This is a genomic window from Vibrio halioticoli NBRC 102217 (genome assembly GCF_000496695.1).
Lineage (GTDB): Bacteria > Pseudomonadota > Gammaproteobacteria > Enterobacterales > Vibrionaceae > Vibrio > Vibrio halioticoli.
In genome coordinates this window covers 1-57,671 of record NZ_BAUJ01000010.1, presented here as the reverse complement: position 1 = coordinate 57,671, position 57,671 = coordinate 1, and the positions used below count along the sequence as shown (strand labels likewise).

The following is a 57,671-nucleotide window of genomic DNA, read 5'->3' as shown; positions in this document are numbered from 1 at the left end:
TGATTCAGATAGTGAGGTTAATAAGTTTTTCTCTGAGCATCCGTGGTTAGTTTCACAAGGCTCTGCTTGTAATGCCATGTCGAATACTCCTTCCCATGTTCTTACTGCAATAGGGTTAAATGAATCCGAGGCTAGACGTACATATCGTATTAGTCTCCCTCCATATCATGGCACTTAGGCGATAGATATTAATTTAAAGTTCGAAATCTTCTTTTTATTTTTCTCAAGAAGAATCTTAAACTCTGCTCTATGTAGAATCACTTCTTCATTCCAGTTGATATCTAAGAGCTTTGATAAGCGTTTATCAAAGCTCTTTTGCTTTTCGAAAATATCGGTAGTTGAGGCTAGCAATAAGTGTTTGTTGACTAAAGGTGGTCTACGTCTTTCATCAACATAATCAAAAAAATCGATATCTTGATCAGCCATTTTGATCTTGATTCTTTCGACTAGAAAGGGCACAGAATTGTTAAAATCATCATAGCCCATGAGGGTAAGTTTACCTGATGTGATATGTATTTTTACAAGGTCAATGCTTTCATCTAGTTCGCCATACATTTGTAGGCCAGCACCAACATATGCTCTCAAAAGCAGAGGAAGTTCTTGTATGTATTGTTTGTGGAATATAAGAGAATGCCCTTCATTTAAAAGACTAGCCGGGAGAGTATCATTAGCTTTAATACATTGAGTATTGATTAGTTCGTTGTCCGCGATAGCAAATAGCAACTCTGCAGCTAGTTCTAGTGCAGACTTATAGTCTATGAACAAAGCTTTGATATCACGTTTTAGGCTCTCTGGTTGCTGTGTATAAGGCTTTCTTTTTTCAAACAGGCCCATAGCAAAGTAAAGAAGAAGGTCCTCTTTGTGCTCTTTTTCTGCTAGTTTAAAGTCGTCTTCGCTATATAACTCTGCGACCAAATTAAATACTTTTTTGTGCGATCCAATCAGCTCTTTGACTTGTTCTGAATGTTCGAACTCATCGTTTGCAGGAATACGTCCTAGCTCCAAACAGGTATTCCAAAAATCTTTAAATAGGTCTTCATTTTGCGCAATAACTAGCTTTGATTTATCTTTTGAATCTGGTAATTCTGGAGTGGTTAACTGTTTCCACTTATGATGTCTTTTGTATTTACCTTGCAAATATATCTGTTCTTCAATTTTGTCTTTAAAAACATAGAAAATGCCAGGTGCAACGGGTATTGCTTCTTCGGCTAGACTTCTCTCAATGTAGGATTTGATTTCAGATTGAGCGTAGTACTTTTGGAATGTATTTCGTGATGTGATTACACCATCTTTGTACGGCTTGAATTGAGCAATATAGTTGTCATTAGCTAGCATAACGGAGACAACAAGAAACTTGTCAGCCAGATCCCATGCCCCAAGTAGTGCCTCTAATCGTTCGTCTTGATCTTCGATTACATTTAAGACAAACCCAAGGTTAACTATGTCAGATGATATTTTTTCTGAGTCTGGGCTAAAGTTAGGATCCCAGCCAATAGCATCTATGCCATGTGCTTCGAGTTCCCTCAGGTCATCGCCTCGTCCACATCCATAATCAAAGATCGAGTGAACACCCTCTAGATAGCCATACTTGATTAGCGACTTCATCGGTGATGATAGTTCGTGACGAACAAGCGCGGTACGATGACGATCTATTCCTTTCCCTTGTTCCGTATCTAGTATCACCGAAGATCGAAATAAACGACCATCTATAAGTTCGTATCCGCTCCGATGTATGAGGTTTTCCCAAGAACGTTTAAAACCAATTAGACGAGAGTTTTCATAAAGACCTGCATTTTCACCTTCTTGAGTGATGTCAACAAAATGCTGATAACACTCATTATCTGGCAAAATCATCGTTTCTTTTCGATGCAGTATCGGTGGATTATCTGATTCTGAGTAGGTGACGATTTTATGTGTAAGTTTTGAAAGGTTTACGTTTAGGCTTTGTTTGAGGGCAGGGTAGGAATCCTGATAAAAAGTAGGGTAGTTTAGTAAAGACATGCGAAAGTCTCTTTTAAACAACTTAATTAGGTTCCAGTCGGAGTCATCTAGTTGTAAAGCATTGGCGACAGCAGGAATAAACTTTGTCAATGTTTCTGGTAGGCTATGGAGCGCATCTTTGTGAAGGTAAATTGCGTCAGGTAGGTGTTTGCCTACTTTTACTTTTGCTACAAGTTTTTTAAACAGTGCTGCATCCATGGAGCTGTATATCTCTTTGTTTAAGTGCGCCTTACTAGCAATGTATCGTCTTTTTTATTAGTTCGTCTATAGTAAGTATCACTTTATACCTTAAAAGGATGACATAATCTAAATCATGTCACCCTTGTAGTTGTTAATTTGCCTTGATTACGCACCAACCACCTCTAGTGGTACAGGAGTTTCCATATTCTCAAGAAATTCCTCTAGTACAACACGGTTTTCTGCATTGATAGTAATACCCCATTTAGGCTCTTGGATTTTGTTATCGACGAAGATGATTTGATCTTCATCTGATTCCCAAAACTGAACTGACGATGCATCAAAATAGTCATAGATATTTTCAGACAGCGTATTCTTTAGGTGAGAACAAAGCTGAGAGTTATTATCGCTTGGCATTAAAGTAACGGAAAACATCATATTCCTCTCTGTGATTATTTGGATTAATAATTGATAAAATCATAAATAGATTAACACTGTGTATGATTGTATTTTATCCAATGGGTCACAGGAATACTTATCATTATGCGCCACATCACATTTAAAGCTTATTAATAGAAGTGAAAAAAGAAATGAATCTATTAAATCCTGTTTATCATTCTAAAGAGTAATAAATGGATTTTTTGAGGATGATAAAGCCGATTGCGTGCTGATAGTTCTGCAATGCGATGGGCTAAGAATGGGCTTTCATTTATCCGTTTTTTGTTACTGAATCCTTAGTTTGTTTTGATAAATTGCTCAAACAAGATACTTAGTGTTAACTGAGTATCTTGTGTTTATTAAAAATCAGCGGCGGAATTGACCCCAATAGTTGGGCGCCAGTTATTGGGCGTTTTTCGCCGTATTCTCCGCCAGTTTCACAATTACTTGTACAGCTTGCTGCATGCCATCAATGCTGATGAACTCATGGATGCCATGGAAGTTATAGCCGCCAGTAAAGATGTTCGGACAAGGCAGCCCCATGAATGAAAGACGCGCACCGTCAGTACCGCCGCGGATAGGTTTGATGTTTGGCTGTACACCGCACTCAAGCATGGCTTGTTTTGCCAGTTCAATAATATGAGGGTGCGGCTCTACCATTTCTCGCATGTTGAAGTAACTGTCAGTAAGTTCAAGCTCTACATGGCCTTTGCTTAGTTGGCTGTTTAGTTCATCTACTTTCTGTTGCATGAAGGCTTTACGCTCTTGCAACTGTTGGCGGTCAAAGTCGCGCAAAATGTAAGAAAGCTCGGTGCGGGCAACACTAGGTAGCATGGATTTTAGATGATAGAAGCCTTCATAACCTTCCGTGGTTTCTGGGGTTTGTTGCATTGGCATAAGCAATTGAAATTGGGCTGCGATGTTCATGGCGTTGATCATCTTGTCTTTGGCCGTGCCTGGATGAACGTTCACGCCATGACAAATTACGGTTGCAGTAGTGGCGTTGAAATTTTCGTATTCAAGTTCACCCACTGGGCCGCCATCGATGGTGTAAGCCCACTCGGCGGAAAATTTCTCGACGTCAAACAGGTTAGCGCCTCGTCCAATCTCTTCATCGGGAGTAAAGCCAATGCAGATGTCACCATGTTTGATGTTTGGATTTGCTTTTAGGTAAGCAACAGCGGTGATGATTTCGGCGATGCCGGCTTTGTTGTCTGCGCCTAATAAGGTGGTGCCATCGGTGGTGATGAGGCTTTGGCCGTGTAATGCATTCAGGTCTGGATATTGCGCTGGTGATAACACTTCGCCAGATCCACCTAGCGCTATCTCGCCACCTTGATAGTTTTCGATAATTTGCGGTTGGACATTTTTACCAGAAGCATCTGGCGCGGTGTCCATGTGCGCAATAAAGCCAATCGCAGGTACTGCATGCTCGACGTTAGCTGGAAGTTTTGCCGAAATATAGCCGTTATCATCTAAAGTCACATCGGTAAGTTCCAGCGCTAGCAACTCTTGGTACAACTGCTTGGCTAAGACACGTTGACCTTCGGTACTTGGGCAGTGCGATATTGCGCCATCGGACTGAGTATCAAAACTGACGTAACGAAGGAAGCGTTCAACTAACTTATCCATTTGTATAGACCTTATTTATTCTTAATCCCCTTAGTATCTAGCGAGCGCACGGAGGATGAGTTGCGATAAATCAGGTTTAGTAGGGTTAATCGTACTATTGGGTGAGTTTTGCTTAAATTTCGCTCGAAATTAACGAGCGATAATTTGAGTGTTGGAGTTAGAGGTGTCAGGTTCAAATTTACGCTGGTATCTTGATAGCATGGTTTCGTTCCCTAATATACCGCCTTGATGGATATAAAGAATGCACACATCAGGGTTTGCATCCATCCATGGCAGTAAGCATTGCCACATGTATGGGTCGTACAACAAATCAAATTCAACATTGGTGTTTTTTTCTAAATCTTGCCAAATTTTAAACTCGTCTTTGTACAGCTTACCGAAATGATGTTTGTAATCTGCATGCAAAATCGTAGGGGTATCGTCTTCGCCTAGTTCTTGCCACTGTTCACGCAGGTAGCTTTCGCCTCCTACGCAAGCGCAAGTCAACACGGGTAGGTTGTGCTCTTTGAGGTGCTTGTGTAAGTACAATGCGGTCGTGCCAGTACCTGAGGGTAGGGCAATAGCAAATTGTTGATTGGGTTTATAGCGAGTCCAATCTAACAGCTCAGTCGCAAGCCCTTGAATGCCTTTTTCTGCTAAATAGCTTCGACCACCTTCGGGAATCACTAAACAGTTCGCTTGGGGATTTCGGATTTCTTTTATGTATTGTGCTGGCGTCATTTCATCACCGAACGCATTACTGCACTCTATGATTTGCGCGCCCAAATCCAGTGCGCCGCGATAGTTACCACTAGGCTTTTCTTTTAACCAGTTTGGTATTCTTTGTACATAGAATTCCAGTTTCCATTTTTTGATTTTGCACAGCGCCGCTAACGAGTATAAAGAATTCGCTTGAATTGAGCCGTAACCGATAAGGGTATCAATACCAGAGTAGTCTTCTTGCAACAAACGCATGAATTTTCGCGCTTTGTTACCCGAAAAATGTTGATGCAGCTGTTCATCACGTTTTAGATAAAAATTGTGATTACGAAAAATATGCTGTGTTACTGGACTAGTATTGAGTTTCATAAGGACTGTTTCGTGTTTATTATAAGACGAGTCAAAATAGAAAAGGCGCTCATCTTAGACCTATTTATTCGTCAAACCAAGATGATTTATTCACATGAAGGTGATCTTTTATAAGGGGATGGAATGAGAAACCACCGTTTTGTTCGTTTTGCTAAGGTGGGAGCTGTTGGTTTTATTGTCGATATCAGTGTTTTTTCCTTACTGGTGTATTGGTTAGGGTTGCCTACAATGTTGGCGAGAGTGTTGTCTTTTGTGGTTGCGGCGACAACAACTTGGCTAGGAAACCGTGTTTATACTTTTAAAAGTAGTGCGCGACACTTTGCGCAGTGGAAGCGGTTTTTTATTTCAGCCTGCTTATCAATGTTGCCAAATCTATTGGTGTTCAAAGGAATATTGCTGTGCCTAGGGGAGAATTACGTTACTCATGCTTTGGCTTTTGTGTGTGGGGTAGGGGCAGGGCTAATAGGCAACTACTTACTGAGTTCACGTTGGGTTTTTAAATAACTGGGCTGGTAATAAAATGGGTCGCAATATGCGACCCATTTCTTTTAGTAACGTTTTACCGCTGTTTAAAGCTGTATCGCGCGTTAGATTACGGCGTGATCTAGCTCTTGATCTTCTTTCATTGTAGGTTTGTTTTCTGCGCCATGCATCCAGTACACCAAAGTGTTGGACATGAACAGCAAGATGATACCTGAGATGGTTGCCGCAACAGCGATACCACCAAAGATAGCCATAGCGCCAAAGTCGCCTACATGTGAGCCGATAAGGCCTGCAACGTAGTTTGCGATAGCGTTAAAGCCAAACCATGCACCCATCATTAATGATGCTAGGCGAAGTGGAGCCAGTTTTGTCACCATAGATAGACCGATAGGAGAGATACATAGTTCACCCAAAGTATGGAAGAAGTACGCACCAACTAGCCAGATCATTGAAGTTTTAACGCTTTCATCGCCACCTTGTTGTAGAACCGCGCCAACCATGCACAAGAAACCGACCGACAAGAAGAATAGAGCGAAAGCAAATTTAACCGGAGAGGTCGGTTCACGTTTGCCCAGTTTCACCCATACTGCAGCCAAGATAGGCGCTAGTAGCATGATGAATAATGGGTTTAATGATTGGAACCAAGCTGCAGGCACTTCAAAGCCACCTAGCATACGGTCAGTGTATTGCTGAGTGTAGATATTCATTAGGCCGCCAGCTTGTTCAAAGCCTGCCCAGAAAATGATCACGAATAAGCCCATCACTAAGATAACTTTTAAACGGTCTACTTCTTCTTTAGTGAGTGGAGTTTTGGTTTTAACGCCGTTCTTGTGGCCTAATTTAGCCGCAGGAACCGTACCAATTTTACCTAACCAAGAGTGGCTTAAGCTCAGCTGTAGCACAACACTGAGCATCATACCGATACCGGCAACAAGGAAACCGGCATTCCAGCCGTAGGCGTTAGCCGCACTACCTGCCACGATACCCGCAATCAGTGCGCCTAGGTTGATACCCATGTAGAAAATGGTAAATGCGCCGTCACGACGGTTGTCACCTTCTTCATACAGGTCGCCAACCATAGTTGAGATGTTTGGCTTGAATAAACCGTTACCTAAAATAAGCAGTGTTAAGCCTAGGTAGAAAGAGGTGTAAGCATCAATGCCAAACGCGCCAGCAGGAAGTGCTAGAGAGAATTGACCGATAGCCATTAAGATACCGCCGATAAGAACGGATTTACGTTGACCTAAGTAGTTATCGGCAATCCAACCACCGATAAGCGGTGTGACGTATACCAGTCCGGTATAAATACCGTATAAATCCAGAGCGTCTTTTGTGCTCCAGCCTAAGCCACCGTTAATGGTTGTGTCTGTGAGATATAAAACCAGAATGGCACGCATAGCGTAATATGAGAAACGTTCCCAAAGCTCGGTGCTAAACAGCAGAAAAAGACCACGTGGGTGGCCCAAGATAGTTTTTTGATTAGTCATTGTTGTGTCTGTCTATAATATTTTTAGTATGAACAGAACTAGATATACAGCGCAGTATCGATTACGGCAATGCCTAAAAATCACTATAAATATTCATTTTTAATACTTAACTTATTGTTTTATAAGATCAAGTAATGGGTAATTAGTCATATTGATGGCTAGTGGAAACTAATATTGCGGTTTTGATGTGATGGGTGAATATTATACTGGATTTGGGTGAAATATAGTCGAGTGGTTTGTTTATTGTACGCTTGGGCTGTTTTGTAGGCAAAATAAAGGTCGGTTGCCCGACCTTTATAATTAACGTGATTTTAGCGAGTAACTCTGATTATTATTTTGCTTGTTCAGCGCGACAAGCCGCCGCAGTAAATACAACGTCAGTTGAGCTATTTAGTGCTGTTTCAGCAGAATCTTGGATAACACCGATGATGAAGCCAACACCGACCACTTGCATCGCTACTTCGTTTGGAATACCAAACAAGCTACACGCTAGTGGGATAAGCAGTAGAGAACCGCCCGCAACACCAGATGCGCCACATGCTGAGATAGCAGCAATTAAGCTAAGCAGTACTGCTGACAAGAAATCAACTTGAATACCTAGAGTATGCACCGCCGCTAGAGTCAGTACGGTAATCGTAATTGCCGCGCCGCCCATGTTGATGGTTGCACCTAGAGGGATAGAGACAGAGTAAGTATCTTCATCCAGTTTTAGTTTTTCACACAACGCCATGTTCACTGGAATGTTTGCTGCACTTGAGCGAGTGAAGAACGCAGTTACGCCACTTTCACGCAGACATTGTAGAACCAATGGGTATGGGTTTTGTTTGGTTTTAACCCAAACAATGATTGGGTTAACTACCAATGCAATCACTAGCATTGCGCTTAGTAGTACAAACAGTAGGTTCGCGTAGCCTAGTAGAGCGCTAAAGCCTGTGCTTGCAAACGTAGCAGCAACAAGACCAAAGATACCCAATGGTGCTAGACGGATAATAAAGCGAACAATTTGAGAAACGCCGTGGCTTAGATCTTCAAACACTGATTTAGTGGTGTCTGATGCGTGGTGCAGTGCAAGACCAAGACCGATACCCCAAGCAAGAATACCAATGTAGTTGGCATCCATTAGAGCATGAACTGGGTTATCAACTAGTTTAAACAGCAAAGTATGCAGTACTTCAGCAATACCTTGTGGAGGCGTTACGCTAGTTGTGCTTTCTACTAAGGTTAATGTTGTCGGGAAAGCAAAGCTTAATACAACAGCGGTGATCGCAGCTAAAAAGGTACCAATTAAATACAGAATGACGATCGGACGCATGTAAGAGTGTTGGTTTTTCTTTTGGTTGGCAATTGAGGCTGCCACCAAAATGAATACCAAAATAGGTGCAACGGCTTTAAGAGCACCAACAAATAGGCTACCTAGCAGACCAACACTAGTAGCAGTAGAAGGAGAAACGGTAGCAAGGATAGCGCCGGCAACGATACCGACTAAGATTTGCATAACAAGGTTGCCCTTGGCTATGCGTGCAATGAGTGTGTTTAACATAGTACATCCATATAAGTGGGAGTAAAAAGTCTCTCCCAAATGATTTATTAGTATTAGACGCCGACTTAAGCGTAATTAATGAACTTTTGACCCTTTAAATAATGTTGTAATTAAAGGAAGTCGCCATCTAGCATAAAAGGAATAACTAGAAAGTCTAGTAGATAATGGCTTAAATATTCATTTTCAAAGCGAACTCTGTTGAGTGTCGCTTATTTCACAATAACCATGAAAATAGGTTAAAACATTGGGTAGGAAAAGGGGAGTACACTCCCCAGATATTCAGTGATCTTATAAGTTGTTCTTAGGTTTATCTTTTCTCATTAACAACTTAAATAGAGCCGGCACAAAATAAAATGAGATTAAAGTGGTTAGGGTTGTCCCTCCCGCTATTGCAATGGCAAATGGTGGCCAAAAACCACCTCCGGCAATAATCAATGGCAAAAACCCTCCCACAGTGGTGATCGTGGTGGAGGTGATGTGACGGGTACAACTCATCACCGCTTCAAGAATGGCGTTTTCATCACCTTGGCAAGCCTTTGGGCTAGCTTTTAATTCGGCTAAAATCACGATGGCGGCATTAATGGCCAAACCGACAATGCCGAGCATGGCGATAATGACCGTAAAACCAAACGGATAGCCAAACAGATACACTGACAAAATCCCCAGACCCGCAGATAACCACGCTACTGAGAATATGATGTTGCTCAATCTAAAGGAGTTGAACGACAGTACAACCACTAGAATCATTAAGGTAATCACCATAGCCAGATTGGCCATTAAGCTGTTTACTGACTCATCTCGCTCTGCTGATTCCCCGCCAAATTCTACGCGGTAGCCCGTTGGCAGTGAGTAGCGCTCTAAAGAAGATTGGAAGTCGTTTAATACGGTTTGGGGTAACACGCCGGCTTCTATATACCCTTCGATAGTATTTACACGTTGTCCATTGCGGCGCGGAATGGCTCCTCGACTTGGAGTGAGGCTCAGCTTGGCAATGGTGGAAATACTCATGCCCGTACTGTAAGCCTCTGAGGCAATCGGTAAGCGCAAGTTGCTAAGGTGACTCATATTTTCTCTTTCACTGTCGCCCACTCGCACTCGTACCGGAATCGACTCGCTGGCTTCAATAATGCTGCCGCTTTCTCGTCCTACTAGCGATGATTGCAGTAAATTCGCCACATCGGTTAACGTCATGTTATTGAGTTTTGCCGCATCTTCGTCAATGTCTAGCCACACTTTAGGTGTACCCGGTTGCAGTGTTTCTCGGGTATGGGTTACGTGTTGAGTGTTGGCTAAGATCAAGCGAATGTCTTCACCTATGCTTTTTAGCTGGTCAAGATTATCCCCATAAATGCGCAGTTCGATAGGGGCTTTAAATGGAGGGCCTTGTTCGAGCTTTCTGACGAGTATTTGTGCGTTGGGAATGGCTTGATTTAAGTGACGCTGTAACCTGACGATCATGTCATTGGCCGATTGGAAGGTATCGGTTTTCACCATTGCTTGCGCAAAGTAAGGCGCTCGGCTTTGTGAGGCCTGTAAATTGTAGTAAAAGGATGGAAAGTTACCGCCGACTAACCAGTTAACTTGTTCAACGCCTTGATATTGTCGAATGATCTTATCAACCTCTTCAGCCACATTTTCGGTAGCATAAATACTGGCTTGTGGTGACAGGTAGACCTGAACTTCAAACATGTCTCTGTCTGACGGCGGAAAAAACTGTTCGGTCAATTGTGACAGGCTGACATAGCCTGCCACTGGTACACTGACGACCAATGCAATTGCAATCAGCGGACGGCGTATTGCCAATGACACGGTTTTGGAGAAAGCTCGCGTAACAGGGGGAATGCGGACACCTGTGTGATACCAGCGGTTAGAAGACGAATGGCTAGGCAAAAAGTGCACCGCAAAACCTGCGATGATGGTGTGTGAAATGATATATGAGCCAATCAGTGAGAATGAAACAGTGATAGCAATTGCGCCGACAAACTCACCGCTGGCTCCAGGCATTAGGAAGATAGGGGCAAAGGCCAAAATTGTGGTTAAAGTAGAGCCCAACAGAGGTACCCAAAGATGCTCAATTGCCATCAGTGCAGATTCAAGTTTGGCTTTGCCTTTTAAACGGTAGGTTTGAATGGTATCCACCATGACCACAGCGTTATCAACCATTATGCCTAAGGCGACAATAAGACCGGTCACCGACATCTGGTTAATTGGAATGCCGGTGAACTTCATTAGCATTAGGGTCAGCATAGAGGTCAGTGGCAAGGCGACCGCCACCATAATAGCGGCGCGAAAACCTAAGGTAAGCAGTAGCACAACCAAGATAATGCTAAAGCCAAGCAACAAACTGTCGCTCAGATCGGATAGGCGAGTTTGGGTATAGCCTTGCTGACTAAAAAGCGTTTCGACTTTGATATTGCTAGGAAGCTGCTGTTGATAGTGCTCAATTAAGGCTCTAGCGCGAGGCGTCCATTTATCCACTCGCAAGTTAGATTGCATGCGCGCGGCCACAATGACGCCGGGCTTACCGTCAATAATGGCAATCTCGCCTGCGGGTGTTTTTTGCGTGCGAGTGACTGTGGCGACGTCTTCTAAGCGTATGCGATGGCCTTGTGCGTCTATTGCAATCGGCACTTGGCGGATGCGCTCTAGGGAGTTTAAATCTGAGGCAATTTCTAAGCCAAATCTTGAATGTCCGTTAACCAGTTCACCGGCTGAGTTTTTAGCATCTGCGCCATCTAAGCTCTGCGCAATACTGGCACTGGAATTGCCTAGTGCTACCGCTGAGCTCGTATCAAGGCTAACTAATATTTCCTCTTTTGGCATACCGTAACTATCAACAAACTCAGTGCCTGATAACGCACGCAGCTGAGACGAAAGCTCTTTTGCATAGCGCCCAAGAGTTAATAAATCGCTGTCACTGCTTCCTTGCCATATGAGGGCAGTAATAAGGGTGAATGCGTAAGTATGGTCACTATCAAACTCCGGAGCAAATGTGCCGACAGGCAGTAGCGGCGGAGTATCGGAGAGCTTATCGCGCGCTTTAGACCACACAGGATCTGGGTGGGTGATTTCATCATTGAGTTCGATATTGATGATAGACACGCCAGGACGAGAGGTGGATGAAATCAGTTTGATTTCACTGAGTTCGCGCAGTTTATTTTCGACGACTTCAGTGACGAGTGCCTCGACACGCTCGGCACTGGCACCGGGATAACTGGTGGTGACTGTGGCAAAACGGTTGCTGATAACAGGATCTTCAGCGCGTGGCAAAGTGTTAAAAGAAGAGAAGCCACTGACCAATAAAAACGCCGTCATCAATATTAATAAGCGAGTGTTAGAGACGATGTTGATGATTTTCATCGTTTATTCCCCGCTCGAAATAGGCGTCACTTTTTGTCCGGGAACAATGCGGTGTAGGCCATTTTTAATAATGCGTTCGTTTTCGGAAATAGCCCCTTGCACATAGGCGTTTTGGCTATCGGCAAACAACACTTGTACGCTACGGCGCTCGACTAGCTCGTCATCCGTGATGACAAACACATTCCATACCCCACGAATACCGTCGGTTAAAGCCGTATTTGGGATCCAATACCCACTTTCCGACATGCTTTCTTGGTAGTTAAGATACGCCAGTTGTCCATCGATAACTTGTGCACTGTCGGGCAATAGGTAACGAAGACCAACACTTCTTGAGTTTAAGTCCACCTGTGCGCCGGGGTTAAGAAGTTTCACGGCATAGGTGTTATCGGCGATGCGGATTTGCGGTTGCTTGAGTTGACTAATATTAGCCAGTTGCGCTGTGGGTATGCCAACAAAAGCTTCTTTATTGTCTTGCGCTAGCAAGGTTAAGGTAGGTGCACCGGCATTAACAACATCACCAAGGGACACATGACGCTGGCTGACAATACCAGCATAGGGCGCTTTAATGGTCGATTTATTTTGCTTGAGTGAGTTGGCTTGAATACTGGCATTAAGGCGTACGGTATTGGCTTGTAACACCGCTTTTTCACTGGTGAGTGCATCCATTTCTGCTTCGGCGCTAAATCCTTTTGATTTAAGCGATCTTTGGCGCTTTAAGTTAGCGTCAACCAGTTGTAACTGCGCTTTAATTTCGTTGCGCTGGGCATGTAATTGCTTCGCTTCGGTTTCCAATAGTTGAGTATCTAAACGGATTAGCGGGGCATCTTTTGCCACTTTGTCTCCGACATCGACCAAAATAGCCGATACTTTTCCGGGAAACTCAAACCCAAGACGAGACTGCTGTGATGCCTTGATGGTGCCCACATATTCTCGTTGCACTTGATAGTGATCGCTTTGGTGAAGGGAATAGGTTTGCACGCTTAGATGTTGCGTTGATTCGGCTGGTTCAGTGGATTGGGTTGATGAGTCAAAACAGCCGCTGAGTGAGGCTGTCATGCTCAGTAGTAGCGCAGTTTTTAAGTGTGATGTGGGTAGCATTGACATCCCTGATATGCATTAAGGTTATTATTGTGCAATTAAACAACAATCAAACTAGACTGTCCAGTTTGATTGTTATAAAGTTTAACGAAAGTGAAGGTTTGTGAGGAAAAACAGTGAATAGACACGAACATAAGAAACAACAGATCTTATTGGCAGCAGGGCAATTGTTTGCCGAACACGGCTATCGGGTCAGCATGGACGCGATATCAAAGGCGGCTAATGTGTCTAAACAAACCGTTTACGCTCACTTTGGTACCAAAGATGCGCTGTTTGAAACTTGCATTCAGTCAAAGTGTATTACCCATCGTATTAACGACAGTGAGTTTGATTATCAGCTTCCATTGCAACAGATGCTGGTGGAATTTGGGATGCGCTTTCAAAATATGTTGTTGGAAGATGGCGTTAAACAGACGTATCGCAATGCGATCAGTCAATTAGACACGCACCCCGATCTTGCATCGATGTATCTAGAATCAGGGCCGAAAACGACCATCACAACGCTAAGTCATTACCTTACGAAAAAGTTAGCACAACAATCTTTGACGTTAATGACTCCTGTGGAAGACGCGGCAATGCAGCTGTTGTTGTTGTTCCATGGTCGGGCGGTGTACTTTGCCAACCTTGGTGAAAATTGCCAAGAAAGTGATGAACAACGTAAGGTGTATATTCAAAGTTGTGTTGAGCTGTTTATAAAGGGAAATGGCTTAGATTAGAGTTATCAGCATTTTTGCGCTGTTTTTTCTTACTTAAATCGCAATTTATTCTTTGCTAATATACAGTTTCATCTCGTTTTTTTAATTCGTTATGCGACAATTAACGCCACGTAAAATTATCGTCGATAAGGACATTTCATGACATTGCCATCACTAAGCATGATTGCAACTTCAGTGCTATTAGCTACTCAAATTTTGCCTCAAGCACAAGCCAATCCATTGCCGCAAGCCGGTGAGTTGGCCGCTAAGCAAGAATTGGTGCGAGCCAACGATGCTGAGGTAGCCACGTTAAACCCACTAAATGCTGAAGGCATGCCAGAAATACATGTGGTGCGTGACTTATTTGAAGGTTTGGTGATTCAAGATGGCGACGGTAATGTGATTCCTGGCACCGCAGAGCGTTGGGACAATCAGAATAATAAGGTGTTTACCTTTTATCTGCGTAAAGACGCAAAATGGTCTAACGGCGAACCCGTTACCGCGCAGGATTTTGTGTACAGCCTACGTCGAGCGGTCAATCCCAAAACGGCTTCTCCGAATGCATGGTATTTAAAACTTACTGAAATACAAAATGCTGAAGATATTATTGAGGGTAAAAAGCCGGTAACGGATCTTGGTGTGCAAGCTATTGATGAACATACCTTGCGTTTTACATTGTCTAAGCCAGTTCCTTATTTTTTGGCCATGACAGGGCATACGGTAATGATGCCGATAAACCGAAAAAGTGTTGAAGCACACCCTGATACTTGGGCAAGGCCGGGTAACCTTGTGTCTAATGGCGCGTTTAGTCTAGATGCTTGGGTAGTGAATGAAAGCATCACTCTTAAGAAAAACCCGCTGTATTGGGACAGTAAAGATACGCACTTAAATAAAGTCACTTATATCCCATTTGAAAATCAAATGGCGGCCTATAACCGCTATCGTAGTGGTGAAGTTGATATTACCTCAGATGTGCCAGCGCAAATGGCGCAAAAACTGAAAACAGATTTGCCCGATGCGTATCAAATATCGCCAATGCTATGTACTTATTACTATGCGTTTAATACTCAGCGTGAGGAGCTAAAAGACCCGAGAGTGCGCAAGGCGCTTTCGTATACCATTATGCGTGATGTGGTGACGCACGGCATTACTGACAGTGGGCATCTACCTGCTTATACCTTTGCCCATCAAGATGTGGCAGGATTTCATGCTACGCAGCCAGAATACGCTAAGCTCACACAAAAACAGCGTGATCAAAAAGCCAAAGCATTGCTAGAAGAGGCGGGTTATAACGCACAGCATCCATTGTCGTTAAATTTGCTGTATAACACTTCAGAGAGTCATAAGGCGATTGCTGTGGGTATTGCTTCAATGTGGAGTAAAACTTTGGGCGTCGATGTGACTTTAGAAAACCAAGAATGGAAGTCGTATCTTGAATCCAGAAAAGAAGGACAGTTTGATGTTTTGCGTGCATCTTGGTGCGGCGATTATAACGAAGCGTCTACTTTCTTGAGCTTATTTACTTCAAATAATGACCGTAACTTTGCCTTTTATTCCAACGCAAATTACGATGCGGTGATGGATAAAGCGCAAGCGGAAACGGATCAAGCACAACGGAATAAATTGTACGATCAAGCTGAATCTATCTTGTCGGCAGACATGCCAATTGCGCCAATCTATTACTTTATGCAAGCCCGTTTAGTGCGACCAAACGTGGTTGGCGTACCAAAACACAATGCTGAAGGTCGTATTTACTCAAAAGATTTGTATATCAAGAAGATGTAAATAGTGATTAATGATGCAGTGTGTCGCGCTGCATCATTTCCCTGATAGTCTGAATCTTTAGGATCTTGAACTGAGCATCTTGAACTGAGCATCTTGAACTGAGCATCTTAAACCTGACCCTTTCAATCTACCCCCTTAAATCTAGCGCCTTAAATTTAGCAACGCACAATGTGAAATGTGCAACGCCGTGAGAGAGTAAAAAATGGCAAGCGTGCAAATTTCAAGACCTGACCCCGCAATTAATGTTCATCGAAGAAGTCTTTGTTGCGGATGTATTTGCTCATTAGGTGGTAGGAGAAGGGGCGGATTATCCAGCTGATGAGGGAGCGGGCTAGGCGCATGATGGTGGGGGTGTTTTCATAGATGCGGCCGTTGTACAGCCAGAGCATTTTTCCGACATGCCAATAGGCGAAAGGGATGAGAGGCATGAAGGTGACAACGTCGAGGTCGCAACAGACTCGGTAGGTTTTATGCGGCAGTTTGTAGCGTTTTTTAAAGCGCCAACATCCCGTAGCAGGTTGACCAAAGGTGACGATACGTTTGATGGCTTTTGGGTAATGATGCTCGATATAATCACCAATCACACATCCAATAGCACCACCAGAAGAGTGGCCTGTGATCACAAGACGCATGCCTTTGTCTAACAAAGGTCCCACAATATCGAGCACTCTCTCAAATACTGACAATCCTAAGCGATCATCTCTATGTGACGGCGGACTTTCTTGAGATAATAGATAGTGAAAGCCGGCATGAATAGAATAATTCAAACCAAAGCGATGGCAACTTCGATGCCAAAAGGCAAGATTGAGTAGCCAGTCTTTCACGCTATGAGAGCCTTTGATGACCAAAACGACCTCTTGACGTTTTTTGTTCCATAGCACCCGAGCCATAATTTTTTGTTCGGCATTACGTATGATCCTTTGACCATTAGGATCAAAACCAAATGCGGTTTGCTTAAAGATGCGAGGATAGGCCAGTCGGCACAATACCGCATAGCGTTCATATTGATAACGTTTAAGACTTTTCAAGGACTGACTATCTTTAACTTAAAATGATATTGTGTCGCCCGAAAGTGACGTTTTTGTGACTTTTTGAGATTTAATATCGTATTAATTTTTTACCAAGGTATATTGCTGTCTTGGTTTTTTTGGCTATTTTTTTGGTTATTTTTTGACCCTTGTTCGTTAGAGGCAACAACAGTGCAACGTTTTACTACCCTCATAATTCGCTTTCCAAAATTGCTGTTATTGCTGCTCGTTTCCGTCACTATGGCGGCCGCTTTTTATGGCGTTAAACATTTTTCAATCAATGCCGATCTGAGTGAGCTAGTGGTCCAAAAGGGACCGTGGCGTGACAATCTGGATGAGGTAGAAGCCAAGTTTCCTGATACAGGTAATATTGTGGTTGTAGTGTCATCTAAAGATGATCGACAAGCCAAAATGGCCACCCAGCGGTTATTCCATGCATTTAAAAGCGACAAGCAATTTACGGATGTGCTTGCGCTTTCAACGCTACCTTGGTTTGAGCACTATGCCGTTGGCTTTTTGAATAAAACTGAGTTTGCGGCCTTTCAAGACAAGGTTTCTTTGTTGATGCCAGATGCCACGGCATTGATGAAAACCCAGCATCTTTCTGGCTATTTGGGAGCGCTAGATAGCGCTCTTAGCGAGCCGAAGTCAGAACAAGAATTATCAACACTGCTGCAACCTATAATTCAGGCTTCCAATGATAAAGACGTAGATTGGCGTGGATTGCTGTTTGCCAATATTGCGCCAAAAAATGGCTATGTGATTACGTTAAATGCTTTATTTGATGCGCAGCAGGCTGACTCAAATAAATTGACCATGAGCGCGGTACGTAATGTTATCTCGAGTGTGGGAATGCCGGCTGATGTTATGGTGCGCGTCACAGGACAAACAGCGTTAGACTTTGATGAAGTGCAAGATGCCAATAGCAGCGTCAAATTAGCGGGCGTGGTCTCTTTGATTGCGTTGATTCTGATTTTAGCGGTGGGTATTCGCTCGCTGAGAATCATTGCAGCTAGTTATCTGGCAGTGCTAGTAGGCTTAATTTGGACGTTTAGTGCAGGCTTGTTGTTGGTCGGGGCGTTTAATACGATTTCGATCGTATTTATGGTGATTTTTATCGGCTTAGGCGTCGATTTTGCGGTTCATTTGAGTTTGCATATCTATGAACAGCGTCTTAAAGGCCATGATAATGATCAGAGCTTATTGTTTTCTATACAGCACAGCATTTATCCATTGGGTTTATGTGCGTTATCGTCGGCAATTGGTTTTTTAAGTTTCTATCCAACGGCTTATGCTGGGCTAGGTGAACTTGGTATTATTTCAGCCGCTGGTATGATCTTAGGGTTATTGGCTACGTTTTTAGTGATTCCTTTGTTCTTTCAATTTTTTGGTTACCCTGAAGTGAAACGCAGTCATACCAAACGCTCCAAGGCGTTTATGAATTTAGGACAGTGGATCATCACCTATCATAGACGCATTATTAAGCTGACTTTTGTTGGTGCTTGCATTACGGTTTTTGGCGCAATGCAGTTTAAATTCGACTTTTCGACGCTTGTGTTAAAGAACAAAAACTCTGAGTCGGTCGAAACCTTACAATGGCTGCAAGACCATAAATTAAGCTCAAATTATCAACTTTTTGCTGTAGCAAAAGATAAACAGCAAGCTCGCCAGTGGCAACAGCAGTTGGCTAACAAGCCAGAAGTGGCGACGACGGTAAGCGCACTGTCGTATTTACCCAATGACTTTTCAAACCGAGTTGCGCAATTGCAAAAAATCGCCGACTTGCCGAGTATTGGTCATGCTCAAGCAATGAGTTGGAATGCGTTTTTCGATAAACATGCCGATTTACTTGTGAAGAACGGCATCAATATCACAAGAGGTGACATTACAAACGCCAGTATCCTTGCTCTAAAGCGCCACTTAACTGCTGAATTGCAACCTTTGTCGACGTTATTGACCCAAGGCGGACAAGTTACTGAACCAAGGGTTGCCATGTTACCTGATGATATTCGCTCTAAGTATGTGTCTGATGATGGTGAATGGTTAGTGTCGGTACTCCCGTCAGGAAATATGCGTGATGTAACGGCGGTAAATGCATTTGTCAGTGCGGTGCAGCAAATTGCGCCACTGGCGACCGGTCGCGCAGTAGCTGAGCAAAACGTGGGTGATATTGTAGTCAAAGCGTTTTATATCGCGATAGGGATTTCTATTGTCAGTATTACGTTTATTCTATTTTTAACGGTGGAACATAAACGAGACATCATCTTTATTTTTATTCCGCTATTGCTGACCACAAGCACCACACTGGCGATTGCGCATTGGTTTGGTCAGTCATTAAACATGGCAAATATTATTGTGATACCGCTTATTTTTGGTTTAGGTGTTGATAACGGTATTCATATAGTGAAGCGCTTTAGACACGAGCAAACGATCACTCGATTTTTTGCCGCGTCTACTCCTAAAGCAACCCTCATTAGTTGCCTGACCACCATTGCTACCTTTGGTGCATTAACCTTATCTGATCATCAAGGGATGCATTCGATAGGGGTGCTATTGAGTATCGCTTTGAGCGCGATACTGTGCTTTAGCTTGCTCATTTTGCCAGCCTTCTTGCATAGATTTGAACCGAACTAGTGTTTATATCAATCGTACTAAATAACGGGTCATGCTAGCTTGTTAAAATGCTCGATAACGGTGTTAGAATTTTTGATTGTAGAATAACGATTTATCAAAAAATCGTGCCTTGTTCTCTAGAATTTTTCCTGCGCTAGTTCTGATCACTGACTTAGTGTGATTGGTATTATCCAGACAACAAAAAGGCCGTTATATAGGAATATATAACGGCCTTTTTATTCTTTATTGCAGAGACAAATTAGCGGCGACGTGTCGGCTTTTTACCGGCCTTAGGTTTGCCCGCATGTGGCCGAGTTTGCTGACCCCCTTTGTTTTGTCCTGAACTTCGTTGACCATCGCGCCCTTGAGTCTTGTTCTCTTGAGCGTTCTGTCCCTGTGGATGACGACCTTTGCCCGTTCCTGTTGAAGAGCTATTGCCATTGCGAGACTTTTGTTGTCCCGGTTTTGGCTTGCCATTGGAGTTTGGCTTACGGATATCCGGTTGGCTGTCAGTATGTTTAGTGGCAAAGCGGTGTGCGCCATGGCGTCCCGATTTACGACGCTGTGCAGGCGTTTGTTTATCCAGATCTTCTTCTGGCACCAAGCAGGTAGGCTTGTCGCCAATGAGGTGTTTTTTGCCTAAGTTGATCAAGGCTTCACGAATCAATGGCCAGTTAGCAGGATCGTGATAGCGAAGCAGTGCTTTGTGTAAGCGACGCTGACGCTCGCCTTTGGCTACGGGTACATCTTCACGCTTTTTGTATTTAACACGCTTAAGAGGGTTAGTCTCTGAGTAATACATAGCAGTGGCGTTACACATAGGCGATGGATAGAAGTTTTGCACCTGATCACACTCGTAGCTATTGGCTTTTAACCACAATGCTAAGTTAACCATATCTTCATCTTCAGTGCCGGGGTGGGCAGAAATGAAGTAGGGGATCAGATACTGTTTCTTACCCGCTTCTTTACTGTATTTTTCGAACATCTCTTTGAAACGGTCATAGGCGCCCATGCCCGGTTTCATCATTTTGTCCAAAGGGCCTTTTTCGGTATGCTCTGGGGCAATTTTTAGATAACCACCTACATGGTGAGTGACCAATTCTTTGACGTATTCTGGAGACTCAATAGCCAAGTCGTAACGCACGCCGGAGGCAATCATGATTTTCTTCACGCCATCAACGTTTCGAGCTGCACGGTATAGATCAATGGTGTGTTTATGATCGGTATTGAGTTTATTACAAATGCCGGGGAATACACACGATGGGCGACGACAGGAGGCTTCTGCTTTAGGAATGCTACAGCCTAAGCGATACATGTTTGCAGTTGGGCCACCAAGATCGGAAATTGTGCCAGTAAATCCGGGTACTTTGTCGCGAATGTCTTCTAATTCGCTGATTATGGATTCTTGAGAGCGGTTTTGAATGATGCGCCCTTCATGCTCAGTAATAGAACAGAATGAACAGCCGCCAAAACAGCCACGCATAATATTGACTGAGGTTTTGATCATGTCATAAGCCGGAATTTTGGCTTTACCGTACATAGGGTGCGGGACACGAGCAAAATACAAACCGAACACATAATCCATCTCTTCAGTCGAAAGAGGAAACGGCGGACGGTTTACCCACAATTCACGATTGCCGTGACGCTGAATAAGCGCACGTCCTGAATGAGGGTTAGTTTCTAAGTGCATGATGCGACTGGCATGTGCGTATAAAATACGATCATTGTGCAGTTTTTCAAATGCAGGCAGACGCACCGCTGTGGTTTCGGCGTCGTGACGAGTGGGGCGTACTATTACAGGTTCTGGTTTGCTCTCGCTCGGCTCATCCGTTTTGTCGCTACAGTTGCTTTCCACCTCGTACGGGTTAGTGGGCACAAAGGCTTTACCCGGCTTTTCAATTCGAGAGGAATCAATGATGCTGTAGCCTGCCGGAGGTTCAACAAGGTTAACCGCTGTACCACGAATATTGGTCAGTTCGCTAATGTCTTCACCATCGGCAAGGCGATGCGCTACTTCAATTAAAGCGCGCTCAGCGTTACCAAACAGTAATAAATCCGCTTTGGCATCTAACAATACCGAACGACGCACTTTATCAGACCAGTAATCGTAGTGGGCAATACGACGCAGACTTGCTTCTATACCACCTAACACAATAGGGACGTGCTTGTATGCTTCACGACAGCGCTGAGAATAAACTAAAGTTGCGCGATCTGGACGTTTCCCCCCTTCATTGTTGGGAGTGTACGCATCGTCGTGACGCAGTTTTCGGTCTGAGGTGTAGCGGTTGATCATTGAGTCCATGTTGCCGGCGGTGATGCCAAAAAACAGGTTGGGTTCACCCAATGTCATGAAATCGTCTTTGTTGCTCCAACGGGGCTGGGCAATGATGCCGACACGAAAGCCTTGCGCTTCTAAAAGGCGGCCAATAATCGCCATCCCAAAGCTAGGGTGATCCACATAGGCGTCACCGGTAATGATGATAATGTCGCAACTATCCCAACCTAATGCGTCCATTTCTTGACGGCTGGTGGGTAAAAAGGGTGCAATTCCGTAGCACTCGGCCCAGTATTTTTTATGTTCGTAGATAGGGGGTATAGAGTTGTGCATTGTTAGCCTCTGTCAGCAAGCGCTGCATTATATCTATTCGTGTAAATGTTAGCTAGCAGAAGCCCAAATTATATATATACTGAATTAATACTCCTTTAATTTCATATATATAAGATTTATTGAATATGCCGAGAACTTTGTGTCGAAGTACGTTAGGGCTTGCGTTAGCCAGTTTGTGTACCCCGTATTCTCATGCAACCAATTTTACTGATCCTTTAGATGGTCAGTTTGATATGGGAGAGTATCTTGCCGAAAATGCTTATGGTTTCTTACCCATTCCTGTGATCATTACCGAACCTGCTGTTGGCTATGGTTTTGGTGTTGTGGGGATGTTTTTACACGAAACTGAAGCGCAAAAAGAGCAGCGACGCAAAGTGGCGTTACAATCTGTCGATGGCGGAGCGCAACTCATTCCACCTGCCGTGACCGTAGCTGGGGGGGCGATGACGGAAAACGGCACTTGGTTTGCTTTACTTGGGCATCGCCGAGTGTGGAAAGAAGATTCTATCCGTTATTTGGGTGGGATAGGATTTGGTTCCGCTATTATGCAGTTTTACCCATTTTCGTCTGCTGCGTTAAAAGACAAAGGGGTAGAGCTAGAAACAGAAGGTTTCGGCGGGATACAGAAGTTACAATTTCGCCTGCCAGAGACCTCACTGTTCGTCGGTGTACAGCAGTTTTATGCCGACAGTGAAGTGACGTTAAATAGCGGTCTTGGTAATGGTAATTCTTACAGTTTAGGCAAAACTAAGAGCTCAGGGCTAGGATTCAATCTTGAATATGATGCCAAAAACAGTCTGTTTTATCCGACCCGTGGTTGGGATTTTAATGCCGAGTATTTGTGGTTTCGAGAAGGGTTTGGCAGTGACAATAATTATGAGACGTTTTTAGCTTCTAGCCGTGTGTATCTGCCTATTGCGACTAACTGGACGTTAGCCTTCGCCGCTGAGTATAACGCATTAACCACCAACGAATCCCGCTTGCCACCTTTAGCCTACCCTGATGTTGATTTGCGTGGTATTGCGGCGAATCGATATCAAGGAAACCATACTAGCTCTTATCAAAGTCAATTGATGTGGCAGTTTACCCCTCGTTGGAGCGTGTCTTTATTTGGCGGTGCAGGTGGTAATAGCGGCATTGGCGATGCCAATGAAGGCGCGAGCAGTATGTTTGATGATATGCACTGGGCATATGGCACGGGTTTTCGTTATCTCATTGCTCGTAGATATGGCATACATGGCGGAATAGACATCGCATTTAGTGAAGAGGATAGCGCTTTTTACTTTAATGTTGGAACAGGATTGTAATCGAGATGATGACAGTTAAACTACTTCATCTACAACACTCTTGAACAACGGTTTTATGCACATTTACGCTCAATTATCGACTCACATTCTACTGCCCATGACCATAGGTGCGTTGGCGGTATTGATTATCGCGCTACTCAAAGGTGAAATTTGCCCAGGGCAAAGAGGGCGATTGCATCGCCAAATCCCTATTATTGCCTGTTTGTTTTTTATCAGTGCTGGTGCTATGCCTGTCTTTGTTATTCCGGCCGCTCTGCTGGTGTATTTTTCTGTACAAACCAAAACCGGTAAAACTCGAGACAGCGGCCCGATATTTTTGTTGTGGTTAGCCCTGCTGTCATCGTTAATGCTATGGCTGGCCTCCATTGTCAGCAATCAAAGCTTATTCTTAGCCGGCTCTCTATGCTTGGCCATTTCAGAACTTATCTTCTTAGGCGCCGTTTTGGCGCATCTATTGATGATTAGAGCGAAAACACGTTTACAAGCCTTCCATACTTTGTTGCCGGTTGCGGGAGTCGTATCGTTAATGCTGGTGGTGCTATCGGTATTGATTCAGGCGTATTGGGCATGGCCTACTGATACAAAATGGGTACTCAACGCGATTATCAGTGCTTTTCCAGCCTTAATTTTGGCGGTGTTTGTTTGGTGTTGGCATCTGTTTCGTTCATCAACCGCTCATATACTGCAAGTGGGCGTGGCATGGCTGTGCTGCATGTTAGGAAGTTACTTACTGTTACCGTTATTTTATTAAAATTTTGCCTGCGATCACTGTCAAAACAGCGCTGAACAACTAATCTTATGGTAAGGATTTTGGGCAGCGCAGAGGTGGAACGATGGATTTAAGTAACATTAAACGTTGGGATGGCAACATTTTGTTGGGTATCGTCAATGAGAAACTTCGTCTTGAGTGTGACAGTATCGAAGAGCTAGCAAGTGTATATGAAATTGATGCCAGCGGTTTAGCCGATAAACTGGCTGGGGTGGGTTATCAATACGATCCTTTAACCAACCAGTTTAAATCTCATGAGTTTTAACCGTTCAGTTAAGGCTTAATACAGACAAAAAAATGGCTACCCAACAGGTAGCCATTTTTATATCGAATAATTTGTCTAATGATTAAAACACAAAGCGTGTAGTCAGCATTAACTGATCGCCGTAGAAGTCATTAATTTTGCCTTCTAAGCCTAGAGAGAACAGTTCGGTCGCGTGGAATCGACCATATACGCCACCCATCCAATCGTCGTTACTGTCGATAGTCACGTAGCCAACATGACCGCCCACTTCAAATTGTGGACCTAACCATTGACGCCAGCCTAGGTTAACTTCCATACCCACTTCGTTGTTGTACTTATGGTTATCCACAACGCGCAGTAGCATTTCACCAGTAATGTCGGCCCAGTTAGTCGCTGGAGCGTGGAAACCTAAACCTGCACGAAGGTTGTAGTCATCTTCGAATTCAGAATCTATGGTGGTCACGAAGTGTGCGTTCGGGTGAATTGACTTACTGAAACCAGCGCCAAAGGTCAACGGAGCCATACCGATACGGGCATCGACGTAGTCGTAGTTGAAGTTGCTCATTACTGCTGGGCTTTCAGCAAAGGCTGTGCCGGAAAAAGTAGCTGCTACAGCGAGTGCAGCACAGGCTAGTTTACGCATAATTCTTGATAACCTACTTGGTGTAATTGTGTGTCCTTGGCTTACGGGAGTGATCCCATCATCATACATGTGAAATGATGCGCCTTAAGTCGTTCAAATATATTAATAGAAGCTAGCTATTACCTCCACTAAAACAGAGGCTTATCTAGGCTAATTTTCTGTTAAAATTTGCAAATTAACGGGTTTCGCACACTTATTCGCCAAATTGAATGCGCTTTTCTGACATTGCTTGCAATATTTTTGCTGTATCCAAGTATTTTGCCCACGGCATGGGGTCGGATTGTGTGTCTAGCACATAACGAGTTAGGTGCGAGGTGACAATGTTGATCAACTCGTCTTTTTGCCAAGGCTTAGCGATATAAAAATCAAGGCAGTGATGATTAATCGCATTAACCGTATCATTGAGATCGGCTTGACCGGTGAGCAGGATCTTTTTACTGCTGAGTGTTTTTGGATTGTCGTGCAGTTCAATTAAAAAGTTCACACCTGTTTCTTTTGGCATAATGTGGTCACATAAAATCATGGCTAAAGGTGTATTTTCAGCCTGATATTGCGCAATAACGTCCCTTGCTTCCGCTACAGATTCTGCCGCTTCAATATCGCAAAATTCGCCGAAGTGTTGTAAATCACGCACAACGCTATCGAGAACATCTCTTTCATCATCGACGCATAAAATTAATAATTTGTTCATCCATTGCCTCCTTAATTGACCATTTATGGCGTAAACGGCAGACGCACAATCATCTGCGTGCCTTTACCGATTTCAGATTTTACGCTTATGCTTCCTTGATGCTGATGGATGATCTGGTTACATACCGATAATCCAATACCTAGCCCAAAGTCCCCTTGTTTTTTGGTGGTGAAATTGAGCTCAAATATGTGCTCCAATTGTAACGGATCAATGCCTTGTCCGTTATCTTCAACGATCACTTCTATGACATCGTCGATAAGTCTGCTGTGAATAATGAGCTTGCCATCGCTACCCATGGCATCTAATGCGTTGGACACCAAATTGGTCCACACTTGTTGCAGCGCATTGGGTTGGCATAAAGTCGGCCCGATATTATGGTAATTTCGCTCCACATCGATGCTTTTTAAGCGATTTTCAAAAATGACTAAGGTGTCTTCAATGCCTTCGTGGATATCTACTTTCTTAATCGACTCTTCATCAGAGCGCGCATAGCTTTTCAGACTTTTTACCATGTCGGCGATGCGGCTTGAACAAACGTTAATGGAACGAAGGGTAGTGCCTGCGGTGTAGTAATGCTCGAGCTCGGTCAAAATAGTGCTAAGTTGCGGATCATGACTGAGCTTTTCTATTTCAGATTCCAATCCCATCATTATCACCATCTTAGCTTGTTGTTTACTCTCCACAAGATGGGTAATGGCACTGGATTTTTGCCTAAGCACCGCAGTGGGCAGAGGATTTGATACCAAGGCTCTTTGGAGCACGCTTTTACTTAGGCGTTTACTACTTGGGTTGAAGTATTCAGTATCACGGGTGATTTCGTGAATTAAAGTATCAGAGCTGCGCAATATCGCCGAAATGGGGTTGTTGAGCTCATGTGCCACCCCAGCAACCAGTTGCCCCAGTACCACCATTTTTTCATTTTCGACCAATTGTGATTGTGCGGCCTTGAGTGATTCAAACGTATGCTCAAGCTGAAGCTTGGTATGGATGCTGCCTTGTAATCGGCGGTTAAAGTGGCGCAATAATAAGTTGGTAAACAGCGGCAATAAGCTACTGTTGGAATGCATGACTTTAGTAAAGGTGGTTTTGCTTAGCTTGATGACCTTAGTTGGGCTTAAAGTTAAAGCAGTAGAAAACGACTGCTCACCGCTGACAAACGACATGCCGCCAATGATGCCGCCTTTACCGTGTAGGGCAACTTCTCGACGCTTGCCATGTTCATCTTGTTTATATAATGCGACTTTCCCGTCCAGAATAAACCACAAATACTGATTGGGGGAACCTTCCTCGGTGAGTAAATGTGAGGATGAATAATAACGTATAGTGTTGTCTTTATTATGTTTAGTGAAAAAGCGGTCTAGCTCGGCACACACTTTTTCTGATAATTCATCATCGCTAATGGAGTGATAATCACGGATAAAATCACTGCGGTAGGCGTGAATGCGCTTTTCTATGTGTGCGCGCATGATTTTTTGACTGTCTAATACCGAACCATAAGGAAGCCAATCAATCTTGCTTTGAGAAATAATAAATTCTGTGAGCTCGTTTTTAATCACGCTATGGGTATTTTCGGCCTGCAAAGGGTAAGTAAAGCAGTGATCTAAACGCCCTTCGTTAATCGCTACCACAAGGCTTTGCAGTTGATTAGGATCGCAGGTGAGGATTTTACGACAGTTAGGGTAGTTGCGTCCAATCTCAGGTAACAGCTGTGAGCTATCGTGATGCAAGCTTTGTGATGCCATCACTAGGGCAATTTCAGCCTTATTTTGTTTGATATATTCAATATGCTGCTGTGCTTGCTGTACATCTTTTGCAAACAGCAGTGTAAACTTGCGCTCAAAAGGTTTGAAGGCAAGTTGTAGCATTGACAGCGAATAAGGACAGTCTTCAATACAAAGAACGCAATATTGGACCATAATCAACCCAGTTTTTTATTGCACTGTAACAGAGTTATTTTCGGCTGAATGAGAGCCAGTTAATGTTACGGTCAGTAAACAATAAAAAATACAGAAAAGGCTGATTTATCTCCATTAGTTCTGTATAAACATATTTAAACGTCAGAAATAGATATCATAAAAAATGAAACAATTAAAACTTATGGCCGCAGCTGGCGGTGCAATTGCTATTGTCGGAATTTGGCCACTTGCGGTTGGACAAATTGGACAGACCATTCTTACCGATGGTGTGAAGAATTTTTCTAATTCAGATGTGAAGGTTGAGCTTGAAGAGTATCACAGAGGTTACTTTACCTCAGAAGCAAAAACCTTAGTCACAGTGACCGACCCACAAGCTTTAGCGCAGTTACAAGCGTATGGCTGGCCAACACAATATGAATTTGTGCATGTCATTCATCACGGCTTGGTCAGTATTACTGGCGAAACGTCTTACGCGCAAAATCCAGCATTGGTGTTGAACACTAAAACTCAGCTGAACGGCAATACTGAGTTTTCTACTGAAGTTAAAGATCAGCAGTTTGAAGTCAACGGCGCTGCGCCAATGAAAGTGTTGTTAGAGTCTCTATCGTTAAATGGCTCAGTGTCTGTACTAGGACAAATTGATTATCAATTGAACATGCCTTCTGTGGAGCTAGATTACCAATCTGGCAGTATGGTGCGCCTTAGCGGATTAGCCAGCAAAGGCGATGGTAAAGTTGAGCAAGAATTATGGCTTGGCGAGCAAACGGTGTCTGTTGATAGCTTTGTGATTGATGATAACGAAGGTGTAAATCTTCTGGAAGTGAACGGCTTTAACTACCAATTCCAAACCAGTGAAGACGAAACGGCTGATACCTTGCAAGGTGAATATCAGCTTGCGGTAAAAGATTTTAAAAACCACGATGGTGAAGCGGCGAATTTGAACCTGAACTTTACCGCCGGAGGCTTTGATCGTTCTTCTTTCCTAGACATCACTCAAATGTACCAAAGCACGCCACAATGGACGCACGCTGATACTGAAAAAGTATTGCCTAAAGTGGATGCATTGCTGGCAAAAGGGTTCACTTTGTCACTGAGCAAGTTCAATGTGGATATTGATGAAGGGCATTTTGAAACGAACTGGAAACTTGATTTGCCGGCTGGAAGTGCAGATTCATCAAAAGACATGTTGCAATTACTTAATCTATTTAAAGGCAACTTGAATGCATTTGTGTCGAGCGATTTGGTGATGGCTTATCCGTTCATTCAGCAAAACTTAGATGAACTATTGATCATGGAAGTGGCGACACAAACCGATGATGGCTATAGCTTGTCACTGCAACTTGACGATGGAAACATTAAGTTTGCCAATGGCAAAGAGGTTCCAGTGGTGTCGTTATTAGCTCCGATGCTAATGCATCAAGTTCAATAAAACCAATAAGATAATAGTGCTAATCGTGGTAATTACTGCGCTTGGCATTAAATAATAAGCCATAGCGAGGCACTTTATTCTCGCTATGGCTTTTTTATATCAAGATGAGACTTAATTCTTGTTTTAAGCTGGGGTATAGTCAAAGGATACATTGATCGAATCACTTGGAGTATGTAAACAAAATGGATGCCATTTATAATTTTAGTGCCGGACCTGCAGGCCTACCAAAAGCTGTGATGGAATTAGCTCAGCAAGAGCTTGTAAACTGGAACGGTATGGGTCGCTCAGTGATGGAAATCAGTCACCGCAGTAAAGAGTTTATTGAAGTCGCCAATACCGCAGAGAGTAATTTACGCGAACTGCTTCAAGTACCGAGCAATTATAAGATATTGTTTTGTCAGGGTGGGGCGCGCGCGCAATTTTCGGCTATACCAATGAACTTACTCGGAACATCCACTAAAGCTTGTTATGTTGATGGCGGATATTGGGCACACAGTGCGATTGCAGAAGCGAACAAATATTGTGACGTTCAAGTGATTGATGCAAAAACCGAAATTGATGGCAAAGTTGCGATTACTCCTGCGGCATCTTGGTCGGTAGATGCGGATGCTGCATTTGTGCATTACTGTCCAAATGAAACCATTGATGGTATCGAAATCAATGATTTGCCAGTTACTGACAAACCGATTGTAGCGGATATGTCTTCGACCATCTTGTCTCGCAAAATCGACGTTAGCAAATTTGGCGTTATCTATGCTGGCGCGCAAAAGAACATCGGTCCTGCGGGCATTACTTTGGTTATCGTACGTGACGATCTATTGGATTTGGCCAGCGAGATTTTACCTAGCACCTTGAGCTACAAGTTGTTGGATGAAAAAGATTCTATGTACAACACCCCGCCAACTTACGCTTGGTACCTATCTGGTTTGGTGTTTAAGTGGTTAAAATCAATCGGTGGCGTGGCTGAGATTGAAAAACGCAACCGCAATAAAGCAAAAGCGCTGTATGCCGCCATTGATGAGTCAGATTTTTACAAAAATGACGTACATCCAGACAACCGCTCATTGATGAATGTGCCGTTCCAATTAGCCAAACCTGAGCTAGACGCTATCTTCTTAGAGCAAGCAGAAGCAAAAGGCCTAGTGGCATTAAAAGGACACCGCGCGGTAGGTGGCATGCGTGCGTCTATTTACAACGCTATGCCAGAAGAAGGTGTGGCGGCGTTAGTTGCCTTTATGCATGAGTTTGAGGCTAAGCACGCCGCTTAAGCCGTGCCCCAAGCTTGCGAAAAATTACTGTAAATAGGCCATGGAGCATTCACTCTGTGGCCTTTTTTATGCGTCACATATTTCAGCAAGTCTTTGTTGTAAAAAGCTTTTTAGCTCTTTCACTAAGCTGCTGTATTGACTGCGGTCGGTGAATATCATGTATAACGGGGCGTGCTCTCCGCGCCACTGCTGTGCTAGCGCCACTAATCGACCATGTTGCAAATCATCCAGTACATCTAAGCGCGATTTATACGCCACGCCATGCCCATTTACGGCCCACTGACGCACCATCTGTCCATCACTGGTTTTTCGATTGCCGGTCACATTCACAATGCACTGCTGCTGATTATCACTGTGAATAAAATGCCAACGATTGTGCAGTTTATAATTTAGAGTAAAGCATAAGCAGTTATGATCTTGCAGATCGTCAGGGTGAGTAATTGAGCTATGACTGGCAAGGTAATCCGGAGAGGCGCACAAAATGCGGTAGTTCTCTTTGTATAAGGTAATCGCCACCATATTCGAATCTTCTGGCTCACCAATGCGCAGTGCCACATCCACGTTTTGCTCATACAGGTCGGTGTAATCGTCCGATAAGTGTACATGCACGGTCACTTTGGGATGTAGGGCAATAAATTCATCAATTAACGGCATGATCACCGCCCGCCCAGTATCCGATGGCATGGATAGGGAGATATTGCCAGACAGTTCTTTATCGGTTTCAGTCAGCTCATCAATGCCTTGCTCAAAAATCAACATAGCTTGCTGACAACGTGGAAGAAATAACTCTCCTTGCGAAGATAGTCTAAGCTTGCGAGTAGAGCGGATAAATAAGGGGACGCCCAACTCAGCTTCTAGCCGTTGAATGGTGCGACTGATTGCCGCTGGAGTTTGGTCTAAGCTTCGCGCGGCAGCAGAAAGGCTACCCAGTTTGGCAGTTTCTAAAAATACTCGAATATCATGTAACGATTTCATTATTAACTTTTAGTAAAAAGTAATTTGAATGTAGCTTAGTTTTTCAATTCTAACGTGTCAATTAAACTGGTTGTATAGTTGATCATATGTACATGGAGAAATAACGATGAAAGCAATTGGGTATCAAGTTAATTTACCTATCGATGCAGAACAGTCCTTACAAGACATTACATTAGATAAACCATCTGTAGCCGGACGCGATATCTTAGTAAAAGTACAAGCGGTATCCGTCAATCCGGTAGATACCAAAATTCGCGCCAATGTTGCGCCTAAATCAGGTTATAAGATCATCGGTTGGGATGCTGTTGGCGTGGTGGATGAAGTGGGTGATAAGGTCTCTTTGTTTAAGGTTGGCGATTTGGTGTGGTATGCCGGAGATCTGAATCGCTCTGGCACCAACGCAGAATATCAGCTGGTGGATGAGCGTATTGTCAGTAAAGCACCGACCTCGGTGAGTGTGGCGCAAGCGGCGGCTTTACCATTGACCAGTTTAACCGCGTGGGAAATGCTGTTTGATCGCATACAAGTAGATACCAGTGCTAATAAAACCTTATTGATTATCGGTGCGGCAGGTGGGGTGGGTTCGATTATGGTGCAGTTGGCGAAAAAGCTTACCAAGCTTAAAGTCATTGCTACCGCTTCGCGCCCTGAATCTGTGCAGTGGTTACAGTCACTTGGCGCGGATCAAGTCATCGACCACAACAAATCAATGAGTGAACAATTAGGCATGAAAGATTGCATTGATTATGTGGTGAGTTTGAACAATACCGAACAACATATGCCAGAGGTGGTGACGCTAATTAAACCGCAAGGTAAGTTTGGTTTAATTGATGATCCTATGACATTTGATATTCGCGCTTTAAAAGCAAAAAGTATCTCATTGCATTGGGAGTTTATGTACACCCGTTCGATGTTTGAAACCGGCGATATGCAGACTCAGCATGATATCTTAGCCAATGTGGCAAAAATGATAGATGATAAGCAGATCACCACCACGCTCGGTGAGCATTTTGGCACTATCAATGCGCAGAACTTAAAGCGAGCTCATGCACTTTTAGAATCGCAACAAGCGCGGGGCAAGATAGTGTTAGAGGGCTTCTAAGTATTGCGTTATTGCTGCGCTACAACGTGATTAAAAACAAAAAGCCCCGTTTACTGTTGATAAGTAGACGGGGCTTTAGTTTGTGTCAGTCGCTATTTTATAGAGACTGATGTAACTGATAAAAACGACCTTGCTGTTTTAGCAGGGCGTTATATTGTCCTTGTTCAACAATTTCGCCTTGCTCAAGAATCACTATGTTATCCATTTGACTTAGGCCGACTAAACGGTGCGTAACAAAAATCACGGTTTTGTCTTGGTAGTGCTTCTCTAACAATGACATGATTTGTGATTCGGTTGAGCGATCTAAGCCTTCTGTGGGTTCGTCTAACAGTAGGATAGGGGCGTTATGTAATATGCCACGCGCAATACCAATGCGACGTTTCTCTCCGCCAGACAGTTGACGACCGCCATCACCTAACCATTGTCCAAGCCCAGGCTCTTGCATTAAGTACTCAAGTCCAACGTTTGACAATGTGCTTGCTAATTTTTCATCAGTCGCATCAGGTTTTGCGATTAATAGGTTATCGCGCAAGGTGCCGTTCAAAATATCGACCCGCTGACTTACTACAGAGATAAGACTGCGTAATTCAGATTCTGATAGAGAAGTTAACGGCTGTCCGGCAACATTGATTTGCCCTTGCTTCACATCCCAGTAGCGGGTAAGTAGTTGAATTAACGTTGATTTACCGCTACCAGTTTTACCTAAAATGGCTACTTTATTGCCCTTGGCAATGTTTAAAGACAGCTCTTTCACTGCTAAAGGAGAGTGCTGTTCATCGCTATAACCAAACGAGATGTTGTTAAATTGAATGGCATCGTCTTGATCAAAGCGAGCGCGAGGCTCAGAGTAGTTGGCAAACTGCACTTCTGGCTCTGCGCCAATCACTTCGTTAAGGCGTCTAGCTGAGGCAAGAGTTTGCCCTAAGTATTGGAAAGCACCGGCAATAGGCATTAGCAATTCGACGCTTGCCAGCGTGGCAAATACCACTAACGCAATTAATGGGCTTGGCCCTGTAGCGCCAACGCCATCAGCGGACATCCACAGGATCAAAATCAGGGTAAAGCCACTGGCCATTAATAGTAGGGCATTGGCAAGACCTGTAATATGCGCATTGATGGCTTGATTACTCATCAGTGCCATTTGCGCTTGATCTATTTTCTCGCGGTAACGTTTTTCTGCGCCAAATAACAGCAGTTCGTTGTGTCCTTCAATCCAATCTAAGGCGCGAATACGTAGGTCGGCGCGGTTTTGCGTCAGTTTATGACCATTGCCTTTACCAAGCTTGTAAAACAATACCGGCCACACCAAGACTAAGGTCATGAGTATCACGCCAAGCGTTAAACCAATATCGCGATCAAACCAAATAAGAAAGCCTGATAAACAGAAGATTCCCAAAATGCTCAGAATCACTGGACTCACTAAGCGCAGGTAAACGTGATCCATTGCTGAAACGTCTGCAATCAAACGGTTTAACAGATCCGCGTCTCGAAGTACGCCAATACGGCCTGGGATCAATGGCGTAAGTTTTTGATAAAAATACACACGCAAATCAGTCAGCAATTTAAAGGTCGCGTTGTGCGAGACTACACGTTCACCCCAACGACCCGCGGTGCGTCCCATGGCAAAGCCTCTTACGGCGCCGCCCGGTAACATATAGTTAAAGGTTTCGCGAGCGATTGTCAGTCCTGCCACTGCCGCCGCCGATAAGAACCAGCCAGATAGTGTTAATAGACCAATGGAAGCAAATAGGGTTAGAAAACCCAAGATCATACCTAACGATAGGCCAAACCAATGTTTTTTATAAAGTTTAAGGTAGGGCAGTAACTCACGCATCGATATCGCCTCCCAATCCTTGTTGCTGCTGATTTAACATTTTCTCGAAGGTGCCTTGGTGTTGTAACTCTGCAAAAGTGCCTTGCTGGGTGAGCTTGCCACTTTCTAAAACGAAGATGTGATCCATTACTTGTAAGTTATTTAATTGGTGAGTCACCATCAGTGCTGTTTTATCGACCAAGGCGCTTTGTAGACTTTGGTTAATCAGTGATTCACTGCGCGCATCTAAACTGGCGGTTGGCTCGTCAAGAAGCCAGAATTGACCGTCTTGCAACAATGCGCGGGCAAGGGCAATACGTTGTGCTTGACCCACAGACAATCCGCCTGAGCGATCCGATATAGGGTGTTCAAGTCCCAATCTATCGATGAACTCATCGGCATGCGCTTGTTTGATTTTTTGTTGCAGTTCTTGCTCAGTAAACGGTTTTTGCGCCAGATTTAGGTTATCAGCAATGGTGCCGTGTACTAGCAATGGGTTTTGTCCCACCCAGCTGACTAAGCCGCGATAGCTATCCAAATCCGCTTCGGCAAGCTCAATGCCATTAACTTGTAAGCTGCCTTGGTAAGGTAAAAAGCCAAGTAGGGCATTCATGAGCGAGGTTTTACCTGCGCCACTTGGGCCAACTAATGCCGTTTTTTGACCGTTTTGTAAGGTAAAGCTAATCGGGCCAACTAATACTTTGCCTTCAGCGCTCGTCACCACTAGATCGCGCGCTTCAATAACGCAGTGTGATTTTTTATCAATTGCTTGCTGGTTCTTCTGCTTTTGCTCTGGCTCTTCGATATTCAAAAACTCAACAATGCTTTCAGCTGCGCCAATCGCTTGTTGTTTGGCATGATAGAAAGTGCCTAAGTCGCGCAGTGGCTGATAAAACTCAGGGGCCAGAATTAAGATAAACAGACCGGTAAACAAGGTAACGCTAGTGCCGTAGTGACCAAAGTTAAGCTCACCGATAAAGGTAAAACCAAAGTACACCGCGGTTAAGGCGATAGAAATTGAGGTGAAAAATTCCAATACCGCTGACGATAAAAAGGCAATTTTTAACACGCTCATAGTGCGTTCTCGAAAGACTTCCGATGCGGCGTGTAACTGCTCTTTTTCGTCAGCAGCTCTATCAAACAAGCGAATGGTAGTCATTGCTTGCAGTCGGTCATAGAAATGCCCAGATAAGCGCTGTAAGGCTTTGAAGTTTTTGCGGTTAGCGTCAGCGGCGCGTTTGCCCACCAAAGCCATGAAAAAAGGAATAAGAGGCGCAGTCAGTAAGAAGATTAGGCCTGCAAGCCAGTTTTGCGGGAACACCACCACCAAAATCATCAACGGGACTAGCGTTGCCAGCGCCATTTGCGGTAGGTATTTAGCGAAGAAATCTTGCATCTCTTCCACTTGCTCAATCAGCATAGTACCCCAAGCACCAGCGGTTTTGCCTTTAATGTGTGCAGGGCCTAAACGGCGCATTTTATCAATGATCAGTCCGCGGATATAAACGCGAATTTGCTCACCGCTGCGATAGCCTGCAATTTCTCGTACCCATGCCAATAGACTGCGCACCACAACGGTTGCACCAAGGCCAACAAATAAGGGAATGAGCTCTGATTTATTTTGATGGCTGATGATCAAGCTATGCAGAATTTGTGCAATCAATGACGCTTGAACAATCAAGGTTATTGCCGAAGCAACGCCGGCTACCACAGTAAGGGTTAGCCATCGCTTTGCCAGTTTACTTTGCTGTTTTAGCCATCGGCTTAACTCGCTTTGCGTTTTCTTATCCATGAATTAGGTACTAAATGAGAATAATTTTGATTTGCAGAGTATATCGAAAAACGTCCACGGTTGTTACTCGTGGACGCTAAGATTTCAATACAAGAGGGTATTATTTAACTTAACTATCAATTTCATCAAGATAGCGTTCGGCATCAAGTGCCGCCATACAACCGGTACCAGCTGAAGTAATGGCTTGACGGTAGTGACTGTCCATTACATCACCTGCGGCAAAGACACCGGCAACACTCGTTTGAGTGGCGTTACCTGCAAGGCCAGAGTTGATCACAATGTAGTCGTGATTCATCTCTAGTTCCCCTTTAAAAATACCGGTATTTGGCTGATGACCAATGGCGATAAATGCGCCCATTACCGCGATGTCTTGCGTGGTGTCAGATTTGGTATCTTTGAGGCGCACACCTGTTACGCCCATATCATCGCCTAGCACTTCATCTAAGGTGCGATCAGTGTGCAAAACAATGTTGCCGGATTCTACTTTGTCCATTAGGCGCTTAATCAAAATCTTTTCCGCGCGGAATGAATCACGGCGATGCACAAGATGCACTTTAGCCGCAATATTAGATAGATAAAGCGCTTCTTCGACCGCGGTATTACCCCCCCCAACAACCGCGACTTCTTGATTGCGATAGAAGAAACCATCACAGGTGGCACAGGCGGATACGCCGCGGCCTTTAAAGGCTTCTTCTGATTCAAGACCGATGTATTTTGCCGAAGCACCGGTTGCAATAATTAAGGCGTCACAAGTAAATTCTTGGCTATCACCGATTAGGCGATACGGTTTTTGGCTAAGATCCACTTTATTGATGTGGTCAAAAATGATTTCAGTTTCAAATTTTTCGGCGTGCGCTTGCATGCGCTCCATTAATGCTGGGCCTGTTAAATCACTTGCATCACCGGGCCAGTTTTCTACCTCTGTGGTGGTGGTTAACTGTCCGCCTTGCTGCATACCTGTCACGATCACCGGATTAAGATTGGCGCGAGCCGCATAAATTGCCGCTGTGTATCCTGCAGGACCAGAGCCCAAGATAAGAAGTTTGCAGTGTTTAACATTGCTCATAAGTATTTGATCCTTTTTAATTCCGACTCGATTGTAGGTAATTAATGAGACGAATAGAATATGCTGATTATAGGTATATTGGTTCTAATTTTAAAAACTCAAGGATGGGTCAAGTTTTGTGAAAAACAATACCCTAATATGTGCGGTGGGACAGTCCCCATTATTGTCCGTTAACTCGACTCATTGTCGTCAGAATCATTACTCTTTGGTACAAATCTAGGCATGATTGGCCCATAGTCGTAAGTAGGTAACATGTTCAAAATAGACTGTTGCGGGCCCAAAAACTTAGGTTGTGTGTTGATAATGTATAGGTCGAGCATGGCTTTGGTTCGAGCAAACACTTCTCTAAATCGCACATTAAACCAAGACGACGGCATAGGAGAAGGCACCCCTAAACACACCGCATCTACATCGTAATAGTTGGCAATAAACAGTGCTCGGTCACAATGGAAAGTCTGGGTAACGATAATAAAATCATCCAGATTAAAAATCTGCTTGGCGCGTACTACCGAATCTAAGGTTCGAAATCCAGCATAATCTAAGAAAATTTGTTGTTCAGGAATACCTGCGGCAAGTAAGTCTCTCTTCATCGTCCAAGGCTCATTGTATGAACGATGGGCGTTATCACCGCTTAACAAAAATCCGCGCACTTTATTTTGTTTGTAAAGTTCGATGGCGGCATTAATGCGATAGGTGTAGTAAGGATTGCGTGTTCTGCCAATGTATTTGCTTGTACCTAAGATAAGGGCAATGTCTTTTTCTGGCGTCGATTTCACCTGTTTGTAAATGTGACCTTTAGCCTGATAGCTCATCCAAAAATCCACTGAGCTAAGCAGTAAAATGATCGACAAACCAATCGCCCCTCCGAGGAGTACGAGTACTTTTATCAGGTGCACGACAATGCGCCAAAGGGAGGTTTGGCGCCAATATTGCGTAAGTCTATCTCGGGTGCGTTTTATCACTAGAACGCGGTTCGTTTATAGCGACGGTATACTGGTTGCCAGAAATGGTTGTCGATGGATTCTTTAATTGCCTGATCGGTAATTTCTAACGCTACGCCTTGTTTTATAGCTTGTTTTGCGACGATAAAGGCGATTTTCTTCGATACGGAATGGATCTCCTCAAGCGGTGGCAATAGTGCGCCACTGCCTGTAATCGCCAGCGGTGAACACTCGGATAATGCTCGGCTAGATTCCATTAACATTTCATCGGTGATGCGTGATGCTGATACCGCCAACACGCCAAGTCCTATCCCAGGGAAGATGTAGCTGTTGTTACACTGCGCTATCTCGATGCGTTGTCCGTTAAGGATCACAGGAGCAAATGGGCTACCGGTTGCGACCAATGCTTGGCCTTGTGTCCATTCCAAAATGTCTTTTGGCACCGCTTCTACGCGACTGGTTGGATTCGATAATGGGAATACAATTGGGCGAGGGCAATGCTTATGCATCGCTTCTATCACTTGCTGACTGAATATCCCCGGCGCTCCCGATACGCCAATTAGCACAGTCGGCTTAGCATTTTCAACCACATCCAATAGTGAATAATCAGGACCTTCAGCTTGCCATTGACTTAGGTGCGAAGCTTTTTGCGCCAAAGGTTTTTGGAAGTCTAATAGGTTGTGCATACCATCTTGCAATAGGCCCCAACGGTCGACCATATAGACGCGCTCACGCGCCTTGTCTTCATCAAGCCCTTCAAGTTTCATTTGTGCCACTATTGCCTCAGCAATGCCGCAACCAGCAGAGCCTGCGCCAACAAAAGTGACGCGCTGCTCTGAAAGTTTACTGCCAGCAGCGTGACATGCCGCCATCAAAGAGCCGACAGTTACCGCTGCAGTACCTTGAATATCATCGTTAAAACAGCAGATGCGATTTTTGTAGCGTTTAAGCAGTGGCATGGCGTTTTTCTGCGCAAAGTCTTCAAACTGAATCAACGCATCCGGCCAGCGACGTTGCACCGCTTGGATAAACTCTTCAACAAACTCGTCGTATTCTGCGCCAGTAATACGAGGATGACGCCATCCCATATACATAGGATCAGCAAGACGTTGTGGGTTGTTGGTGCCAACATCTAACACTATCGGTAAGGTATAAGCAGGGCTGATACCGCCACATGCTGTGTATAAAGAGAGCTTACCAATAGGAATGCCCATACCGCCGATACCTTGGTCTCCCAGACCTAAGATACGTTCGCCATCGGTAACAACAATGACTTTTACATTGTGCGTTGAAGCGTTGTTAAGCAGATCGTCAATACGCTCTCTGTTTGAGTAAGAGATAAACAGACCACGTCCGCGACGGTAAATGTTAGAGAACTTTTCACAAGCCGCGCCAACCGTTGGCGTGTAGATGATTGGCATCATCTCAGTAATGTGGTTTTGCACTAAGCGATAAAAGAGCGTTTCGTTAGTATCTTGAATATTACGCAGGTAAATATGGCGATCCATATCGTTATCAAACTGCTGATATTGCTGATAAGCACGTTCGACTTGTTCAGCAATGGTTTCAGTATTCTCAGGCAACAAGCCATCGAGATTAAAGTAAGAGCGTTCAGCCGCAGTAAATGCGCTGCCTTTATTGAGTAAAGGCGTACTTAATAATGCAGGTCCTGCGTGTGGAATATACAGCGGTCTTTTATCGTTATTCATTATTTAACCTAGCTATTGGGAGAGGGCACGTAAGGGAAAAGGCATTGTAAAGTATCCCTTTTATAAATTGAACGCCATCAGGTTCATTTTTTGTCAAATGTAACAGTAAGATCTTAATAAATAGTGCGTTGTTGGAGATAAGTCGAGGTTTTTGTGGCACTGCGCAAGGTTTGCTATGAAAACAAGCATTTGGCTTCGGACTTTAGATCGCTAAATGCTCGGCGGACACTAGGGTATTGCGTTTTAAAGATGAGCCTCAGAATCGGTTTTTACAGTGAATGCGCCATGAGCTAATTGAACCAATGTATCAAATTTTGGTGAGGTTTTTGGGTTTAAAGCCTTATAAATACTCGGTCTGCTCTTAAGGTTGGTTTTGGCTTGCACTTTTTGCACCCCATATTCTTCGATATAACCTCGAATAGCCGCTTGTAATATATCAGGGCGATTTAGGGTGATTGAATCCCAAGCGGCTTGCTTGATGACCGCTTCCATGTCGTTGGTTGAAATCGTTTGCTGTGTTGCGGGTAGGTAATCACCATTATTTTGCGCAAGTTGTCGTAACTTGTTTGCGGATATCTGAGTATTACCCCAGTCAAGGTGTGAAACTTCCAAGGAAAATTCAGTGAAAGACTCGACGTTAGTAAATGCTGCAGATTGGAATATTTCAGTAAGATCCGCTTCCTGAGTTCTTTAACGCATATGTGTCTATAGCGGTGAGATCTTTGGTGTGAGAATGAAAGAGAGTCGCATTCAATATGACATAATGAATGCGACTCTCTACCAAGTGCGATTCTTCACTAAAGTAATTAATTAACCCAATCTTTGAGCGTAAACGTTAAGGTATGCTCTGGATTTTTTAGCTCTATTTCTTTCTCGGTTAAGGTCAGTTTGTTCCATTGTGTAAGAGATTTTAGGTATAACATCTCAGTAAGCATAATGTTGTCTGGGCACATTTTCATTGTGGCGCCGATTTGCTCAATGCGGAAATTATTGCCATCGAGTTCACTTTGGCCAAAAAAGTTATTGCAGCCAGCGGTGCCGTTGGCAGCCATTTTTTCTCCTATCTCGAGCGTTGGCGCACTGAAGTGCTCATCGACTCGCAATGGCTTGCCGTCTATTTTAGTGAGTACCCAATGATGATGTTGTAGGGTGCTTTCGCTGACTTGAATGTTTGTTGGTGCAGTTGACGTCATTTTTGCGTCTGAATTATCCGATGTTGCTGATTCATTGCTTCCCATTGTTGAACATGCAGAGATGAGTAGCGCTGAAGAAATAGCGACTGCTTTTTTGTACATTAATTGGCTCCAAAAGGGTGAATAAGTTATTTTAAGTGTATAACAAATAACAGAAAGCATGTCAGTAATAGGTGATAAGTTTCAGTGGCATGGTTTGAATAATGTTTGGCTTTGATAAATACTAATACATCGATTGGGCAGAATGAGGGAGACAAAATGGAGCAGTTAGACTTTTTTGATGTCCCTAGCCCTTGTATTGGCGTGTGTAGCTCGGACGATAAAGGGTATTGTCGGGGGTGTATGCGCAACAGGGATGAGCGCTTTGCTTGGCAGACGCTGTCTTGCGCCCAGAAAAAGCATGTGATTCGATTATGTCGGCAACGATATTTGCGTAAAGTGAAGAAGAATAGTTCAGCGGCGAATGCGCTAGAAGAGGCTGAGCAGAGTCAGCAGAGGGCATTATTCTGACTTAAAGTTGGTGTTTCTTCGGTTTAAGTTAGCAAAACCAAGTAAACAAAATAGCGAAAGCCCGATTGTTGGTAGCAATCGGGCTTTCTAATTTTTAAGAATCTACAGTTGGTAAGACCGAGTTCTTGGTATACGCAAAAGGTTGGATGTTATCCGATTAATTCCTTGGTAGGGAATTAGATGCGGATGAAGTCCATGTGCTCAACTTTTGGCTTGAACGCGTGACGTTGAACGTCTTGTGGCTTAACCTTAACTTCTGCGCCGTCGATCACAAGAGTGATTTCTTCGTAGAATTCTGGTTTGTCCATTTGGTTGATTACGTCAGAATGAACTAGCGCGATAGATACTGGCGCTGCTTCACCACCGTAAACGATTGCTGGGAATTGGCCAGCGTGACGTAGGCGGCGGCTCGCACCCTTACCTAGTTCAGTACGTACTACTGCTTCAAATTTCATAGTATTTACTCTCAAATTAGTAAAATAAAAAGGATTTTCATCAATCACTTAGCGACCTAGTATTGATGACGTTCGTTTAATAACGAGAAATCGTTAAAACGAGCGCGGATACTACCACTCTATAGGTCTATGAGCAATAGTCTGCGTGCGTATTTTAGCAGAATCGTCGCTAATAGTTACACAGAAAACTCATTGTCAAAGATCACATCTCTGAGTTTCCAAAAACGGCCGTCTTTTCGAGCAATAACAAATTTGGGTAATTTAAAGCGATGTTGCTGATTAACGACCTTGGTAGGGGATAATCCTTCAAACGGATGATGCTTGTCTGCTAAATGCAATTTTACAAAACGAGCGTGAAAGCTTTTCTTTTGCGCTGGGGTATTAAGATAATAAAAAGTGCTGACCTTATTACCACTTTCCCCAAGGTAAGCCACTTTCAGATAATTCTTACCTTTATTGTCTTTTGCCACCGCAAATTGCAGGTCGGTACATTCAAAAACCAGTGCATCTTTTAAGCTTAATGCTTCTTTTAACTTTTTATCAGGGTCGACCAATACCGCTTCACACTCATGGCAGATTCGGGCCGCAATATCATTGTCTGCGCCACATTCGCGGCAATACTTGGCTCGAAAGCGGTAATCACAGTGTTCTCGCTCGCCATCTTCATCTTCAAAATACCCTTGGCACTTTCTGCCATAGTGCTCGATGACAAAGCCATTATCCGCAGTTTTACCCCAAAAGTTATTATTAAAACCGCAAGCAGGACAGGGCACAGTGACGATTTCACTATCAGGGTCGGGCTTAGGAGCGCCGACTTCGGGTTGATATAGGTCATAACAGTTGCCCGCATATTCCAACACCAAACATTCAGTTTTTCCTTCCGATAAACGTAAACCTCGACCTATGATTTGTTGATATAAACTGATGGATTCGGTTGGACGAAGCACCGCAATTAAATCGACGTGCGGCGCATCAAAGCCTGTGGTGAGCACTGAAACATTGACCAAATATTTAAACTTTTGCTGTTTGAACTCGTCGATGATGCGATCGCGCTCTTTGGTATGGGTATCACCAATCACTATGGCGGCGTCCCCTTGCGGTAATAATGAAAACACCTCTTGCGCGTGTTTTACGGTTGCCGCGAAAATCATGATGCCTTTGCGTTTGTTGCCTAAAGTCATAATTTGATTGAGTATCTGCGGGGTAGCCCGTTTGGATTTTTCTATGACTAAATCCATATCCGATTCGCGATATCGACCCATATGCGTAGGGGATATTTCTGAAAAATCGTAACTAAACAGCGGCGCATCAATAATTTTAGCGGGGGTTAAAAACTCTTGGTCGAGCAAGTAACGAATAGGCAACTCAAACACGCAGTCTCTAAAAAAGCGCGGCTCTTCCGAGCGCACTTGTCCTCGAGTGTGATATTGATAAATCCAGCCTAATCCTAAGCGATAAGGCGTGGCGGTAAGCCCCAATATTTTTAAGTTTGGATTAAGCGATTGTAAATGGCTGATGACTTTTTGATAGCTGCTGTTTTTATCTTCAGGTACTCGGTGACATTCATCAATAACCAACAGTGAGAAGGGTTCATTAAAGGCCTCTAGATTTCTGGCGACCGATTGAACCGAGGCAAAGACAACTTGTTGCTCTGTCTCTTTACGACCTAATCCTGCTGCAAAAATGGCCCCTGTCAGCCCGTAGCTTTCATATTTAGCGTGGTTTTGCTCAACGAGTTCTTTAACGTGAGCCATGACCAGTACCTTACCGCGAGCCAGTCTTGCCAGTTCTGCAATCACTAAGCTTTTACCCGCTCCCGTAGGCAGTACAATCACTGCAGGTTCACTGCGCTTGCGAAAATAGTGTACAACGGCTTTAACTGAATCCGCTTGGTAGGGCCTAAGTTGGTACATAAAAAGAGGGTCTTTCCTAAAAAATTGAAGTTTGAGCTGTGCAAAACAGGTATACTAACGGACTTCCTATAAAAGGAATATCCCTCCTCAGTGTAACTTTTCTCTTTTACCGCAAACAAGCGTAATCGACGACAACGTATTATGTTGCATTGAGTGTAATCTCAACTCAAATAACGACTCCTAGGTAAAAATGCGTATAGATAAATACTTGTGTGATGGATTAGGTATTAGCCGCAAAGAAGCGACTAAACTGTTAAAAAGCGGCGCTGTGACGCTTGATGATGCGATGATCAAGTCAGGTTCGGTAAAGGTTAAAGAAGGCCAAACCGTGGCGTGGCAAGAGCGTCCCATTGTTTTGCGCGGCCCTCGCTATTTAATGATGAATAAACCAGAGGGCGTAGTTTGCTCCCATGAAGATGGTTTTAATCACACAGTGTTTGTTCTTATTGACGAAGTTCGCTATGAAGATTTGCATTTTGCTGGACGTTTAGATGTGGATACCACAGGGCTATTGCTGATTACCGATGACGGACAGTGGTCGCATCGCATTACTTCGCCAAAACACAAATGTGATAAAACCTACCGTGTTTGGCTTGCCGATCCTGTTCAAGATGATTATCAATCAAAAATTGCCGAAGGTATTTTACTGCGCAATGAGCGCGAGCCAACGCTACCTGCGCAAATGGAAGTCGTAGCAGAAAATGAAGTGTTGTTGACTATACATGAAGGTAAGTACCACCAAGTGAAGCGCATGTTTGCGGCTTTAGGCAATAAAGTAGTGGGCCTGCATCGTGAGCGTATTGGTAACATTACGTTAGATGAAAATTTAGAACTGGGTGAATATCGCGACTTAACAGAGCAGGAAATCAACTCCATTTTTGATAAGTCAGCAGGATAAGCATGATGACAAAACAGTCAGCGGTTCAGCTAAGTTTCACTATGTTTCTGGTGTTAGGGGCGATATCAGCATTAACGCCTCTGGCAATCGATATGTACTTACCTGCCATGCCCGCTATTGCGGATGACTTTGGCGTTATGCTGGGTGATGTACAAATCACGCTTACTATCTACACTCTGGGCTTTGCAATTGGCCAGCTATTTTATGGCCCGTTAGCCGATAGTATTGGTCGTAAACCTGTATTACTCGGTGGTGTAGGTCTATTTTTACTCGGTGCGATTGCCTGCACCTTTACCCAATCAATTGAAGTCTTGATTTGGGTGCGTTTGTTACAAGGCTTTGCTGGTGCGGCCGCCGCTTTGGTTATTCAAGCGGTGGTTCGAGATATGTTTGAAGCGGAAGACTTTGCTCGAACTATGTCGTTTATTACCTTAATCATGACCGTTGCACCTTTGGTGGCACCGTTAATTGGCGGTCATGTTTCGGTATTAATGGGCTGGAGAGCGGTATTTGCTATTTTGGCTATTTACGCCGCCATTATGTTAATTGCAATCAGTATTAAGATCCCTGAGACGTTAGCCAAAGAAAATCGGCAAGTGTTTCGTTTACGCACCTCGTTACGAAACTACGCACAACTGCTAAGAAACCGCCAAGCCATGGGGCTTATCATGTGTGGCGCATTCTCGTTTTCGGGCATGTTTGTATTTTTAACCGCAGGTTCGTTTGTCTATATTGATATCTACGGCGTTGCCCCGCAAGATTTTGGCTATTTATTTGGTTTGAACATTTTGACTTTAGTGCTGTTTACAACGTTAAACGGCAAAGTGGTTAAAAAGTACGGTTCTAACAAGATGATCATGTTTGGTTTGACCATTCAGTTGCTTGCCGGGCTAGGCTTAGTAGTGTGTTGGATTGCCGACCTTGGGTTGGCTTTCATTGTGCCTTGTGTGATGTTTTATGTCGGAACCATCTCCACAATTGGCAGTAATGGTATGGCATTGCTACTAAACAAATACCCAAATATGGCAGGCACAACATCATCTATGGCAGGCACTTTACGTTTTGGTTTGGGCGGATTGATCAGTTTTATCGTCACTTTGTTACCGGGCGAGAAGAGTTGGCCAATGTTGACTATGATGGGACTGTGCGCCGTCGCGTCCATCGTGATTTATAAAGTATATGGAGAAGTAAAACAGTGAGAAGCTACGCAGAGCAAATGTTAGAGCTTGTAGATATTGCGTTATTGGACATCCACCAAGAGCATCAATCTGGAAAATTAGCCGATACGCCGGTCAGCAACACTAACTTTTTATTGCGCTGGATTACTAAAAGTATCAAAGAAAAGCGTTTTGCGACTTTAATGGCAAAAGATCTGATTGCGTGGCAAAAGCTTGGTCGCAGTCAAGGCAGTAAGACGGCGCTCTATCAACGTTTTCAAACCTTGTCTGAATTTTATGGCATCTTCTTTGGTAAAGATAAAACCGTCAAGCCTGTGCTAGATAAGCAAATCGAGCAATTGATGGATGTGATGGAAGAGGCCGGTTGGAGCGTGACCAACGAATATGATTTAACTGAATCGGCAAAGAGTCAGGTATTTACTGACGGCGAAAGCTCATTTGTGCTGTGCGCGGATCAGTGTGAGTCATGTTTTGATGGCGGTGAGGAGCTCATGCGCCCGATGAGTTTTTATGTGCGTGGTAATCACACCCAGTTCATCGAAAAGGCATTGCAGTGTGGCATGATGCTGCACAAGCAAACGGACTATAAATCGAAAGTGAAATATCACGGAGAGTACCTGATTTACCCAAGTAATCAGGGCCCGATACTGGCGGAAATCCCCCTTGGATTTACCTTAGCTGAATATCAAGCTCAAGCTCAGTCTTAAGCAGCTGAAATATCAGCATAGTTTGTACAAGCTATGCTGATATTTGTTGTCACCGGGTTACGCCTTTCGGCAAATGGCTTTCACCATACCTTTAAAGATAAAAAGATGCGCAGGAAACATAGCGTACCAATAAAGCAGCCCTAAAAATCCTTTAGGATGCCACCAAGCCCGTACATCCAACTCTCTATAATCGCCATGATCAATGATGGTGCATTCAAGTCGTCCTAATCCTGGGCCTTTCATGCCAAACAGTAACGACAGAAACTGCTGATCTTTGATGCGTATTACTTTCCAAGAATCAATGTGATCGCCCAATTTTAATGTAGGGCCTTCTGGCGCTTGGCGTTTTGGACGACCTCCGCCAAAAAACACATCTAACCACTCACGAGTTCGCCAGAGAATATTAGCAAAGAAATACCCTTGTTGTGGGCTGCCTAGTTGAGTGACGATCTGCCATAACTCTTCGGCAGTTTTGTCGGTTTTAATGCTCGCGCCAGCCTGCTTGGGATAATACCCATATCCAGGTTGCCAACGCTGCAGAGCGCCGGGATCAAAGCCCCACACTTTGCCACGCGCAAATTCGTCTTCGCGGCTTAAGGTGTGATTAATCATTTCTTGATAAGAGTATAAATGTTGTGGAAAGCGCACACGTATTGCTTGCGAGTCGGCCACAAAGTCATGACTGAGCCCAGCAAGCAGTGCTCGTCCAACATTACTTGGGACAGACGTCACCATGCCAAGCCAGCGAGATGCCATTGACGGAGTCAGCAGGGGAGTCGCCAGTAAGCGATAGCGATTGTGGGTAGCGTGGCACAATACTTTAAATTGTTGTCGATAGCTTAAGGTATCAGGGCCGCCCACTTCATAGGATTGATTATCACTGGCCGCTTCTTGCACCAGTGACAGCAGATAATGATTAAGATTTTGCAAAGCGATAGGATTGGCTTTGGAGTCGACCCATTTGGGGGTAATAAGAATGGGTAGGTTGTAGACAAAGTCGCGCATGATTTCAAAAGCGGCCGAGCCCGGACCAATAATGACCCCAGCGCATAGCTCAACAATAGGAACAGGCGTGTTGCGCAGAATATTTCCTGTTTCCTTGCGAGCGTTAAGGTGTTCGGAGTAACCTGTTTGTGGTTGCAAAGAACTTAAATAGATCACTTGGCCGATGGTATTTTGTGTCAATGCAGCTGCAAAATGATGGGCCAAAGAAAGCTCATAATCCAAAAAATCATGGCCGTGATTCATACCATGCACTAAGAAGAAAACCGTGTCGAAATTATCAACAACTTGCAGTGTTTGCGGTTTATTTGCTAAGTCGAGTTGCGTAAATGTAAGATTGGGGTGAGAATTGATACGAGATTTTAATAATGTAGAGTTTCGCGCGCTGGCGGTGACTTGATGTCCTTGCTCCAATAATAGAGGCACAAGTTGCGATCCAACATAACCCGAGGCACCAACGACTAATACCTTTTTCTGTTTCATTCTCATTCCTACTTGGTTCTATCCTATAGATAAGAGTATACTAATCAGAGAAAACCCTCACTTTTTCATGGTCTTGTTGAAAAGAACATCACATTTTACTGAAGATAATCCAAATTATAGAAAATGCGCGAATTATATAAGTTTAAAATGGTTAAAAGGTAATCATAAATGTTGAGACTGGTAAATGTTAGCAAGGGATTTGTTGACGGTGGAGAATTTAATCCTGTATTACAGAGTGCTAATTTTACGATTAACCGAGGTGAACAGATTGCTCTTATGGGAGAATCGGGTGCAGGCAAAAGTACTTTGCTGAACTTGATTGCCGGCCTAGATAGAGTCGACTCTGGCGAAATTTGGTTTGACAAATATGACATGCACAATTTTAAAGAAAATAATCGCACTCGTTTTCGTCGCAATCAAATAGGGCACGTATTTCAACAATACAACCTATTAACCACACTTAACGTAGCGGACAACATTCGATTTTGCCGTCAATTGAAGGGATTACCCGAGAACAGTCAACTGTGGCGTCAAATTTTAGCGACGCTTGATCTTATGCCTCTGCTTGGTCGATACCCTGAAGAGTTATCAGGGGGTCAACAACAACGTGCGGCAATAGCGCGTGCGCTGTATATGGAACCTTCTATTTTATTGGCCGATGAACCAACAGGTAGCCTTGATGAAAAGAACGCAGAAGCGGTGATGCGCTTGCTTTCTTCTTTAACCAAAGAATTTAACTGTACCTTGCTGGTGGTTACCCACAGTGAGAAAGTGGCCTCTTTTATGGATAAGACAGCGCGTCTGCAAGGAGGGCAACTGCATGTTATGGCCCATAGCTAAAGCGCTACTTGGTCATTATAAAAGACACCCTTTGCAGATAATCTTAGTTTGGCTAGGACTCTCTCTGGGCATCTCTGTATTGGTCGGCGTTTTGGCGATCAATCAGCACGCACAGCTGTCGTACACTCATGGTGAGCGTCTCTTTTCCAACCCGATGCCTTACCGCATTCAATCAAAAAACAACTCCAACACGATTCCTCAAGGTTTTTACGTTCAAATTAGACGTGAAGGCTTTAGTCAATGTTTACCGTTCGACCTTTATCGTACTCAAACCAAAAAAGGTGCGGACATTCAATTGCTGGGTATTGATAGCCTAGCCACCGCAGAAGTCTTCTTCAGAAGTAATATTCTTGAAAACCCAATGCTAAGGCTGATGCAACAGCCGCACCCTGTATTGATAAATGAAACCTTTATGAAGTACATGGGCTGGCAAGAAGGGCAACAACTGGTGCTCTCTGACGGACAGGTATTAGGGCCGTTAGCCGTTGATCAGCAGCAATTGGTTAAAGGGTCTAACTTAGTCGTTGATATGGCGGTTACTCGTAAACTTCGCCAAGGTACTGGTTTTTCATTAATTGGTTGTGGGAATCTGAGCCAAGATAAGCTCGATAAAATTCGCACTATGCTTCCTAAGGGAGTGACATTACGTAAAAACACCCGCGCGGAATTGGTTTCGCTTACCGAAGCGTTCCACTTAAATCTTACTGCGATGGGAATGCTTTCGTTCTTGATTGGCTTATTTATTTTCTATCAAGCCATGTCACTTTCTTTTATACAAAGACAAACCGTAGTCGGGGTGTTACGCCAAATTGGGGTGTCAGGTTGGCAACTAATGGCAGCATTAGCATTAGAGCTGATTATTTTAGTCACCATCAGTTGGATCTCGGGCAACGTACTTGGCTTAATGCTGGCCAATAAGCTATTACCTGCAGTATCCATGAGTATTGGCGCTATTTATAACGCTAGTATCGATTTAGTGATTCATTGGCGCTGGTCATGGAGTGCGAAAAGTTTGTTAATGGCGTTTGTTGGGGTGTTACTGTCTTGTACTTGGCCTTTATTACGCCTGATTCGCTCGCAACCGATTCGTTTAACTGCGCGACTATCTTTGATTCGTTTTGCAGGAAAAGAGTTCTTCTGGCAAGCAGTACTGGCGGCAATTTGTCTGTTCCTTGCTGTATTTATTCTGCAATTTGGTGAAGGTATTTACGCCGGATTTACCATTTTGGCATTGATGCTGATTGGTATTGGCTTGATGGTGCCATACATCATTTTTGAGTTATTCACTTGTCTTTCTTATCGTTTGCATTGGGTTAAAGCGCGTTGGTTCTTCGCCGATGCAGCCGCTTCTATGAGCTATCGTGGCGTCGCTCTGATGGCCTTTATGTTAGCGATTACCGCCAACGTTGGTGTGGAAACTATGGTAGGTAGCTTTAGAGATACGACTGATAAATGGTTATCACAGCGCTTGGCTGCTGATGTGTACGTGCATCCAACGGCTAACTCTGCGCCACGAATGATTAAGTGGTTAGAGAAACAACCAGAAGTGAAAGAAGTATGGCAGCGTAGAGAAACAGAACTGGCCACCTTAGACGGTAACATTAACCTTGTCAGCAGTGGTCAAAGCAATGGCGAGAAAAGTTCGTTATCAGAAAAAGTCACTATTCCAAATTATTGGCACCATTTGCATCACTCACGCAGTGTCATGATCAGTGAGTCTATGTCTTTAAAACGCCATATTAGGGTGGGGGATTATATCTCGCTTCCCGCCCCAGTGGGACAACAGTGGCGAGTGGTAGGGGTGTATTACGATTATGGTAACCCTTATGATCAAGTGTTGTTATCTGAAAATAGTTGGCGACTGTTATTGCCCGGGCAAGGCAGTGTTGGCTTAGGGGTGGTGCTTAATGACAAATCGCAATCCGCTAACCTGACAGCAAAACTAGTGGATATCTACCGTACGCCGGCGGATAGGGTGGTGAATAACCATACTATTCATACGCAAGCATTGCGTATTTTTGATCGCACTTTCGGCATCACTGACACGCTGGGTAATTTAACGCTTATTGTTGCCGTATTTGGCATCTTCTTTGCCACGCTTGCCGGTGAAGCTTCACGTTTACATAACGTTGCATTGCTGCGCTGTCTTGGGGTTTCGGGTAAGGAGTTGGTCTTTGTTGGAGGGGCGCAACTGTTTGCCTTTGGTCTAGTATCAGCGTGTGTTGCTATTCCTTTAGGCATGGTATTGGCCAGTAATGTGGTCGAATTGATTTTGAAAAATACATTTGGTTGGAGCATGCAACTGCATGTCGTGCCATGGGATTATTTAGGGACATTGGCACTTACTGTGAGTGCACTAATGTTAGCGGGAGCCATTCCGGTGTTGCAAGTGATACGCCGTACTCCGATTAAGTCGCTTCGTGACGCGTTATAGAGTAACCAATGAGAAATGTCTTTAAGAAACGCCTTATTCTTTTGTTAGCCGGTTTATTGGTAATAGTGGTGATCGCTGGACTGATAACCCGTTACCATCTGGGTCAAAAACAAGCTCACCTTGAACAATTGGAAAAGATAGCTGAAGACGCGCAATCGACTTTTGAGCCGGTATTACCGAATAAGAAAGTGTCATTTCCGCAAGATTTTACTGTGCACCCAACCTACGAACAGGAAGTCTGGCGTTTTATCGCAACCGTTAAAGATGAGCAGGGTAACCCTTATTTAGTGCAATGGTTTTTGTTCCGTATTGCCATGTCTGAAATACAAGGTGTGAGTTGGGAATCGCCGCAAATTTACACCTCACAAGCGATTGTGACTACTCCAAACCAGATTTTCCTTGATCAACGTTTTGCTAGAGGTGGCATTGGTTTAGTGGGGATACGACAACGCCCTTATCAACTTTCTATTGATAATTGGTCTATTCGTTCTTTCTCTGAACAACCGATACCGGGTCGAATTTCGGTATTCACTGATCAATTTAAAGTGAATCTCACTACCGAGTTAATTCGTCCTTATGTCCCGTTAGGGCAAAACGGTTACCAAGTGACTCATGACTTAGCTTCTAGAGCATTATATGGCTATACCGCACCTTATATCCGAACATTTGGCGTTATCACGGTGGGAAATAAAAATATTAAGGTTGCAGGGCAAGCCTCCTTCAGCCAGATTTGGGGTACAGATATTCTTGGTAAAGGACAAAGTGGCTACAGCCACATGCTCTTTAGGCTGCAAGATGGACGAGTACTTTCGTTGGTAAAATCACGTCATCAAGACGAAGTTCAGCCGTACAGTTTTGGCAATTTATATACCCCTGATGGACAGCATGTAGCATTAACGAATGAAGATGTTGAAATACGTTCAGTGGGAACAACCACGCTAAGTAACGGTAAAATATTGCCGCTACAATGGGTGATTAACGTACCGAAATACAACATTCATTTGACCGCTCATAGTAATCGTTATGATCAATGGGCCAATCTATCTATCCCTTCGTGGTCTGGCAGAATACAAACAAATGGGAATATTAAAGCTGAAGGCTATTTGCAGTTGGTAGGCTACTGATCATCCGTCGTTCACTTCTATTTGTAACTTTTCTTTAGTGAAAGCTGAATCATATAACTCCTATGACGTGTTGTTCATATTGAGTAAAGGTTCAGCTCTCTTCTTAGGCTATCCAGGACGCAATGCAAAAAGAGTGTATTAACCCCTTTTAATAAGTTTAGCTTATCAAATGAATCAGTCTAAACTTGATCCACCTCTAACTTTGTAACATTGCTAACGCACACTTGCCGCTCAACATAGCGTCACTTTCAATATGCTAAACTAGTAGTAATACACATAATGATACATGTTGAGCGCACAATACGCCTATTTTGCTGTAATAATAAGCATCATCGATTTTACTTCGGAATTTCCGAGTTTTAAGGTCTGAACAATCGAATTTTATATAGTAGTTGTTCACTATAGACTTTGCCGCACTTAGTTGTGTGAGTCTAATCACAAGTGTAAAGGTTATAATATGAGTCAAATGTTGAAAGATTTTTTTAAGATGGAGTCGGCCGGTGGGGTGATTCTTGTGATCGCTGCTGCATTAGCTATGGTCGTTGCGAATAGCCCTCTTAATGAAGCTTATCAAGGCGCTCTACAGTCTTATGTTTTAGGTATGTCTGTTAGCCACTGGGTTAACGATGGCCTAATGGCGTTGTTCTTCCTACTGATTGGTTTGGAAGTTAAGCGTGAGCTTTTAGAAGGCGCGCTAAAATCTCGTGAAACGGCTATCTTCCCTGCGATTGCAGCGGTTGGTGGTATGGTTGCACCTGCTCTAGTTTATGTTCTGTTCAATATGGGCGACCCTGCGGCTCTTTCTGGATGGGCAATCCCTGCTGCAACAGATATCGCATTTGCTCTGGGTATCATGGCGTTATTGGGTAATCGCGTTCCTGTTAGTCTAAAAGTGTTCCTATTGGCACTGGCAATCATTGATGACTTAGGTGTGGTTGTTATTATCGCGCTGTTCTACAGCAGCGATCTGTCTACTATGGCATTGGCGGTTGGCTTTGCAATGACTGGCTTGCTGTTCTATCTCAACCACAAGAAAGTGACGTCACTAAAGTGGTATGCGCTAGTCGGTGCCATCTTATGGTTTGCTGTATTGAAATCTGGTGTACATGCAACGTTAGCTGGTGTGGTGATTGGTTTTGCGATTCCATTGAAAGGTAAGAAAGGCGAACATTCTCCTTTGAAACACCTTGAACATGCACTACACCCTTGGTCAGCGTTCTTCATTTTACCTATCTTTGCTTTTGCAAATGCCGGAGTATCCTTAGAAGGTATTTCATTATCTACACTAGGTTCAACATTACCTATGGGTATTGCATTAGGTCTATTGCTAGGTAAGCCACTGGGTATCTTCACTTTCAGCTGGCTTGCGGTGAAGTCGGGCGTTGCTAAACTGCCGACAGGGATTGATTTCCGCCATATCTTTGCAGTATCGGTGCTATGTGGTATAGGTTTCACCATGTCGATGTTTATTGCATCACTGGCATTTACTGGTGCAAACGCTGATTTCAACACTCACGCGCGCTTAGGGATCTTGATGGGATCATCTATTGCAGCAATTGTTGGTTACGTCTTGTTGAGCATTTCGCTTCCAAAAAAAACGCTAATGAACACGCAGGTTGAAGCAGAAGCTAAATAATCGAAACTGACATTTTATTGATACGAAGGAGAGCCTATGTGCTCTCCTTTTTTCGTTTTAACTCGTTGATTTTTGGCGTTGTGGTATGACTCAATTGTTTAAAAACAACGAATTCGATTTGTTTAGGTAAAAAAAAGCCCAATCAAAAGGACTGGGCATATACAAACATAGGAGTTAAAAAGAAATAACAGTGGACGTAACCAACATGAATACTGAAATTGTTTACAAGGTAAATTCATCTCACTTGTTGCTTACATAAGTAAGACTGGAAGTTTGAGAAAGAGTTCAATAAAAAACCATTTTTATTTCGAGGATATAGAGATATTTAGTTAACTGACTGATTTTAAATAATTTAATTTTTGATATTTATTTCCCTTTTTCGTTCTAAGATTTCCTTTAGTGATCTGGTCGTACCTGTTTGTATTTTATTGTTGATCTTGTGTTATTTAATTGTTAAATTCAAACGAGTGTTTAATACAGGTGATTGGATATGGGCGCAGGACTGGCGACAAAACAAAAGATTATTGAAGTTGCAGAGTCTTTGTTTGCACAGAAAGGCTTCAAAGATACCTCTCTTCGCGCGATCACTAGCCAAGCCAATGTCAATCTTGCTTCAGTGAATTATCATTTTGGTGATAAGAAAAGCCTCATTCGAGCCGTATTAAATCGATATCTGGAAGAGTTTATGCCGCAGTTAGAGCATGAATTGTTGCGTATAGAACAAAGTAATGATGTGTCTATGTACGATGTTTTTTACACGCTTAAATCCCCGCTAATTAATCTCGATAAAGAGTTTGATAAAGGTGCTAGCCGTTTTTTATTGCTAGTTGGCCGCGGGTATAGCGATGTACAAGGGCATCTTAGATGGTTTATCACCACACGTTATGGGCATGTACTGGATAAATTCAGTGATGCTGTGTGTAAGGCAAACCCACATTTAGATCAGCAAACGTTATTTTGGCGATTGCATTTCACGTTAGGTGCTTGCGTCTTTACGATGGCTTCCAGTGAAGCCTTGTTAGACATTGCCAATAGTGAGTTTGATGTTGATACCGATATTGAAGCCATGGTTGAACAGATAGTGCCGTTTTTGGCCTCTGGGATGAGCGCAAGCGATACCAATCTTAATACTGTAACCAGTTAACATGCTCGGTTAATGACTAGGATTGGGATTAATAAGTCTTATTAAGAGAAGGGAAAGGATATGACTTCTTACAGAAGAAAATGGGTAAGTGACCCTGCATTTAAAATGTTTAAAAAGGTATTACCACCTTTATCTGACACCGAACGCGAAGCCATGGAAGCGGGCAGTGTCTGGTGGGAAGGGGATTTGTTTTCAGGTGCGCCCGATTGGGAAAAATTGCACGCTTATCCAAAACCAACCCTGACGGCCGAAGAGCAGAGCTTTATTGATAATCAGGTTGAGACCCTGTTGGACATGATTGATGATTATCAAATTGTGCAAAAGGACAGAGACTTACCGAGTGAAGTTTGGGAGTACCTCAAAAAAGAACGTTTCTTCTCTTTGATGATCTCTAAACAATATGGTGGTCGTGAATTTTCTTCTTTAGCCAATTCAACTGTGGTGACTAAAATTGCTTCTCGTAGTATTAGTGCTGCGGTGACTGTGATGGTGCCAAACTCCTTAGGCCCAGGTGAATTACTGTCTCACTATGGTACGCAAGAACAAAAAGATTATTGGTTACCGCGACTTGCGGTAGGTACTGATATTCCATGTTTCGCTCTTACCGGGCCAGAAGCAGGCTCTGATGCGGGAGCGATCCCAGATACAGGTACGGTTTGTTATGGTGAGCATGACGGGCAAAAAGTATTAGGGATAAATCTGAGTTGGAACAAGCGTTATATTACTTTAGCCCCTGTAGCGACCGTATTGGGTTTGGCATTTAAACTCAATGACCCTGAGAACCTATTAGGTAAAGGCACTGAATTAGGTATTACTTGCGCTTTAATCCCTACTTCTCATTCCGGTGTTGAAAATGGTGAGCGTCACGATCCTTTAGGCTTGGCGTTTATGAATGGGCCCACACGTGGCGAGAACGTGTTTATTCCTATGGACTGGTTAATTGGTGGTGCGGACTACGCGGGTAAAGGATGGCGCATGTTGGTCGAGTGTCTTTCTGCTGGTCGCGGAATCTCATTGCCTGCATTAGGCACATCTATTGGGCATTTAACCGCCAAAACCACTGGCGCTTATTCGCTAGTACGTAAACAATTTGGTTTATCGATTGGACGCTTTGAGGGGGTTGCTGAAAGTTTAGGTCGTATTGGTGGCTTAGCTTATCTTCTAGAGGCGAGTCGTACACTGACCACTACTGCGTTAGATAGCGGTGAAAAACCGGGCATAGTGACGGCGATTGCCAAATATCATATGACGGAAATGGGACGTACTATTTTAAATGATTCCATGGATATTCACTCCGGTCGCGCAATACAACAAGGCCCAATGAACTATTTATCGCATCCTTATAGCGGTATTCCCGTCGCGATTACCGTAGAGGGCGCAAATATATTGACTCGAAACTTGATGATTTTTGGTCAAGGTGCAACACGATGTCATCCTTATGTGTTAAGTGAGATGGAACTGGCATCAGACCCTGATGTAGAAAACGCAGCCGCTAAGTTTGATACTTTATTGTTTAAACATATTGGGCATGCGACCAAAAATAGTTTAGGTGCGTTTGGTGCGGCGTTGACAGGGTCGGCGTTTATCTCATCACCGGTAGCCGGAAAAACTAAGTCGTATTACAAAGATATGACTCGTTTGAGTCGCGCGTTAGCAGTGAGTTCAGATTTTGCTATGTTAACCCTAGGCGGTGAGTTAAAGAGAAAAGAATTAATCTCAGCACGTTTGGGCGACTTATTAAGTTATCTGTATCTTGCCTCTGCGGCATTAAAACGTTATCAGGATGAAGGAGAGCAAGAGAAAGATCTGCCATTTTTACGATATGCAGTTGAGCATTGCTTGTATCAGGGGGCAAAATCTTTGCAAGAAGCGTATGACAACTTCCCTGTGCGTTGGGCAAAATACGTGATGAAGGGATTGATATTCCCATTAGGCAATCGTTTTGCACCGCCAAGTGATGATCTCACTTTACAAGTTGCGCGTTTATTAATGGAGCAAGGTGAGCATCGTGAGCGTTTGACCAAACTGTGTTATGTCAGCGATAAAGAAGACGATTCGGTGGGAATTATGGAACGTGCCTTTAGCGCCATGTTGTCTGTTGCGCCGATTGAGAAAAAGATCACTCAAGCAATCAAAGATAAGCGCATTGAGAAAAAACAGCCGCTGCAAGAAAAACTCAGCACAGCTAAGATGCTAGGCATTTTGACTCAAGAAGAAGTGAATAAAGTGTTAGAAGCCGACAAATTGCGTTATCGAGCAATACAAGTGGATCACTTTAGCCATGATTTTGACGAAGTGCGCACACAAAAACCAGCAGGTGTTCGCTCTGTTGATGATGATGCAGCGTAATACAGGCTTGCTTTCAGCAATAACGTAATAATGCTTGTCATCGTAATAGATAAATCCCGTAAACCTTAAGGTTACGGGATTTTTAATGTTTGATATAAAGCGAACAATATCTGATACCAATCACACT

General features: G+C 43.7%; 45 protein-coding genes (1 of these 45 running past the window's edge). 21 read left to right on the top strand and 24 right to left on the bottom strand.

Annotated elements, in window-relative coordinates:
- Positions 1-178, top strand: partial view of a cysteine desulfurase family protein gene (locus tag VHA01S_RS04680; protein ID WP_023403202.1) — the 3' portion only. 872 nt of this gene lie to the left of the window's left edge; the window shows 178 of its 1,050 coding nt (coding positions 873-1,050); the start codon falls outside the window, past its left edge; the stop codon is at positions 176-178.
- On the opposite strand, the gene VHA01S_RS04675 is transcribed toward VHA01S_RS04680, so the two are convergent.
- The 4 genes from VHA01S_RS04675 to VHA01S_RS04660 all read right to left on the bottom strand — a co-directional run bounded on the left by VHA01S_RS04675 (position 175) and on the right by VHA01S_RS04660 (position 5,316).
- Complete coding sequence (locus VHA01S_RS04675; RefSeq protein ID WP_023403201.1) at positions 175-2,199, bottom strand: DNA phosphorothioation-associated putative methyltransferase; 2,025 nt, start codon at positions 2,197-2,199, stop codon at positions 175-177. The genes VHA01S_RS04680 and VHA01S_RS04675 overlap by 4 nt on opposite strands.
- Positions 2,200-2,346: 147 nt before the next feature.
- Positions 2,347-2,616 carry a hypothetical protein gene (locus tag VHA01S_RS04670; protein ID WP_023403200.1) on the bottom strand — a complete coding sequence of 90 codons (270 nt, stop codon included), beginning with the start codon at positions 2,614-2,616 and terminating at the stop codon, positions 2,347-2,349.
- 402 nt (positions 2,617-3,018) lie between these two features.
- Positions 3,019-4,248, bottom strand: a complete 1,230-nt coding sequence (gene pepT, locus VHA01S_RS04665; protein ID WP_023403199.1) for a peptidase T — start codon at positions 4,246-4,248, stop codon at positions 3,019-3,021.
- 129 nt (positions 4,249-4,377) lie between these two features.
- Positions 4,378-5,316, bottom strand: coding sequence for a 1-aminocyclopropane-1-carboxylate deaminase/D-cysteine desulfhydrase (locus VHA01S_RS04660; RefSeq protein ID WP_023403198.1), 939 nt, complete (start codon positions 5,314-5,316; stop codon positions 4,378-4,380).
- Between the two features lie 123 nt (positions 5,317-5,439).
- Here VHA01S_RS04660 and VHA01S_RS04655 point away from each other — a divergent pair, with 123 nt between their 5' ends.
- A complete protein-coding gene (locus VHA01S_RS04655) occupies positions 5,440-5,820 on the top strand; it encodes a GtrA family protein (RefSeq protein WP_023403197.1) in 381 nt (126 codons plus the stop codon).
- 83 nt (positions 5,821-5,903) lie between these two features.
- Here VHA01S_RS04655 and VHA01S_RS04650 read toward each other — a convergent pair whose 3' ends face one another.
- The 4 genes from VHA01S_RS04650 to VHA01S_RS04635 form a co-directional block, all read right to left on the bottom strand.
- Positions 5,904-7,286 carry a peptide MFS transporter gene (locus VHA01S_RS04650; protein ID WP_023403196.1) on the bottom strand — a complete coding sequence of 461 codons (1,383 nt, stop codon included), beginning with the start codon at positions 7,284-7,286 and terminating at the stop codon, positions 5,904-5,906.
- Between the two features lie 331 nt (positions 7,287-7,617).
- Positions 7,618-8,826, bottom strand: coding sequence for a serine/threonine transporter SstT (sstT, locus tag VHA01S_RS04645; protein ID WP_023403195.1), 1,209 nt, complete (start codon positions 8,824-8,826; stop codon positions 7,618-7,620).
- Positions 8,827-9,114: 288 nt separating this feature from the next.
- Positions 9,115-12,186, bottom strand: coding sequence for an efflux RND transporter permease subunit (locus tag VHA01S_RS04640; RefSeq protein WP_023403194.1), 3,072 nt, complete (start codon positions 12,184-12,186; stop codon positions 9,115-9,117).
- A 3-nt stretch (positions 12,187-12,189) separates the two neighbouring features.
- Positions 12,190-13,284: an efflux RND transporter periplasmic adaptor subunit gene (locus VHA01S_RS04635; RefSeq protein WP_023403193.1), complete on the bottom strand. Its 1,095-nt coding sequence runs from the start codon at positions 13,282-13,284 to the stop codon at positions 12,190-12,192.
- A 116-nt stretch (positions 13,285-13,400) separates the two neighbouring features.
- Here VHA01S_RS04635 and VHA01S_RS04630 point away from each other — a divergent pair, with 116 nt between their 5' ends.
- Positions 13,401-14,000, top strand: coding sequence for a TetR/AcrR family transcriptional regulator (locus VHA01S_RS04630; RefSeq protein ID WP_023403192.1), 600 nt, complete (start codon positions 13,401-13,403; stop codon positions 13,998-14,000).
- Positions 14,001-14,138: 138 nt separating this feature from the next.
- Complete coding sequence (locus VHA01S_RS04625) at positions 14,139-15,764, top strand: peptide ABC transporter substrate-binding protein (protein WP_023403191.1); 1,626 nt, start codon at positions 14,139-14,141, stop codon at positions 15,762-15,764.
- Positions 15,765-16,003: 239 nt separating this feature from the next.
- On the opposite strand, the gene VHA01S_RS04620 is transcribed toward VHA01S_RS04625, so the two are convergent.
- Positions 16,004-16,792 carry a lipase family protein gene (locus VHA01S_RS04620; RefSeq protein ID WP_023403190.1) on the bottom strand — a complete coding sequence of 263 codons (789 nt, stop codon included), beginning with the start codon at positions 16,790-16,792 and terminating at the stop codon, positions 16,004-16,006.
- Positions 16,793-16,963: 171 nt separating this feature from the next.
- Here VHA01S_RS04620 and VHA01S_RS04615 point away from each other — a divergent pair, with 171 nt between their 5' ends.
- Positions 16,964-19,426, top strand: coding sequence for an MMPL family transporter (locus tag VHA01S_RS04615; RefSeq protein WP_023403189.1), 2,463 nt, complete (start codon positions 16,964-16,966; stop codon positions 19,424-19,426).
- Positions 19,427-19,664: 238 nt separating this feature from the next.
- Here the strand turns inward: VHA01S_RS04615 and VHA01S_RS04610 are convergent, their stop codons facing one another.
- On the bottom strand, positions 19,665-22,013 hold the full coding sequence (locus VHA01S_RS04610; protein WP_023403188.1) for a YgiQ family radical SAM protein: 2,349 nt from the start codon (positions 22,011-22,013) through the stop codon (positions 19,665-19,667).
- Positions 22,014-22,138: 125 nt separating this feature from the next.
- Here VHA01S_RS04610 and VHA01S_RS04605 point away from each other — a divergent pair, with 125 nt between their 5' ends.
- From VHA01S_RS04605 to VHA01S_RS04595, 3 genes are all read left to right on the top strand, one after another.
- Positions 22,139-23,320, top strand: coding sequence for a BamA/TamA family outer membrane protein (locus VHA01S_RS04605; protein WP_023403187.1), 1,182 nt, complete (start codon positions 22,139-22,141; stop codon positions 23,318-23,320).
- Positions 23,321-23,375: 55 nt separating this feature from the next.
- Positions 23,376-24,071, top strand: a complete 696-nt coding sequence (locus VHA01S_RS04600; RefSeq protein WP_023403186.1) for an HI_1241 family integral membrane domain — start codon at positions 23,376-23,378, stop codon at positions 24,069-24,071.
- A gap of 82 nt (positions 24,072-24,153) precedes the next feature.
- Entirely contained in the window at positions 24,154-24,354 is a 201-nt protein-coding gene (locus VHA01S_RS04595; protein ID WP_023403185.1) for a DUF4250 domain-containing protein, read from the top strand.
- 82 nt (positions 24,355-24,436) lie between these two features.
- Here VHA01S_RS04595 and VHA01S_RS04590 read toward each other — a convergent pair whose 3' ends face one another.
- From VHA01S_RS04590 to VHA01S_RS04580, 3 genes are all read right to left on the bottom strand, one after another.
- Positions 24,437-24,976, bottom strand: coding sequence for a hypothetical protein (locus VHA01S_RS04590; protein WP_039970161.1), 540 nt, complete (start codon positions 24,974-24,976; stop codon positions 24,437-24,439).
- Between the two features lie 193 nt (positions 24,977-25,169).
- Positions 25,170-25,667 (bottom strand): response regulator, encoded by a 498-nt coding sequence (locus tag VHA01S_RS04585; protein ID WP_023403183.1) that lies wholly within the window; start codon positions 25,665-25,667, stop codon positions 25,170-25,172.
- Positions 25,668-25,690: 23 nt separating this feature from the next.
- Positions 25,691-27,583: an ATP-binding protein gene (locus tag VHA01S_RS04580; RefSeq protein WP_039970159.1), complete on the bottom strand. Its 1,893-nt coding sequence runs from the start codon at positions 27,581-27,583 to the stop codon at positions 25,691-25,693.
- A 163-nt stretch (positions 27,584-27,746) separates the two neighbouring features.
- Between VHA01S_RS04580 and VHA01S_RS04575 the strand changes: the two genes are divergently transcribed.
- Both VHA01S_RS04575 and serC read left to right on the top strand, forming a co-directional pair.
- Positions 27,747-29,012, top strand: coding sequence for a DUF945 family protein (locus VHA01S_RS04575; protein ID WP_023403181.1), 1,266 nt, complete (start codon positions 27,747-27,749; stop codon positions 29,010-29,012).
- Positions 29,013-29,194: 182 nt separating this feature from the next.
- Positions 29,195-30,280, top strand: coding sequence for a 3-phosphoserine/phosphohydroxythreonine transaminase (serC, locus tag VHA01S_RS04570; RefSeq protein WP_023403180.1), 1,086 nt, complete (start codon positions 29,195-29,197; stop codon positions 30,278-30,280).
- A 66-nt stretch (positions 30,281-30,346) separates the two neighbouring features.
- Here serC and VHA01S_RS04565 read toward each other — a convergent pair whose 3' ends face one another.
- On the bottom strand, positions 30,347-31,255 hold the full coding sequence (locus tag VHA01S_RS04565) for a LysR family transcriptional regulator (RefSeq protein ID WP_023403179.1): 909 nt from the start codon (positions 31,253-31,255) through the stop codon (positions 30,347-30,349).
- A gap of 106 nt (positions 31,256-31,361) precedes the next feature.
- On the opposite strand from VHA01S_RS04565, the gene VHA01S_RS04560 reads away from it, so the two are divergent.
- Positions 31,362-32,357: a zinc-binding alcohol dehydrogenase family protein gene (locus VHA01S_RS04560; RefSeq protein WP_023403178.1), complete on the top strand. Its 996-nt coding sequence runs from the start codon at positions 31,362-31,364 to the stop codon at positions 32,355-32,357.
- Positions 32,358-32,454: 97 nt separating this feature from the next.
- Here the strand turns inward: VHA01S_RS04560 and cydC are convergent, their stop codons facing one another.
- From cydC to VHA01S_RS04525, 7 genes are all read right to left on the bottom strand, one after another.
- Entirely contained in the window at positions 32,455-34,191 is a 1,737-nt protein-coding gene (gene cydC, locus VHA01S_RS04555) for a heme ABC transporter ATP-binding protein/permease CydC (RefSeq protein ID WP_023403177.1), read from the bottom strand.
- Positions 34,184-35,962 (bottom strand): heme ABC transporter permease/ATP-binding protein CydD, encoded by a 1,779-nt coding sequence (gene cydD, locus VHA01S_RS04550; RefSeq protein ID WP_023403176.1) that lies wholly within the window; start codon positions 35,960-35,962, stop codon positions 34,184-34,186. Before cydD ends, cydC begins: the two co-directional genes overlap by 8 nt.
- A gap of 109 nt (positions 35,963-36,071) precedes the next feature.
- Positions 36,072-37,028, bottom strand: a complete 957-nt coding sequence (gene trxB, locus VHA01S_RS04545) for a thioredoxin-disulfide reductase (protein WP_023403175.1) — start codon at positions 37,026-37,028, stop codon at positions 36,072-36,074.
- A 170-nt stretch (positions 37,029-37,198) separates the two neighbouring features.
- Positions 37,199-37,840, bottom strand: coding sequence for a SanA/YdcF family protein (locus tag VHA01S_RS04540; protein WP_119006016.1), 642 nt, complete (start codon positions 37,838-37,840; stop codon positions 37,199-37,201).
- 149 nt (positions 37,841-37,989) lie between these two features.
- On the bottom strand, positions 37,990-39,678 hold the full coding sequence (locus VHA01S_RS04535) for an NAD-dependent malic enzyme (RefSeq protein ID WP_023403173.1): 1,689 nt from the start codon (positions 39,676-39,678) through the stop codon (positions 37,990-37,992).
- Between the two features lie 243 nt (positions 39,679-39,921).
- Positions 39,922-40,290, bottom strand: a complete 369-nt coding sequence (locus tag VHA01S_RS04530) for a helix-turn-helix domain-containing transcriptional regulator (RefSeq protein ID WP_023403172.1) — start codon at positions 40,288-40,290, stop codon at positions 39,922-39,924.
- Positions 40,291-40,484: 194 nt separating this feature from the next.
- Entirely contained in the window at positions 40,485-40,973 is a 489-nt protein-coding gene (locus VHA01S_RS04525) for an META domain-containing protein (protein WP_039970157.1), read from the bottom strand.
- Between the two features lie 156 nt (positions 40,974-41,129).
- Between VHA01S_RS04525 and VHA01S_RS04520 the strand changes: the two genes are divergently transcribed.
- Positions 41,130-41,381 (top strand): DUF1289 domain-containing protein, encoded by a 252-nt coding sequence (locus tag VHA01S_RS04520; RefSeq protein WP_023403170.1) that lies wholly within the window; start codon positions 41,130-41,132, stop codon positions 41,379-41,381.
- A gap of 176 nt (positions 41,382-41,557) precedes the next feature.
- Here the strand turns inward: VHA01S_RS04520 and rplY are convergent, their stop codons facing one another.
- A complete protein-coding gene (gene rplY / locus VHA01S_RS04515) occupies positions 41,558-41,836 on the bottom strand; it encodes a 50S ribosomal protein L25 (RefSeq protein WP_021712865.1) in 279 nt (92 codons plus the stop codon).
- Between the two features lie 176 nt (positions 41,837-42,012).
- Positions 42,013-43,749: a DNA repair helicase RadD gene (gene radD / locus VHA01S_RS04510; RefSeq protein WP_023403169.1), complete on the bottom strand. Its 1,737-nt coding sequence runs from the start codon at positions 43,747-43,749 to the stop codon at positions 42,013-42,015.
- A 190-nt stretch (positions 43,750-43,939) separates the two neighbouring features.
- Here radD and rsuA point away from each other — a divergent pair, with 190 nt between their 5' ends.
- From rsuA to VHA01S_RS04495, 3 genes are read left to right on the top strand one after another with little or no spacing between them, the layout of a single operon-like run.
- Positions 43,940-44,647, top strand: coding sequence for a 16S rRNA pseudouridine(516) synthase RsuA (rsuA, locus tag VHA01S_RS04505; RefSeq protein WP_023403168.1), 708 nt, complete (start codon positions 43,940-43,942; stop codon positions 44,645-44,647).
- A gap of 5 nt (positions 44,648-44,652) precedes the next feature.
- Entirely contained in the window at positions 44,653-45,846 is a 1,194-nt protein-coding gene (locus VHA01S_RS04500) for a Bcr/CflA family multidrug efflux MFS transporter (RefSeq protein ID WP_039970173.1), read from the top strand.
- Positions 45,843-46,532 carry a DUF2913 family protein gene (locus VHA01S_RS04495; RefSeq protein ID WP_023403166.1) on the top strand — a complete coding sequence of 230 codons (690 nt, stop codon included), beginning with the start codon at positions 45,843-45,845 and terminating at the stop codon, positions 46,530-46,532. The genes VHA01S_RS04500 and VHA01S_RS04495 overlap by 4 nt, the downstream gene beginning before the upstream one ends.
- 57 nt (positions 46,533-46,589) lie before the next feature.
- Here the strand turns inward: VHA01S_RS04495 and VHA01S_RS04490 are convergent, their stop codons facing one another.
- Positions 46,590-48,017, bottom strand: coding sequence for a DUF2867 domain-containing protein (locus tag VHA01S_RS04490; RefSeq protein WP_023403165.1), 1,428 nt, complete (start codon positions 48,015-48,017; stop codon positions 46,590-46,592).
- 168 nt (positions 48,018-48,185) lie between these two features.
- On the opposite strand from VHA01S_RS04490, the gene VHA01S_RS04485 reads away from it, so the two are divergent.
- The 6 genes from VHA01S_RS04485 (at position 48,186) to VHA01S_RS04460 (ending at position 57,544) form a co-directional block, all read left to right on the top strand.
- Positions 48,186-48,857, top strand: a complete 672-nt coding sequence (locus VHA01S_RS04485; protein ID WP_023403164.1) for an ABC transporter ATP-binding protein — start codon at positions 48,186-48,188, stop codon at positions 48,855-48,857.
- Positions 48,838-51,291 carry an ABC transporter permease gene (locus VHA01S_RS04480; protein WP_023403163.1) on the top strand — a complete coding sequence of 818 codons (2,454 nt, stop codon included), beginning with the start codon at positions 48,838-48,840 and terminating at the stop codon, positions 51,289-51,291. Before VHA01S_RS04485 ends, VHA01S_RS04480 begins: the two co-directional genes overlap by 20 nt.
- An 8-nt stretch (positions 51,292-51,299) precedes the next feature.
- Entirely contained in the window at positions 51,300-52,415 is a 1,116-nt protein-coding gene (locus VHA01S_RS04475) for a lipocalin-like domain-containing protein (protein ID WP_023403162.1), read from the top strand.
- 457 nt (positions 52,416-52,872) lie between these two features.
- Positions 52,873-54,051, top strand: coding sequence for a Na+/H+ antiporter NhaA (gene nhaA / locus VHA01S_RS04470; RefSeq protein WP_039970153.1), 1,179 nt, complete (start codon positions 52,873-52,875; stop codon positions 54,049-54,051).
- 490 nt (positions 54,052-54,541) lie between these two features.
- A complete protein-coding gene (gene psrA / locus VHA01S_RS04465; RefSeq protein WP_023403160.1) occupies positions 54,542-55,195 on the top strand; it encodes a TetR family transcriptional repressor PsrA in 654 nt (217 codons plus the stop codon).
- A gap of 60 nt (positions 55,196-55,255) precedes the next feature.
- On the top strand, positions 55,256-57,544 hold the full coding sequence (locus VHA01S_RS04460; RefSeq protein ID WP_023403159.1) for an acyl-CoA dehydrogenase: 2,289 nt from the start codon (positions 55,256-55,258) through the stop codon (positions 57,542-57,544).
- The last annotated feature ends 127 nt before the right edge of the window (positions 57,545-57,671 follow it).

Excerpts from the sequence above, each read along its gene's own strand:
- radD (WP_023403169.1), bottom strand. The coding sequence starts at position 43,749 with ATGTACCAACTTAGGCCCTACCAAGCGGATTCAGTTAAAGCCGTTGTA.
- cydD (WP_023403176.1), bottom strand. The coding sequence starts at position 35,962 with ATGGATAAGAAAACGCAAAGCGAGTTAAGCCGATGGCTAAAACAGCAA.
- VHA01S_RS04540 (WP_119006016.1), bottom strand. The coding sequence starts at position 37,840 with ATGAGCTATCAGGCTAAAGGTCACATTTACAAACAGGTGAAATCGACG.
- cydC (WP_023403177.1), bottom strand. The coding sequence starts at position 34,191 with ATGCGTGAGTTACTGCCCTACCTTAAACTTTATAAAAAACATTGGTTT.
- psrA (WP_023403160.1), top strand. The coding sequence starts at position 54,542 with ATGGGCGCAGGACTGGCGACAAAACAAAAGATTATTGAAGTTGCAGAG.
- VHA01S_RS04595 (WP_023403185.1), top strand. The coding sequence starts at position 24,154 with ATGGATTTAAGTAACATTAAACGTTGGGATGGCAACATTTTGTTGGGT.
- VHA01S_RS04585 (WP_023403183.1), bottom strand. The coding sequence starts at position 25,667 with ATGAACAAATTATTAATTTTATGCGTCGATGATGAAAGAGATGTTCTC.
- pepT (WP_023403199.1), bottom strand. The coding sequence starts at position 4,248 with ATGGATAAGTTAGTTGAACGCTTCCTTCGTTACGTCAGTTTTGATACT.
- VHA01S_RS04655 (WP_023403197.1), top strand. The coding sequence starts at position 5,440 with ATGAGAAACCACCGTTTTGTTCGTTTTGCTAAGGTGGGAGCTGTTGGT.
- VHA01S_RS04565 (WP_023403179.1), bottom strand. The coding sequence starts at position 31,255 with ATGAAATCGTTACATGATATTCGAGTATTTTTAGAAACTGCCAAACTG.
- VHA01S_RS04660 (WP_023403198.1), bottom strand. The coding sequence starts at position 5,316 with ATGAAACTCAATACTAGTCCAGTAACACAGCATATTTTTCGTAATCAC.
- VHA01S_RS04600 (WP_023403186.1), top strand. The coding sequence starts at position 23,376 with ATGCACATTTACGCTCAATTATCGACTCACATTCTACTGCCCATGACC.
- VHA01S_RS04580 (WP_039970159.1), bottom strand. The coding sequence starts at position 27,583 with ATGGTCCAATATTGCGTTCTTTGTATTGAAGACTGTCCTTATTCGCTG.
- sstT (WP_023403195.1), bottom strand. The coding sequence starts at position 8,826 with ATGTTAAACACACTCATTGCACGCATAGCCAAGGGCAACCTTGTTATG.
- VHA01S_RS04500 (WP_039970173.1), top strand. The coding sequence starts at position 44,653 with ATGACAAAACAGTCAGCGGTTCAGCTAAGTTTCACTATGTTTCTGGTG.
- VHA01S_RS04480 (WP_023403163.1), top strand. The coding sequence starts at position 48,838 with ATGTTATGGCCCATAGCTAAAGCGCTACTTGGTCATTATAAAAGACAC.
- serC (WP_023403180.1), top strand. The coding sequence starts at position 29,195 with ATGGATGCCATTTATAATTTTAGTGCCGGACCTGCAGGCCTACCAAAA.
- VHA01S_RS04625 (WP_023403191.1), top strand. The coding sequence starts at position 14,139 with ATGACATTGCCATCACTAAGCATGATTGCAACTTCAGTGCTATTAGCT.
- VHA01S_RS04560 (WP_023403178.1), top strand. The coding sequence starts at position 31,362 with ATGAAAGCAATTGGGTATCAAGTTAATTTACCTATCGATGCAGAACAG.
- VHA01S_RS04670 (WP_023403200.1), bottom strand. The coding sequence starts at position 2,616 with ATGATGTTTTCCGTTACTTTAATGCCAAGCGATAATAACTCTCAGCTT.
- VHA01S_RS04525 (WP_039970157.1), bottom strand. The coding sequence starts at position 40,973 with ATGTACAAAAAAGCAGTCGCTATTTCTTCAGCGCTACTCATCTCTGCA.
- rsuA (WP_023403168.1), top strand. The coding sequence starts at position 43,940 with ATGCGTATAGATAAATACTTGTGTGATGGATTAGGTATTAGCCGCAAA.
- VHA01S_RS04520 (WP_023403170.1), top strand. The coding sequence starts at position 41,130 with ATGGAGCAGTTAGACTTTTTTGATGTCCCTAGCCCTTGTATTGGCGTG.
- VHA01S_RS04490 (WP_023403165.1), bottom strand. The coding sequence starts at position 48,017 with ATGAAACAGAAAAAGGTATTAGTCGTTGGTGCCTCGGGTTATGTTGGA.
- VHA01S_RS04610 (WP_023403188.1), bottom strand. The coding sequence starts at position 22,013 with ATGCACAACTCTATACCCCCTATCTACGAACATAAAAAATACTGGGCC.
- VHA01S_RS04535 (WP_023403173.1), bottom strand. The coding sequence starts at position 39,678 with ATGAATAACGATAAAAGACCGCTGTATATTCCACACGCAGGACCTGCA.
- VHA01S_RS04635 (WP_023403193.1), bottom strand. The coding sequence starts at position 13,284 with ATGCTACCCACATCACACTTAAAAACTGCGCTACTACTGAGCATGACA.
- rplY (WP_021712865.1), bottom strand. The coding sequence starts at position 41,836 with ATGAAATTTGAAGCAGTAGTACGTACTGAACTAGGTAAGGGTGCGAGC.
- VHA01S_RS04485 (WP_023403164.1), top strand. The coding sequence starts at position 48,186 with ATGTTGAGACTGGTAAATGTTAGCAAGGGATTTGTTGACGGTGGAGAA.
- VHA01S_RS04650 (WP_023403196.1), bottom strand. The coding sequence starts at position 7,286 with ATGACTAATCAAAAAACTATCTTGGGCCACCCACGTGGTCTTTTTCTG.
- VHA01S_RS04640 (WP_023403194.1), bottom strand. The coding sequence starts at position 12,186 with ATGAAAATCATCAACATCGTCTCTAACACTCGCTTATTAATATTGATG.
- VHA01S_RS04590 (WP_039970161.1), bottom strand. The coding sequence starts at position 24,976 with ATGCGTAAACTAGCCTGTGCTGCACTCGCTGTAGCAGCTACTTTTTCC.
- VHA01S_RS04475 (WP_023403162.1), top strand. The coding sequence starts at position 51,300 with ATGAGAAATGTCTTTAAGAAACGCCTTATTCTTTTGTTAGCCGGTTTA.
- VHA01S_RS04675 (WP_023403201.1), bottom strand. The coding sequence starts at position 2,199 with ATGGATGCAGCACTGTTTAAAAAACTTGTAGCAAAAGTAAAAGTAGGC.
- nhaA (WP_039970153.1), top strand. The coding sequence starts at position 52,873 with ATGAGTCAAATGTTGAAAGATTTTTTTAAGATGGAGTCGGCCGGTGGG.
- VHA01S_RS04460 (WP_023403159.1), top strand. The coding sequence starts at position 55,256 with ATGACTTCTTACAGAAGAAAATGGGTAAGTGACCCTGCATTTAAAATG.
- trxB (WP_023403175.1), bottom strand. The coding sequence starts at position 37,028 with ATGAGCAATGTTAAACACTGCAAACTTCTTATCTTGGGCTCTGGTCCT.
- VHA01S_RS04575 (WP_023403181.1), top strand. The coding sequence starts at position 27,747 with ATGAAACAATTAAAACTTATGGCCGCAGCTGGCGGTGCAATTGCTATT.
- VHA01S_RS04605 (WP_023403187.1), top strand. The coding sequence starts at position 22,139 with ATGCCGAGAACTTTGTGTCGAAGTACGTTAGGGCTTGCGTTAGCCAGT.